Consider the following 56848-nt stretch of genomic DNA (forward strand, 5'->3'; position numbering starts at 1 on the left):
ACGGGCTTCCCGTGGCGCGCCCGCCGTCACGAGCTTTCCGTGGCGCGCCTCCCGGCGGGCCTGACTGCGTCACGCCCAGAGCTGGCCGTGCAGGGTTTCGATGGCGGCCTCTGTGGTGGGGGCGGTGTAGACGCCCGTCGACAGGTATTTCCAGCCGCCGTCCGCGACGACGAACACGATGTCGGCGGACTCACCGGCCTTGACGGCCTTGCGGCCGACGCCGATGGCGGCGTGGAGTGCGGCGCCGGTGGAGACACCCGCGAAGATGCCCTCCTGCTGGAGGAGTTCCCGGGTGCGGGTGACGGCGTCGGCGGAGCCGACGGAGAAGCGGGTGGTGAGCACGGAGGCGTCGTAGAGCTCGGGGACGAAGCCCTCGTCGAGGTTGCGCAGGCCGTAGACGAGGTCGTCGTAGCGGGGTTCGGCGGCGACGATCCCCACGTCCGGCTTGTTCTCGCGGAGGTAGCGGCCGACGCCCATGAGGGTGCCGGTGGTGCCGAGACCTGCCACGAAGTGGGTGAGGGAGGGGAGGTCGGCGAGGATCTCCGGTCCGGTGGTGGCGTAGTGCGCGCCGGCGTTGTCCGGGTTGCCGTACTGGTAGAGCATGACCCAGTCGGGGTGCTCGGCGGAGAGCTCCTTGGCCACGCGTACGGCGGTGTTGGACCCGCCGGCGGCGGGGGACGAGATGATCTCGGCGCCCCACATGGTGAGCAGGTCGCGCCGCTCCTGCGAGGTGTTCTCCGGCATGACGCAGACGATGCGGTAGCCCTTGAGCCTGGCCGCCATGGCGAGCGAGATGCCGGTGTTGCCGCTGGTGGGCTCGAGGATGGTGCAGCCGGGTGTCAGGCGGCCGTCCTTCTCCGCCTGCTCGACCATGTGGAGCGCGGGGCGGTCCTTGATCGAGCCGGTGGGGTTGCGGTCCTCCAGCTTCGCCCAGATACGGACGTCCTCGGACGGGGACAGCCGCGGGAGGCGGACGAGGGGAGTGTTCCCCACGGCCGCCAGCGGGGAGTCGTACCGCATCAGCGCATGCCGCCGGCGACAGCCGGGAGGATGGTGATGTTGTCGCCGTCGGAGAGCTTGGTGGTGATGCCGTCGAGGAAGCGGACGTCCTCGTCGTTGAGGTAGACGTTCACGAAGCGGCGCAGCTGGTCGCCGTCGACGATGCGCTCACGGATGCCGTTGTGGCGGGTCTCCAGGTCGGCGAAGAGGTCGGCGAGGGTCTCACCGCTGCCTTCGACCGCCTTGGCGCCGTCGGTGTAGGTGCGAAGGATGGTGGGGATGCGGACCTCGATGGCCATGGCGTGGGCTCCTGTCGAAAACGGGGAGAGTGGCGTGGGGCGTGCGTTCGTGCCCCCGCACGGGGGTGGTGCGTACGTGGTTGCGCTCGGACCGCGGCTCAGGCCGTGCGGTTCACGGGCAGGCGGCAGCCGGGACACATCGCGCTGGACAGCCTGCACAGGTCGACGTGCAGCCGCGCGACGAGCAGCATGCCCGGCGCCTTTTCGCTCACGTCATGGGGAACCATGCGTTCATCGTATCGATTCCCCACCGGGGATCCGGAGTGTGATCCCACATGGTGGATGGTGAGCGTTCGCCATGCGGACGGACGGCGGGGGTGGTGCCGCCCGGCCCTGCCCGGGACCTCAGGCCGCCGCGGGATAGGCCTCGACGACCTCGACCTCTTCCTCGGTGATCTCGCCGTCCACGATGCGGTATGAGCGGAACTGGAAGGGGCCCGCGTCGTCGGTGTCCGCGGTGGAGACCAGCACGTAGTGGGCACCGGGCTCGTTGGCGTAGGTGACGTCGGTGCGGGAGGGGTAGGCCTCGGTCGCCGTGTGGGAGTGGTAGATGATCACCGGCTCCTCGTCGCGGTCGTCCATCTCGCGGTAGAGCTTCAGCAGGTCCGCGGAGTCGAATTCGTAGAACGTGGGTGAGCGCGCGGCGTTGAGCATGGGGATGAAGCGTTCGGCGCGGCCCGTGCCGGCCGGGCCCGCGACCACTCCGCACGCCTCGTCGGGATGGTCCGCGCGGGAGTGCGCGACGATCTGGTCGTGGAGTGCCTGGGTGATGGTCAGCATGGGGCCCAGGATAGGACCGACAGGCAAACGGGCCCTCCCGTACCGAGGGGTGGTACGGAAGGGCCCGGATGCCGGACAGGACCGTTGGGGCGGCCGGTGTCCCGGAGGCGCGTGGTGGGGGTCAGCGCTTGGTGAAGGCGGCGCTCTCGGGGTTGCGGGCCCTGAGCACCAGGTAGGAGACGCCGAGGATCAGGCCCCACACGGGTGCGCAGTACAGCGAGATCCTGGCGTCCTTGTCGATGGCCATCATGAGGATGACGAGGGCGATGAAGCCCAGTGCGAACCAGCTGCTGAACGGCGCGCCGGGTGCCTTGAAGCTGGACTGGGGCAGTTCACCGCGGTCGGCCTTGGCGCGGAAGCGGATCTGGCTGATCAGGATCATGATCCAGGCCCACATGCCGGAGATGGTCGCGAAGGAGACGACGTAGTTGAACGCGTCGCCCGGCCACTGGTAGTTGATCCAGACGCCGACGAGCATCAGCGCGGCGGAGAACGTGGTGCCGGCCAGCGGGAGCCCGTTCCGCGTCAGCTTGGTGAAGGCCTTGGGTCCCTGTCCGTTGAGCGCGAGGTCGCGCAGCATGCGCCCGGTGGAGTACATGCCGGAGTTGCAGGAGGAGAGCGCGGCGGTGAGCACGACGAAGTTGACGATCGCGGCACCGATGCCGAGGCCCATCTCCTCGAACGCGGCGACGAACGGCGAGACGCCCGGCTTGAAGGTGCTCCACGGGACCACGGAAAGGATCATGATCAGGGCGCCGACGTAGAAGACGGCGATGCGCCACGGCACGGTGTTGATGGCCTTGGGCAGGACGGTCTTGGGGTCCTTGGACTCGCCCGCCGTGACGCCGACGAGTTCGACGGCGAGGAAGGCGAACATCACGATCTGGAGGGTCATCAGCGTGCCGCTGATGCCCTGGGGGAAGAAGCCGCCGTCGTTCCACAGGTTGGCGACGGTCGCGGTGTCTCCGGCGGCGGAGAAGCCGATGGTGAGCACTCCGGCACAGATGAGGATCATGCCGAGGATGGCGGTGACCTTGACCATCGAGAACCAGAACTCGAGCTCACCGAAGAGCTTCACCGAGATCAGGTTGGCACCGTACAGAATGACGGTGAACACCAGTGCGGACAGCCATTGCGGGATATCCCACCAGTACGTCATGTAGGTGGCCGCCGCGGTGACTTCGGTGATGCCGGTGACCACCCAGAAGAGCCAGTACGTCCAGCCGGTCACGAATCCGAAGAAGGGGCCGAGGAATTCGCGTGCGTACTCCGAGAAGGAACCCGACACCGGGCGGTACATGAGGAGTTCGCCCAGGGCCCGCATGATGAAGAAGATGACAAGGCCGGCGATGGCGTACGCCAGGATGAGGCTCGGTCCGGCTCTGTCGATGGCTTTGCCCGCGCCGAGGAAGAGCCCCGTTCCGATGGCTCCGCCGATGGCGATCATCTGGATCTGGCGGGCTCCCAGGCCACGCTGGTAGCCCTCGCCCGCCGGGACGTCAGCGGCCTCTTCGCCGTCCGCCTGCCCGTTGTCGACCTGCGCCGATGTCATGGTGGTGCGCCTTTCTCCACGCCGATCCGCGCCGTCGTCGGCGTCGGATCAGGTCCTGATCCCCCCGGATATGGATGGAGTGCCGCCGGCGTTCGGCCGACTGGTAGCGCCCCCGGGGACAGGGGTGGCGTCCCCGGGCGGTCGTGAAGATTTATCACGGGCACCGGATGAGGCCATCGGACATTATGTGGCGCACGCCACAGGAAAAAGCGGACAAGCGTTTCCAGGCGCTGCAAAGAGAGCCGTACGGGTGACGGGATCGTTATTCGGATTTGAGCGTCCGTTGAGCGAGCCGGGTACTCAGCCGGGCATCAGTGTCTCGATGAGGGTTTCCTGGAGCGCGCCGAGCCAGAGATAGGCCATCACCATCGGCTTGCGCGGATCGCTGTCGGGGAGCTGGTAGAGCGAGCCGTCCTGGCCCTCGTCCTCGTCGGACACCTCCAGACGGGTGCCGATCGTGAGCCGGAGGTCGTTGAGCGAACCCAGCCAGTGCCGGCTCTCCTCGGGGGTGAGGACGAGCACCGCGCCGCCGTCCGCGACGGGCGAGAGCGCGTCCAGCGTCCGCACGACGACGACGCCGTCCTCGCGCTTGCGGGTGCGCAGGTCCTTCTCGGTGAAGCGGCGGAACTCCGCGGACGCCTCGCGCAGCTCCTTGTCCTCGTCCCCGTACGCCTCGGGGAAGAGCCGGGCGAGTGCGGGGTCGGACGGCGGCTCGCTCGGGCCCTCGGCGAAGAGGGCGGCGAGCGGGTCCTCGCCCTCCACCGGCTCGTCGCCGGGGCCGATGAGTTCGAGCAGTTGTACGGCGAGGGAGCGCAGGATGGCGATCTCGACCTCGTCGAGCGCGACGGACGCGCCGCCGCCTGGGGTGGCCTCGAAATGGCCGGCCATGAATTCTCCGATGACGGTTCGGACGGAGGGCAGCGGTCGGGTCAGTTGCGGTCCTGGGTCAGCGTGGCCCAGAGCCCGTAGCCGTGCATGGCCTGGACGTCGCGCTCCATCTCCTCGCGACTGCCGCTGGACACGACCGCGCGGCCCTTCTGATGGACATCGAGCATCAGCTTGTGCGCCTTGTCCTTGGAGTAGCCGAAGTAGGCCTGGAAGACATACGTCACATAGCTCATGAGGTTGACCGGGTCGTTGTGCACCAGCGTCACCCAGGGGACGTCGGGCTCAGGGACAGCGAAGGTCTCCTCGGCCGATTCGGGACGTTCGATCTCTACGGGGGAAGCAACGCTCACCTACCCCATGCTGCCACCAGAGGGGGGTCCGCGCATAAACGGCGGCCCCATCTCGTCACTTTGACGAATAGGGAGTAGCATCCCCGTCATGAACTCAGCGGACCTTGGGCGACGGGTCGGTGTGCCGTCGACCGCACTCTTCACCGACCAGTACGAGCTCACGATGGTGCAGGCCGCACTGAAGGCCGGCACTGCGGACCGGCACTCCGTGTTCGAGGCCTTCACCCGCAGACTGCCGGAGGGGCGGCGCTACGGCGTCGTCGCGGGCACCGGGCGGGTGCTGGACGCGGTGGAGAACTTCCACTTCGACGACGAGATGCTCGCCTTCCTGCGCGACCAGCACGTCGTGGACGCCCGCACCGTCGACTGGCTTGCCGACTACCGGTTCAGCGGCGACATCTGGGGCTACCCGGAGGGTGAGGTGTACTTCCCCGGCTCGCCGCTCCTGCGGGTCGAGGGCTCCTTCGCCGAGTGCGTGCTGCTGGAGACCGTGATCCTGTCGATCCTGAACCACGACTCGGCGATCGCCGCCGCCGCGTCCCGGATGTCGGCCGCCGCGGGCGGCCGCAGGCTCATCGAGATGGGCGCGCGGCGTACGCACGAGCTGTCGGCGGTGGCGTCGGCCCGCGCCGCGTACATCGGCGGCTTCCACACCACATCGGACCTGGCGGCGGGCTTCCGCTACAACATCCCGACCGTCGGGACGAGCGCACACGCCTTCACCCTGCTGCACGACAGCGAGAAGGACGCCTTCCGGGCGCAGGTGGACTCGCTGGGGCGCGGCACCTCGCTGCTCGTCGACACCTACGACGTGACCGAGGCCGTCCGAACGGCGGTGGAGATCGCGGGGCCCGAGCTGGGCGCCGTACGCATCGACTCGGGCGATCTGCTGCTCGTGGCGCACCGCGTCCGCCAGCAGCTGGACGAGCTGGGCGCCACGGAGACGAAGATCGTGGTGACGTCCGACCTGGACGAGTACGCGATCGCCTCGCTGGCCGCCGCGCCCGTCGACACCTACGGGGTGGGCACGCAGCTGGTCACCGGGAGCGGGCAGCCGACGTGCTCCATGGTCTACAAGCTGGTGGCGCGTGCGCGGTCGGCGGATCCGGCCGACCCGCTGCTGCCGGTGGCGAAGAAGTCGCTGGGCGCGAAGTCGTCGAGGGGCGGCCGCAAGTGGGCCGCGCGCCGGCTGGACGCGGCCGGGGTGGCCGAGGCCGAGGTGATCGGCAGCGGGGAGGTTCCGGCTGAGCTGGCCGGCCGGCAGCTGCTGGTGGAGCTGGTCAAGGGCGGCGAGGTCGTCGGCCGGGAGCCGCTGGAGGCCGCGCGGGAGCGGCACATCGCCGCCAGGTCGGGGCTGCCCATGTCGGCGATGCAGCTGTCCCGGGGGGAGCCGGTGCTGCCCACGGAGTACGTATGAGGACGACGGGGTACACGCAGGACAGTCCGGCCGGGTGCTTCCTGAGCCGGCAACCGCCCGGCCGGGCGTGCCGGGGAAGGAGAGCCGACGTGTGCACCCCCTCCCGCAGGGTGCGCCGAGTCCCTAGGCTCGGTGGCATCCCCGCCCCGCCGGTCCGCACAACCCGCCCGGCCCCCACCGAAGGACAACCGTCATGCATCGCGCCTTGATCGTCGTTGACGTTCAGAACGACTTCTGCGAGGGCGGCAGCCTCGCGGTGGCGGGCGGCGCCGATGTCGCCGCCGCCATCACCGACCTGATCGGTCAGGCCCAGCCCGGCTACCGCCATGTGGTGGCCACCCGGGACCACCATGTCGACCCCGGGGACCACTTCTCCGCGGCGCCCGACTTCGAGCACTCCTGGCCGCCGCACTGCGTCGCCGGCACGGAGGGCGTGGGCTTCCACCCGAATTTCGCCCCCGCGGTGGCCTCGGGCGCCATCGACAGCGTCTTCGACAAGGGGGCGTACGCCGCGGCGTACAGCGGCTTCGAGGGCACCGACGAGAACGGCACCGGGCTCGCCGAGTGGCTGCGGACCCGGTCCGTGACCACGGTCGACGTCGTCGGGATCGCCACGGACCACTGCGTGCGGGCCACCGCCCTGGACGCCGCCCGCGAGGGCTTCGTCACGCACGTGCTGCTGGACCTGACCGCGGGTGTCTCCGACGCGACCACGGAGCGGGCCCTGGAGGAGCTGCGGACCGCGGGTGTGGAGCTGTCCGGCAAGCCGGTCGTCTGAGAGTCCGGGAGCCACCGGGCCCCGGCGCGGCGGCCGGGAGGCCCCCGGGCCCCGGCCCGGCGCTCAGGCGGCCGGGCGGGCCGGTCCCGCGTAGCCGGAGGATCCGAGCAGCGCCCGTATGGGGTGCCAGAGCTCCTGGTCCGTCTGCGGCGCCGCACGCCAGAGCAGCCCGTCCGGGTGGTGCAGGACCGCCGTGATCTCGTCCGGGGTGGGCGGGTGGGCGTTGCCCCTGAGGTAGACGGCCCGCAGCCCGAGATTGCGCAGCCTGGTCAGGGCGCGCGCCCGGTTCACGGCGTGCACGAGCACCCGTACGGGCTCTCCCGGGCCGGATCCGCCGACCGGGCCGTTCAGGGCCAGTGCCACCACCACAGTGCCGTTGGGCAACCTGCAGAAACCTCCGCCTGCCATGCTTCGCGCTCCCCCGTAAGACTTCGTGTCAATAAGGATCGGTAGGACGCACCTAAACACGATCGGCCGCTGCCCGCCAGGGGGCAACGGCCGATCATGCTTTGACCTGCGGGTTCGTCGACTACTTGGCTGACGGACCGACCTTCAGGGTGATCGTCGAGCCGCTGAGCGGCTCGTTCACGATGGAGATCCGGGTGTTGGTGTCAGAAACCTTGACACTTCCTGTCGGGTTTTCCTCGTACCAGTACGTGCCCTTGCGGTCGTCGAAGGCCGGGACGCCCAGCGACGGCTTGATCTTCAGCGGGACATCCGCGTCGTGCAGCGTGAAGCCCTTGTTCGGGTGCCGGCTGAAGGGCGCGTCGAACGGCTGGATCTTGTTGCGCAGCACCGTGCCGTCCGCCCACTTCAGCGGCTTGGCGTGGGAGTCCACCGGCAGGATCAGACCCTGGCCGGGGTGGACCGAGGTGTTGTTGTCCTTCTGCGAGGTGTCCCAGAGCCACACCATCAGGCCGTTCTGGTACGCGTAGTGCTCGACCCAGTCGGGGCGGGTGGTGGAGAAGCCGAAGTTGTACGGCCCGACTTCCAGGGTCTTGTCGTACGAGACGTACTGGCGGTTCTCGGCGATGTAGTACTGCGGGTAGTCGTTGGTGAACGACTCGCCGATCCGCGAGAAGCCCTTGGCGGTCCAGCCGTTGTCGTCGCCCTCGGCGTCGTCCGTGAAGAGCACGGCGCCGTCGGCGGTGACGGTGATGGCGTCGGCCGCGAAGCCCTTGCCGCCCGCACCGCCGTCCGTCTGGTAGCGGAAGCGGAGGTCGACCTTCTTGCCCGCGTAGGCATCCAGCGGGAAGGAGAGCTTCTTGTACGCCCCGGAGACGTCGGTCAGCGCCGGCTTGCCGCTGGCGTCGCGCGGGATGGCCTTGCCGTCGGCCGTGCCGTCGAGCGCCGTCCAGCTGGTGCCGCCGTCCTCGGACACCTCGGTGTAGAGGTAGTCGTAGTCGGCCTCGATGTCGTACCAGCCGGACAGGTCGAGCGAGGCGGAGGACGTGCCGGACAGGTCGACCGGCCGCGTCAGGGTGTTCGACAGGTCGTCACCCATGTCGCTCCACCACTGCTTGGAGCCATCGGCGGGCGCGGTGACCGTCGTGGTGACGGCCTTCTCGGGCAGTTCGACGACCAGCGCCTGCTTGTCCTTGGTGTTGTACTCCGAGACCCCCAGCTTGTGGGTCGACTTCGTCGCGGCCTTGGCCGAGTCGTAGTCGAGCCAGCCGAGCTGGAGCTTGTCCCAGGCGGTCATGTCACCGGGGAGGTTGCCGATCTCGCCCTTGCCTGTTCCGAGCCAGGAGCCCGCCGACATCAGGGACCAGAAGCCGACCGAGTTCTCGCCGCCGCCCGAGGTGTCGTACAGGTCGGGGAGGCCGAGGTCATGGGCGTACTCGTGGGCGAAGACGCCAAGGCCGCCGTTCTCGGGCTGCGCGGTGTAGTCGCCGACCCAGATGCCCGTGTCGCCGATCTCGGCGCCGCCGGCCTTGTTGCCCTCGGGGCCCGTCGCGCCGGCGTCGGTGCCGTAGGCGTACCAACGGTGCGCCCAGATGGCGTCGGTGCCCTCGACGCCGCCGCCCGCGGACTCGTCCTCGCCGGCGTGGACCAGCTGGAAGTGGTCGATGTAGCCGTCGGGCTCGTTGAAGTCGCCGTCGTTGTCGTAGTCGTAACGGTCCCACTGGTCGTACTGCGCGAGGTCGGCCTTGATCTCCTCCAGCGTGCGGCCCTTGGCCTTCTGGTCGGTGACCCAGGCCTCGACGCCGTCGCTGACGGCGTCCCAGACGTTGGCGCAGTTGGTGGACCCGCAGTAGTTGGAGCCGTAACGGGCCTCGTTGTACGGGACCTTGACCCAGTCCGAGACCTCGCCGTCGACGGAGTAACGCCCGGAGGACGTCTTCTCGTAGTACGTCTTCAGCGATTCCTTGGTCTTGCCCTCACTGTCCTTGCCCTCACCGAAGTAGAGGTCCTGGAAGTGCGTCCGGTTGTAGTCGGCCTGCCAGGCGGTGCTGTTGTCCTTCGCCGGGTCGGGCTCGGCTATCTCGTTGTGCTGGGGGCCGGGCGTGCCGCCGTACTTCGCGACGGGCGGCTCCGGGCCGTCGCCGTCGGGGTCGTACATCGTGGTGTCGTCGACCTGGTTGCCGAACTCCACGAGGATGGTGAAGATCTTGTCGGTCTTCTCCCGGCCGAGCTCGACGTACTTGCTCCTGCCGAGCTTGACGACCTTGGAACCGCCCTGGGCGGTCACCTTCTTGTCGCCGGACAGGACCTGCTCCAGCGCGGCCTGCCGCTGGGCGTCCTGCTCCTTGCTGAAGGGCCCTTCCAGGTCGTGCTCCTGCGCCTTGACCGGTGCGGGATCCCGCCGGTCGACGACGGAGGCGTCCGAGCCCGACGTCCGGTCATCCGCCTGCGCGGTGGCGAAGGCGGATGCCGTCGCGGCGGTGGCGGCCAGGCACACCGCCACGGCGGTGGCGCGCAGCGCCCGTCTCTGAGTGATCACTTGATGCAGTCCTCCCCGGCGTTCGCGGTCGCGGCCAGGGGGTGAGTTGCGGGCCGCGCGCGGTCAACGCGTCACAAGTGACGACATTCGATCGGAGTTATGAAAGAAAAGACAGATCTTGACTTGGACATACCAAGTGCACTATGCGGGAGGCCTCTTCCGGTATCCGGACGCCGCCCACCGGCGCGCCGGGCACGCATGCCGGCCACAGCGTGACTCCGTGCGCCCCCTGTGCACCGGCACCGTGGGTTAGGTCACGCTTACTACCCGTTCCTCACGGGCATCCACCGTCGTAGAGTCGATTGACAGTGCGAACGTGTTGAGAGACTTCCCTATCCGACACCCCGAGGACGGATACCGTCATGCCGCGTCCGACTGCCGCACAGTTCTCCTACGGTTCGGCCACCGTCGTCTTCTCCGCCCTCGCGCTGCTGCTGCTGTTCCGTACGGAATCGGGCATCGGTGTCGCGGGGGTCGGCACCGCGGCCCTGGCGCTCGGTCTGCTGGTGGCCGTCGCCCTGCCGACGCGCACGAGGGCGGCCGCGAGGCCGACGGCACCGACCACCGCCGCCCGCACGCACCGCACCATCGAGGACATCGAGCTCGCCACCGCTCGGCGCGAGCGCGTCGGCGAGCACTCGCTGCACCGCTGAACACCCGCTCACCTGACGTTGACGACCACGGTCCTGCCCGCCTTGTCCTGGAGGGCCTGCCGGTAGGGCTTGTCCGTGAACATCAGCACGATGTTGATGAGCCACCACAGGCACGGGCAGCACAGCAGCGCGGGAAGCCAGAGCACGACGGCCCGCATCAGTGAGGAGCTCGTGTCGGGGACCGAGCCGTCGTTGAGCATCGCGACGCGCATCTTCAGCAGCCGCTTGCCGGGCGTCCGGCCGTCCTTGTGGGTGAAGTACGTGTCGTAGGCCACGTAGACCACCAGGCCGATCAGCGACCACACCAGCTGATGGCCGTTGTAGGTGTTGCCGATGGCGTTGCCGAAGTCGTCGTTGCCGTCGTCCGACGAGACGTCGACCGCACCGCCGAAGGGCAGCGAGATCAGATACAGCGGGATCGAGATGATGAGGAAGTCGATCAACCGCGCCAGGATCCGCTTGCCAGGTTCGGCGAGGGGCGGCATGCCGGCCAGCGGGTCCTGCCCTCCGTAGGGGGCGCCGCCGTACGGGCCACCACCGCCGTAGGGACCGCCGCCACCGTACGGGTCGTTCGGGGGCGGTGGCCCGCTGCCGTAGGGCGAACCGCCCTGCGGAGGCGGAGACCCCTGCGGCGGCCGCTTCGAGAAGGGGTCGTCGTCGGGCGGCGGGGGCGGTGGTTCGTTACTCATGGGGGCAGTGCACCCCGGCCAGGGAAGGCCCGCAACGGCTCAGGTCTCTTCGGGGGACGGACCGTCAGCACACGGGCGTACGCGGCGGCCCTGCCCCTGTGCACGACGTCCCTCCCCGGCGGGCCGGTGATCCGGATCACCGGGGAGATGGCGACGGGACGGCTGAAGGTCCGCCACGCACGGCGTCGACCCGTCGCCACACGGGCCGTGGGCCGCCGCGCCGCTCAGCCCGCGACGAAGGTGCGGGCCGCCTTGTCGTGCCAGCACTGGCGCCACGGGCGGTCGATCAGACACCAGAGCACGTTGAACACCCCGACGGCCACCAGGCCCAGCACCCCGTACACCAGCCAGCGGCGCAGCGCGGCGCCCAGGGTCGGGGCGTCGTGCGACTCGATGTCCCGTACCTCGATGCCGCACAGCTTCTTGCCCAGCGTGCGGCCCCACTTGGCGGTGGGCAGGGCCTCAAGGAGGAAGCCGAGCACCAGGAAGGCGGCGATCACCCCGCCGAACAGCCCGGCCGTGGTGGAGTCCAGGAGCCAGACGGTGACCGTCTCGCCGGACAGCTTCGCCGCGTCGATCTTCTCGTCGACGTGGTCCATCGCCTGGGTGACCAGCGGGAAGCCGACCGCACCGACGAGCGCGCCGAGGACGACCGTGTCGAGCAGCCGCGCGGCCAGCCGCTTGCCGAGCCCGGCGGGCCTGGCCGAGGCCTGGGACCGGGCGAGCTGCTGGAAGGGGTCGTCGACCGGGGGCTTCCAGGGCACGACGGGCTGCTGCTGCTCGGGCCCGGCGCCCTGCTGCTGCGCGGGCACCGGGCTCGGCTGCGGGGGCCGCTGTTGCTGCGGGCGGGCCGCCTGCTCGGGCTGGGCGAGCTGGTGGACCTGCTGGGCCCAGGGGGCCGAGGGGTCGCCACCGGGGCCCTGCGCCGGGGCGGGCAGCGGTGCGGGGGCGGCGCCAGGCTGCGGGCCGACGGGCTGTGCGGTGCCGGGCTGTGCGGTGCCGCCGGGCGGTACGGCGCGCATCGCCATCGTGCCGTCGGCGGGGGCCGGGCCCTCCTGGCGCGGATGCGGGGGCCTGCCACCCGGGCCCACCGCGCGGATCGTGACCGTGCCGTCGGTCGGCGGGCGGCTGCCCGCGTCGCCGGCGCCGCCGTGGTTGCCGGCGCCGCCGGGCTTGGCGGGCTTGGCGGGCTTGGCGGGCTTGCCGCCGGGCCGGTCGACGCGGATGGCGACGGTTCCGTCGCTCACCTCGTCGTTGCCGTCCCGCATCCCGGGCAGCGCACCGCGCCCCGGGTCCTGGGCAGCGGGCTGCCGGGGGTCGGCGGGTGCGCGCTCGGCCGGCGTACCGTCACCCGGGGCCGGAGCAGAAGCCGGGGCGGACGTGGCCGGCGTCGCGGACGGCGTCGTTCCGGGCGCGGGCGCCTCGGGTGTACGCGGGTCCTGGCCGCCCCACGAGACACGGTGGTCGCGTTCACCGCCGAAACCGGTCTGCCGGGAGGTGTCGGCCTGCCAGGCGGACGCGGGCCTCGGCCTGCTGGGAGCGACGTCCACCTCACCGGCGCCCGGCCCGCCGGACGTCTGCGTCCCCTCGGCCTCGTCCACCTCGTCGAGGTACATCGGCCCGGTCTCGTCCACCGGGGCCGGCCGCTGCGGAGCCGCGTCGGCCGGCGGCGCCGCGGGAGTCGTCTCGCCCTGCTGGGGCGCGGGCCGGCTGGTGCCCGGGACCCACGAAGCGCCGTTCCAGTACCGGACGTATCCGGGAATGGACGGGTCGGGGTAATACCCCTCGCGGGGGCTTTCGTCACCGGGTGCCGGGGTTGGGGCGCTCATCACCGTGGTCCCGTATCTCTTCGAGGCCTCAGGCCGGCCGACCGTCGGAGGGTGGCCGACCTCAATACAAGAGTCCACATCTATCAGACCACCGAGCACCACTGGGCCTGTCCTGCCGTTTGGACCACTTTCAGGGTCCCGAGAAGTTTTTCTGGGAAGTCGCGTCATAGACGTCGGGGAGGGCGCTCTCTCCTTGTGCGGACCGGTCATGGGACCGGCCCCTACGAGCATCGGAAGGTCGTGCACCCTCATGCAGAACGCCGTGGAACGCGAGCTGGAAGTGAAGCTGGTCCTGTCCCCCGAGCGGTCCGTCCCCGTACCCGCACGGCTGTCCTACTTCACCGATGACCCGTACGCCGTGCACATCACCTTCCACATCGGTTCCGAGTCGCCCGTGCACTGGACGTTCGCCCGTGAACTGCTGGTCGAGGGCGTGTTCCGGCCGTGCGGGCACGGGGACGTACGGATCTGGCCGACCAGGGTCGAGGACAGGGGCGTCATCTGTGTGGCGCTCACCTCGCCCGACGGCAACGCCCTCCTGGAGATGCCGTCGGCCGCGGTGGCCGCCTGGGTGGAGCGCACCCTGCGCGTCGTGCCGCCGGGGACGGAGAGCGCGCTGCTCGGCCTGGACGGGGCCCTGGCCGAGCTGCTCACCCCGCTGCCGGCCGACGACCTGTGGCTGGGCGACCCCTGGTCCCAGTCCCCTGACGAGCCGCAGGAGGGTGAGTCCTGAGCGGTGGCGCGCGGGCGTCAGAACAGCTTGCCGGGGTTGAGCAGCCCGAGCGGGTCGAAGGCTGCCCTGATGCCACGCTGCAACTCGACGCCCACCTCACCCAGTTCGCGGGCGAGCCACTCCTTCTTCAGCACGCCGACCCCGTGTTCGCCTGTGATGGTGCCACCCAGTTCGAGGCCGAGCGCCATGATCTCGTCGAAGGATTCGCGGGCCCTGCGGGACTCGTCGGCATCGGTGTGGTCGAAGCAGACGACGGGGTGGGTGTTGCCGTCGCCCGCGTGGGCACAGACCCCGATGGTCAGCCCGAACTTCTCCGCGATCGCGGCGGTCCCCTCGATCATCGCGCCGAGCCGCGAGCGCGGCACGCACACGTCGTCGATCATCGTGGCGGACCTGACGGCTTCAAGGGCGGTGAGGGACAGCCGGCGGGCCTGCAACAGCAGTTCGGACTCGGCCGCGTCGTCGGCGGGCACGACCTCGGTGGCCCCGGCCGCCGTGCACAGCTCCCCGACGGCGGCGAGGTCGGCCGACGGGTCGGGCGTGTCGAAGGCGCAGAGCAGCAGCGCCTCGGTGGCCTCCGGGAGGCCCATGGAGGCCATCGCGTTGACGGCACGCACCGTCGTACGGTCCATCAGTTCGAGGAGTGACGGAGTGTGTCCTCGCTCCATGATCCGGCACACCGCGTCGCAGGCCGCCGCCGCGGACGCGAATTCGGCGGCGAGCACGAGCTGCTGCGGCGGCTGGGGCCGCAGCGCGAGCACGGCCTTGACGACGATGCCGAGGCTGCCCTCCGAGCCGACGAAGAGCCGGGTGAGGTCGTATCCGGCGACGCCCTTCGCGGTGCGCCGTCCGGTGCTGAGCAGCCGCCCGTCGGCCAGGACGACCTCGAGGCCCAGGACGTATTCGGCGGTGACGCCGTACTTCACACAGCACAGCCCGCCGGAGGCGGTGCCGATGTTGCCGCCGATCGTGCACATCTCCCAGCTCGACGGGTCCGGCGGGTAGTAAAGGCCGTGTTCGTTGACGGCGCGGGACAGCGTGGCATTGACGACGCCCGGCTCGACGACCGCGATCCGGTCGACCGGGCTGATCTCCAGGATCCGGTCCATCCTCACCATGGAGAGCACGATGCAGCCATCGGAGGCGTTGGCCGCGCCCGACAGCCCGGTCCTCGCGCCCTGGGGGACGACGGGGATCCGCAGGGCGGTGGCGGTCCTCATGACGTGCTGGACCTCCTCGACCGTGCGCGGGAGCACCACGACGGCCGGGGTGCCCGCGTCGCAGAAGCTCGCCATGTCATGGGCGTACGAAGCGGTGATGTCCGGGTCCGTGATCAGTGCCTCGGCGGGAAGTCCTTCGCGCAGTCGTCTCTGGAGAGCGTCCATGATCCGAGCGTGGCACCCCGGGGCCAATGGTGTGAACCCGTCTGCGTCACCCTTCACGGAACGCGATGCGATCTTCGTACTGACGCAGAGTGATGGCCATGGATGCCAAGCCGCAGCAGAATCCGGAGCAGCCCCCCTCCACCCTGCCGCCCCAGGGTGCGACGTCCGTCCCACCACCTCCCGCGCCGATGCGCACCACCCTGCGCAGGTCGGCGTTCGGTGCAATGGCGGCAGCCGTGCTCGTGGCCGGCGCGGTGATCGCCGTACCGGACGACGGCAAGGAGGCCGCGGCACCCGCACCGGGGCCCGTGGCACGGGCCGAGGCCGCGACGGCTGCGGGGTCCCCCGCGTCGCTGTCCGACCTCACGGCCCTCATCTCCGACCGGCAGAAGTGGGTGGAGACGCACCCGGCTGACGCCCCGTCCTGGGCGGTGCTCGGGTCGGCCTACGTGGAGCGGGGGCTCAGGTCGGCGGACGCGGCGTACTACACACGGGCCGAACAGGCCCTCCAGCGTTCGCTGGCCGCACAGCCGGGTGAGCGCGGGAACCTCCAGGCCTGGGTGGGGCTCGGGGCGCTCGCCAACGCACGGAGCGACTTCATGGCAGGGAAGAAGTGGGGTGAGACGGTCCGTGCGCGGCAGCCGAAGGAGTGGACGGCGTACCCGGTGCTGATCGACGCCTACAACGGCCTCGGCCAGTACGCGGCGGCGGTCAAGGCGACGGAGAAGTTCGCCACCCTGCGCAAGGGCGCCCCCGCCCTGGCCAGGACGTCCGAGATGTACCGCAACCAGGGCTGGCGCGAGGACGCGCTGGCCGGCGCCCAGGAGGCCGCGGACCATGCCGGCACCCCGGCCGAGAAGGCCGCGGCCCTGCACCGGCTGGGGAACCTCGCCGCGGAGCGCGGGGAGCCGGCGGAGGCACTCGCGCAGTACGACGCCGCCCTGCGCACCGACTCAGGTCACCTCGCCTCCCTCGCGGGCCGGGCGCGCGCCCTGGCCGCTCTGGACCGTACGGACGAGGCGCTGGAGGCCTACCGGACGGTGACGAAGAAGCTGCCACGCCCCGCGTACGTGCTCGAACTGGGCGAGCTGTACGAGTCGCTCGGCCTGGACGGCGACGCCCGCAGCCAGTACACCAGGCTCCGCGACCTCCTGACCCGGGCGAGGACGGCCGGGGTCGACGAGTCCCTGACCGAGGCCCGCTTCGAGGCCGACCACGGCGACCCGGAGGCAGCGGTCGAGCTGATGCGGACCGAGTGGGCGGCGCAGCGCCGCAGCGCGGCGGTGTCGGACACCCTGGCCTGGTCGATGCACCGTGCGGGGCAGAGCGAGGAGGCCGTGCAGTACGCGGAGCGTGCGGTGGACACGGGCGTACGGAACGCCTCGTACAGCTACCACCTGGGGGTGATCGAGAGCGCGCTCGGCCAGGACGGACCGGCCCGCGGGCACCTGGAGGAGGCCATCCGCACGAACCCGGACTTCTCGCCGCTGGCCGCACCGTTGGCGCAGGAGGCCCTGGAGGCACTGGGCGAGCCTGCGGCGGGCGGCCCGGCGTCCGTGCTGCCGTCCGCCCCGGCGCCCTCCGCCGCGCCTGAGCCTTCGGCTGCTGCGTCCGCTCCGGCCTCCGCTCCGGCTTCGGCACCGTCCTCCGCCCCGTCCTCGCAGTCGGCTGCGGCCCCGGCTCCGGCGGCTCCGCGCGTCAAGCCCACGGCGACCCCGTGACCGCATGCGGAAGGGGCCCTTCTCTCGGATCGACCCGGGAGAAGGGCCCCTTCGCTGTGGCTACGGACCGCTGTGGCTACAGGTCCGGCTGTGGCTACGGGTCCGGCTGTGGCTACGGGTCCGGCTTTGGCTACAGGTTGCCGCGCTTGTCCTGCTCGCGCTCGATCGCCTCGAACAGGGCCTTGAAGTTCCCCTTGCCGAAGCCCATCGAGCCGTGCCGCTCGATCATCTCGAAGAAGACCGTCGGGCGGTCCTGGACCGGCTTGGTGAAGATCTGCAGCAGATAGCCGTCCTCGTCACGGTCGACGAGGATCTTCTGCTCGCGCAGCGTCTCCACGGGCACGCGGGTCTCGCCCGCCCACTCCCCCAGGGTGTCGTAGTACGAGTCGGGGGTGTCCAGGAACTGCACACCGGCCGCCCGCATCGCCCGCACCGACTCGACGATGTCGTTCGTGGCGAGCGCGATGTGCTGGACGCCCGCGCCGCCGTAGAACTCCAGGTACTCGTCGATCTGCGACTTCTTCTTCGCGACCGCCGGCTCGTTGATGGGGAACTTGACCTTGAGCGTGCCGTCGGCGACGACCTTCGACATCAGGGCGGAGTACTCGGTGGCGATGTCGTCGCCGACGAACTCCTTCATGTTGGTGAAGCCCATGACCGTGTTGTAGAAGGTCACCCACTCGTTCATCCGCCCGAGCTCGACGTTGCCGACGCAGTGGTCGACGGCCTGGAACGTGCGCTTGCCGGCCGGCTCGACGATCGGGTCCGCGGCCGCGTAGCCGGGGAGGTACGGCCCGTCGTAGCCGCCGCGCTCGACCAGCGTGTGACGGGTCTTGCCGTACGTGGCGATGGCGGCCAGGACGACCGTGCCGTGGTCGTCCTTGACCTCGTGCGGCTCGGTGATACCCCGCGCGCCGTGCTCGACGGCGTACGCGTAGGCCGCGCGGGCGTCGGGGACCTCGATGGCCAGGTCGACCACTCCGTCACCGTGGGCGTGCACGTGGTCGGTGAGGAAGGTGCCCCACTCGGTGGACGGCTTGATGACGGAGGTGAAGACGAAGCGGGCCGAGCCGTTGGTCAGGACGTAACTCGCGGTTTCGCGGCTGCCGTTCTCCGGTCCGGAGTAGGCGACGAGCTTCATGCCGAAGGCGGTCGAGTAGTAGTGCGCAGCCTGCTTGGCGTTGCCCACCGCGAAGACCACCGCGTCCATTCCCTTGACCGGGAAGGGGTCGGCCTGCCGGGCGGTGTCGGGGGTGGTGTGCACAGTCTCAGTCATGTCCGAAGGTTCCCGCCGCTCCGCAAGGTGCGCAACAGTTCGCGGAATCACTGGTCAGTCTGTACACCCGGACGCCAGGATGGGCGGGCTGTCTGTACAGGCTGACCATCCGGAGGCGGACCATGGCGATCGATCGACTGGACGGCAGGCTCATCGTACTGCTGGCCCGGGAGCCCCGTATCGGTGTGCTCGAGGCATCGCGGCGGCTCGGCGTGGCGCGCGGGACGGTGCAGGCGCGTCTCGACCGTCTTCAGTCCAATGGCGTCATCCGCGGCTTCGGCCCTGACGTGGACCCCGCGGCGCTCGGCTATCCCGTCACCGCGTTCGCGACGCTGGAAATCAAACAGGGCCAAGGCACCGATGTACGAGCCCATTTGAGCAGCGTTCCCGAGGTGCTCGAACTGCATACGACGACGGGTCAGGGGGACATGTTCTGCCGGCTGGTCGCCCGCTCGAACGCCGATCTCCAACGGGTGATCGATCTGGTCGTCGGCTTTGATGGCATCGTCCGGGCCTCCACGGCGATCGTCATGGAAAATCCGGTGCCCCTGCGTATTATCCCGCTGGTCGAGCAGGCTGCAGAGGACACCGACTGAGCCGAGGGAGCGACATGTGAACTTCTGGGAGTACGTGGGCACAAGGCACCAACAGCTGCTGACCGACGCGTTCCAGCACGTCAGCGCGGTCTTCCAGTGCATGGTCATCGCCACCGTCCTCGGCGTCCTGATCGGTGTCATCAGCTATCGCAGCAACTGGGGCAACGCACTGGCGATCACCTCCACCTCGGCGATCCTCACCATCCCCGCGCTCGCGGCGATCGGCCTGCTGATCCCGCTGATCGGCCTGGGCGTCCCGCCCACCGTGATCATCCTGACCTTGTACGGGCTGCTGCCCATCGTCCGTAACTGCATCGTCGGGCTGCGCGGGGTCGACCCGTCCCTCGTCGACGCGGCGAAGGGCATCGGGATGTCCCGCACGAGACGGCTGCTCAAGGTGGAACTGCCGCTCGCCTGGCCACCCATCCTCAGCGGTATCAGGGTCTCCACCCAGATGCTGATGGGTATCGCCGCCATCGCCGCGTACGCCTCGGGTCCCGGTCTCGGCAACGAGATCTTCCGCGGACTCGCCTCACTCGGAAGTGCCAACGCCATCAATCAGGTCCTCGCCGGCACGATCGGCATCGTCATCCTCGCCCTGCTCTTCGACGCCGCGTACGTACTGCTCGGCCGGCTCACCATCTCCAGGGGGATCCGTGTCTGAGACCGCTACCGGGTCGACGGAGTCGGCTCCCTCCCGCCCCGCCTCCACCTCCGGCGCGACCATCCGGCTGGAGAGCCTCAGCAAGTCCTACCCCGGCAGCCCCACCCCCGCCGTGGACAACGTGTCCATGGACATCAAGGCCGGCGAGACCGTGATTCTCGTGGGGCCCTCCGGCTGCGGGAAGTCCACCACGCTGAAGATGATCAACCGTCTGATCGAGCCGACGTCCGGGCGGATCAGGATCAACGACGAGGACGTCACCGACATGGACCCGGTGAAGCTGCGGCGTCAGATCGGCTACGCCATCCAGTCCTCAGGTCTCTTCCCGCACATGACGGTCGCGGAGAACATCGCCCTCGTGCCGAAGATGACCGGCTGGTCGAAGTCCGGCGTGAAGGACCGGGTCGAGGAGATGCTCGATCTGGTCGGCCTGGACCCCCGGGAGTTCCACGGCCGCTACCCGCGCCAGCTCTCCGGCGGCCAGCAGCAGCGTGTGGGGGTGGCGCGGGCGCTGGCCGCCGACCCTCCGGTGCTGCTCATGGACGAACCGTTCGGAGCGGTCGACCCGATCACCCGCGACCACCTCCAGGACGAGCTGATCCGCCTTCAGCACGAGCTGCACAAGACGATCGTCTTCGTCACCCACGACTTCGACGAGGCGATCAAGCTGGGCGACCGGATCGCGGTACTGCGGGAGCAGTCGCACATCGCTCAGTTCGACACCCCTGAGGCCATCCTCACCAACCCGACGGACGACTTCGTCTCCGGCTTCGTGGGGGCGGGCGCGGCCCTGAAGCGGCTCAACCTCACCCGTGTACGGGACGTGGGAATCGCCGAGTTCCCCACGGTGACCGTCGAGGACCCGCTCCAGTCGATCTTCAACAAGCTGCGGGACGGCCGGCACAACGAGCTGCTGATGCTGGACCGCCGTAACCGCCCCTACAAGTGGCTGCGGCGCGGCGACCTGATGAGGGCCAAGGGTTCGCTGGCCAGGGCGGGGCAGCTCGTGCACGACACCGTGACCCGGGACGCCACGCTGCACGACGCGCTGGAGGCGGTGCTGACCGACAGCGGCGGACGGGTCGCCGTGACGGGGCGGCGCGGTGAGTTCATCGGCGTGGTGGACATGCAGACCCTGATGAACTCCGTGCAGGAGCTCCTGGAGGCCGACCGGCTCACCGCGATGGAGCATGAGCACGAACTGGAGGAGCTGCACGCCCACCGGACGGAGCAGGAGCTGGAGGGCGGTGGCAGCGGTCTATGAGCCCCAGCCGTCAGGTCTCCCCCAAGGACTCGCGCCCGCCCGGTGAACACGACGTACAAGGTCACGCCTTCCGTGACGAGGAGACGGAGCCCAGCCCGACGCCGCCGAAGCCGGCGCGGCGGATCACCTGGAAGAAGCTCGTGCTGGTGCCGGCGGTCCTCGCGGTCGTCCTGGTGGTGACCTATCTGTGGATCTCCAACGTGGAGCTGGACTCCATCGCGGAGAACTCGCTGGCCGGCGACAACGTGCAGGTCCGCTGGTGGCAGCATGTGAGGCTGACCGCGATCTCCACCTTCTGGGTGCTGATCATCGCGATCCCGCTGGGCATCGCGCTGACCCGGCGCGGACTGCGGAAGGCGGCCCCCGGGGTCACGGCCCTCGCCAACATCGGCCAGGCGACGCCCGCGATCGGGCTGCTGGCGCTGCTGGTGATCTGGCTGGGCATCGGCCCTTCGACGGCGATCATCGGGATGGTGATCTACGCGGTCCTGCCGGTGCTGTCCAACACGGTGGCGGGGCTCAACGCGATCGAGCCGACGCTGGTCGAGGCCTCCAAGGGCATCGGCATGTCGGCGATGGGCACGCTCACCAGGGTCGAGCTGCCGCTCGCCGTACCGCTGATCCTCGCGGGCGTACGCACCGCCCTGGTGCTCAACGTGGGCACGGCGACCCTGGCCACCTTCGGCGGCGGCGGCGGCCTGGGCGACCTGATCACCTCGGGCATCCAGACGCAGCGCATGCCCGTGCTGCTGCTGGGCTCCGTGCTGACGGTGGTGCTGGCACTGCTGGTGGACTGGCTGGCCTCGCTGGTCGAACTGTGGCTGACGCCGCGCGGACTGGAGGAAGCGTGAGGGTGATACGTACGGGGCTGGCATCGACGGCCGCGCTCGCCCTGCTGCTCACGGGGTGCGGGCTGAAGAGCGGATCGCCGCTGGTCGACAACGTGGAACCGGGGTCGATCGGAAAGGGACAGCCCCTCAAGGGCGCGTCGCTGACGGTGACCTCGAAGAACTTCAGCGAGAACATCATCCTCGGCCAGGTGATAGGCCTGATCTTCAAGGCGGCCGGGGCGGAGGTCCTGGACCGTACGAACCTGCCGGGGTCGATCAGCGCCCGCGAGGCGGTCGCCAAGGGCGAGGCCGACGCGCTGTACGAGTACACCGGCACGGCATGGATCACGTATCTGGGCCATGCCAAGCCGATCGTCGACCCGCACGACCAGTGGAAGGCCGTCCGTGACGAGGACCGGGCCAACGGGATCACCTGGCTGCCGCCGTCCACCCTCGACAACACGTATGCCCTGGCCCTCAACAAGAAGAACGCGGCCAAGTACGGCCTCAAGAACCTGTCGGACGTGGCCGCGCTCGCCAAGAAGGACCCGAAGGCGGTGACGATCTGCGTCGAGAACGAGTTCGCCTCGCGCGACGACGGGCTGCCCGGCCTGCAGAAGAAGTACGGAATGAACCTGCCGGCCTCGAACATCAAGAAGATGGACGCGGGGATCATCTACACCCAGGTGACGAAGACGGGGTCCTGCCTGCTGGGCGAGGTGTACACCACCGACGGCCGGATCAAGGCGATGAACCTGGACGTCCTGAAGGACGACAAGCAGTTCTTCCCCAACTACAACGCCGCACCCGCCATCCACACGGCGACCTTCGAGAAGTACCCCGAGATCGCCGAACTGCTGGCCCCGGTCACCAAGAAGCTGACGACGCCACTCGCGCAGGAGCTGAACTCCAAGGTGGACGTGGACGGGGAGGACCCGCACGAGGTGGCGAAGGACTGGCTGGTGAAGGAAGGATTCATCAAGGAGGGCTGAGCGGGAGGGCGAGCGGAACGGGGACTTCCAAAGAAGTCGTTGCAAAAAACGTGTTGCAAAGCTGTTTTTGCAACTCTATGGTCATGGCATGCCCACGAACGAGCCGTCGGATGACGGCGCCTCCGCCCCGGATGCCTCCGCCCCGCACATCTCCGTCCCGGACGCCTCCCCCTCGGCCGCCCCTCCGAACGCCGACGACCTGAAGATCCACCACGTCGACACCCGCACCCTGCGCGGCCTCGCCCACCCGCTGCGGATCCGACTCCTGAACGCCCTGAGGGAGTTCGGCCCCGCCACCGCCTCCGGGCTCGCCGACCGGCTCGGCGAGTCCAGCGGGGCCACCAGCTACCACCTGCGCCAGCTCGCGACGTACGGCTTCGTCGAGGACGACCCGGAGCGCGGCAAGGGGCGTGAGCGGTGGTGGAAGGCCGTCCACGTCGGCAACACCTTCAGCACCGGCACCTTCCTGGACCACCCGGACGCCGAGGTGCGCGGGGCCGTCGGCGTCGTGCTCCACGAGATCGCCACCACACACGCCCAGGAGCTGAACACCTGGCTGGGCACGATGCACGAATGGCCCGAGGAGTGGCGCAGGGGCTGGGACCTCAGCGACTTCAAGGTGCGTCTCACCCCAGAGCTCTCCGTGGAACTCGCGGACAAGGTGCGCGACCTGGTGCAGAGCTACCGGGGCCGCGTCCCGGAAGGCACCGAAGGATCAGCCAACGTCCGCACCCACCTGCACATGTTCCCGCGCCCCACCGACTGAGGGGATCACCGTCATGCACAGCGACACCCACCTGCTGCTCCACACCTACCGCGCCGCCGAACTCCAGCGCGAGGCCGCCGACTTCCGCCCGGCCTCGCGAAGGGGGCTGCGGAAGGGACTGCGCCACCGCATGGGCTGGACGCTGGTCGAGCTGGGTCTGCGCCTCGCGCAGGCCGGGCCCGGGCCCACCCCCGCCACGAGAACGGCCTGACGGTGGACGGGGGGAAACAACCGCGGGACCGCACCCCGCTCGCCACGGTCCTGGCAGCCAACTCCATCTCTACGGCAGGCACTTCGCTCACGCTCATCGGCGTACCGTGGTTCGTCCTGGAGACCACGGGCAGCGCGGGCCGGGCCGGTGTCGTCGCCTTCTGCGCCACCCTGCCGATCGTCGTCGCCGCCCTGATCGGCGGACCCGTCATCGACCGGATCGGACGGCGCCGGGTCTCCATCGCCTCCGACGCGGTCTGCGGCGCCGCCATCGCCGCGATTCCGCTCCTGCACTACGCGGGAGCGCTCCACTTCTGGCTGCTCTGCACGCTGATGGCGCTGAACGGCCTGGCTCACACGCCGGGCAACACCGCGCGCTACGTGCTGGTCCCGGACCTCGCGGAGCACGCCGACACCACACTCGCCCGCGCCGCCAGCCTCTTCGACGCGGTGTCGCGCGGTGCGCGGATGGTGGGCGCCGCGCTCGCGGGCGTACTGATCGCCGTGGTCGGTGCCGAGACGGTGCTCCTGGTGGACGCCGCCACGTTCGCCCTGTCCGCCCTGCTCGTCGCGGCGGGCGTACGCGGCGTCCGCTCGGCCGAGCCGAGCAAGGCGGCGGCCCCCGTGTCGCTGCGCGCCTACCGCGCCGAACTGCGCGAGGGCTACGCGTACCTGCTGGGCAACCGGCTGCTGCTCGCCGTCGTCGTGATGGTGATGTTCATGAACGGCACCGACCAGGGCTGGAACGCCGTCCTGCTACCCGTGCACGCCGAGGGGCAGCTGGGCGGCGCGACCGACCTGGGGCTGCTCACCGCGCTGTTCGGGGCGGGCGGGCTGACGGGCGCCCTGCTGTACGGGGCGGTGGGGCACCGCTTCTCGCGGCGGACGGTGTTCGCAGTGTGCGTGGTGCTGTGCGGCGCCCCGAGATTCCTGGTCGCCGCACTGACCGGGACCACTCTGCCGCTCGCGGTGACGATGGCGCTGGGCGGGATCGCGGGCGGCATGCTCAATCCGATCCTGACGACCGTGACGTACGAACGCGTTCCCGATGAGCTGCGCAGCAGGGTGTCGGGGGCACTCACCGCGGGCTGCGAGCTCACCATGCCCGTGGGCGGGCTGGCCGCGGGGCTGCTGGTCGAGGGCATGGGCGCGACGGGGGCGCTCCTCGCGATGGGCGGGGTGTACTTCCTGGCGACGCTGAGCCCGCTGGTCTTCCCCGCGTGGCGCACCATGGAGGCACCGGAGCAGCAGGTCAGCAGCCCGGGACCGTGCCCCCCTGGTCCAGAGCCCGCAGCGCGGACACCGCGCCCTTCAGTGTCGTGACGGAGACCAACCGCAGGCCGTCGGGCCGCTCGGCCTTCGCCTGCTTGCACTCGTCCTTCGGCACCAGGAAGACGGTCGCACCGTCACGCCGCGCGGCCTGGGTCTTCAGGGAGACGCCGCCGACGGCGCCGACCGTACCGTCGGACTCGATCGTGCCGGTGCCTGCGACGGTGCGTCCACCGGTCAGGCCCCCGTCGAGGTCCTCGGAGAGCTTGTCGACGATGCCGAGGGAGAAGAACAGGCCCGCGCTGGGACCGCCGACGTCGGCGAGGTGCAGGGTGACGTCCACCGAACCGGGCTTCATGTCCAGGTAGTTCAGGGCCGCGTCCACCGCGACGTTCTGCGATTCCTTCATGTCCTGGAGGTTGTGCTGCTCGATCTCCTTCTCGGAGTCGCCGGACGGATAGACGGAGTCGCGCGGCATGACCGCACGGTCCGTCCTGAACCAGCTGTCCACGACGTCCCCGATGCCGATGTCCGCGGTCGGCGCCGTCGCGAGGATCGTGGTCATCAGCAGCTTGCCGTCGGTGGACCGGGTCGGCGCACCCTTGATCGTGATGACCGGTGTCCCCTTGTCGTCACCCAGGACATCGGCGGTGGTGCCGGGCTGCGCCACGGTGAACGGCAGCGGCGCGAAGGCGGCCGTACCGAACAGTGCGAGGACGGGCAGCGCGCAGAGGGCGAGAGCGCGGGGGCGAGAGAAACGAATGGCCACCAGCCCAATCTATCCGCCACGCACCGCCGACTCCGACTGCCCCGGCGCGAGCGGGGCGGCGCGGTCGGGGCGGTCGGGGCGGCGCGACCGGGGCAGCCGGGGCAGCTCACGCGGGACCGGCGCCTAACGGAGGGCGTCGGCGACCTCACGGGCCGCGTCGAGGACTCTCGGCCCGACCCGTTCCGGTACGGCGTCGGCGAGCATGACGACTCCCACACTGCCCTCCACACCGGAGACCCCGACCAGCGGCGCCGCCGCCCCGCAGGCACCGGCTTCGAGCTCGCCGCGGGTGAGGGTGTAGCCCGGGTGCTCGGCCGTCTTCTGCCGGGCGGTGAGGATCGCCCGGCCTGCGGCCCCCTTGTCCAGGGCATGGCGGAAGCCGGCCCGGTAGGCCACGTGGTAATCGGTCCAGGTCGGTTCGACGACGGCAACCGCGAGCGCGTCCGACCCGTCGACGAGCGTGAGGTGTGCGGTGGCCCCTATGTCCTCGGCCAGGGAACGCAGCGCGGGCAGCGCCGCCTCCCTGACGAGCGGGTGCACCTGCCGGCCCAGGCGCAGCACGCCCAGCCCCACTCGGGCCCGGCCGCCCAGATCACGCCTGACGAGCGCGTGCTGTTCCAGGGTGGCGAGCAGTCGGTAGACCACGGTGCGGTTGACGCCGAGCTTGTTGGACAACTCGGTGACGGTCAGGCCGTGATCGGTATCGGCGAGCAGTTTGAGGACACGCAGTCCCCGGTCGAGCGTCTGAGAAGTCTCCGCGGTCACGACGCCGTCTCCCTCGTGGTGAGCGGGGCGGTTGTCTCTGCGAAGTACCGACGCCGGTCCCACGGCGACGCACCGAGAGGCCGCCGACTGGCCATGGCACCGGCTGCGCTCCGCGGCCACGTTGCCACGGGGTGTTCATGTTTCGGGGACATTAGCGAGGGAGTCCGCTCAGCGGAAGACCTCGTCCAGAATCCGGTCTCCCTCCGAAACGGCCCGGCATAACCGCCGGTCAGCGGCGGACCGTCCGGAACGCGAACATCTACGCGCGTTCTAGTCGGGTGACGCGGAGCAACGCTCCGTACATCAGGCGTGAACGATTGTTAACCCACCGTGAATAAGTGGCGCAAAAAACATCCACTCCCGGGCGCCCGACACCCCTCCGCGCGCCCCCTCGCGCCGAGCGGAGAGCGCCCCGCGGGACCCCACCGACCCGAGGCCTGGTTGATCATTTCAACTCCGTGGCCGACTCTCGCGGTAACCCTCGAACCGGATCGATAGATTGGCTTTCGATGCTCGTTCACAATAGGGGCATTCGGGGATTATCGGCACTACGGGAGGGTGACCACCCATGGCGTGGGACGAATGGGAACAACTGAAATCCGAGGCGGTCGAGAAGAATTCGACCCGGATGCAGCTCAACCAACTGCCGCCGGAGGCGGGAGGAGGGCCGCCGCCCGGGGGCGACCTGAAGGTGAACCAGAAGGACCTGGCGGCGATCGGCAATGTTGCGTACCGCATGTACGGCGACCTCGAGAAGGCCGGTGACCACGCCCGCGCCTCCACCCAGCAGGCAGCCGGAACCCTGAAGACGGAGACGTTCGCCCTGGGCGGAGCCCTCGATCACGTGGCCTCACGCTGGATCGACCAGGTCCGCTCCCTGCTGGACGCCTGCGCCCACATCTCGAACCACCTCGACTACACCAAGGGCGCACACGCCGGCGACGAGGCGTACATCGCCACAGTGGTCAGCAACATCGAGACTCTCGACAAGGGCTTCGACGAAAGGTCCGCCAGCTGATGGATCTCGATTCCTTGCGCTTCGCGAACTTCTCCGACCTGGACACGGCGATCACCGACTGGGAACAGATGGTCGCAAAACTGAAAGTTCTCCAGGAAGACGCGAAAGACGATCTGAAAGCCAAGTCCGACAAAGCGAACTGGGCTGGCGAGAACGCCACCGTCACCCGCGCATTCGTGGACAAGACGGCCGGCGAGTTCACCGACGCCCACACCCAGGCCGACACGATCAAGAAGATCATCACCGACACCCGTGGTGAACTCGTCAGCTATCGCGCCCAGCTCAACGCGGCCATCGAACGTGGGCTCAAGAAGAACCTCACCGTGCGTGACACGGGTGAGGGAACCTTCACCGTCACCATGAACATCCACCCCGACCGGGCGGCGAAGGGCACCACAGTGCCCGAGCACACCGACCAGGACGTCGAGGCCTTCCGGGACGAAATACAGAACATCCTGAAGAAGGCCACGGAAAGCGACACCTCGGCGGCCAAGGTGCTCACGCTCCTGGTCGACCAGGCAAAGTACGGCTTCTCCGACGCCAAGTACGCGGACCGCGACTCCGCAGCCAAGGCCGTCGCGAAAGCGGAGGAGCTCTCCAAGATCGTCAAGAAGGATCCGCACGACGTCACGCTGACCGAGCTCAACACCCTCAACACCGGCCTGGCCGCGTACAAGAACGACCCGCTCTTCGCGGAGCGGTTCGCCACCCAGGTGGAGCCGAAGAAGGTCCTCGAGTTCTACGCCGGAGTCGCCGACCCGTACCAGGGCCTGGGAAGGAACCCCAAGTTCTACGAGCAGGCGAAGAAGCTCCAGAAGAACCTCGGTATAACCCTGGGAACGGCCACGCTCTCCGACAGCGAAAAGATGCAGGGCTGGGAAGAGAAGATGGTGAAGCTTGGCCCCGACCGGCTCGGTATCGACGACGCCAACGACCCCACGGGCTTCGGGGTCATGAGCAATCTCATGCGGTTCGGCGACTACGACGACCAGTTCCTCAACGACTACGGCGACAAACTCATCGCGTACGACAAGGAACGCAACGTCGAGAACATGAGCCCCTGGGTCAACAACTGGAACCAGGGCGACCTCAACTTCTGGGACAAGAACGACCGGGGCCGCGACCCGATGACGGGCTTCATGGAGGCCCTGGGTCACAATCCGGAAGCTTCCACACAGTTCTTCGCGCAGCCGGAAGGTGCCGGGGATGCGGTCAAAAAGGACAGCGATGTCAACGCGAACCTCAAGTACCTGACCCAGGACCGCATCTGGCTCCCGGACCCGACGCTCGACGGCGACAGCAAGGTCAACGCCGGCAAGGACTCACTGGGCCACGCAATGGAGTCCGCAACCACCGGTTGGGTGTACGACTCCGATCCGATGACCGGCAAGGACCCCATGCATCCCGGCAGCGGGGACCAACGTACGGCGGCGACGGCGGGGGTCATGGAGCAGGTGGCGTACCTCTACGGGAGCGACAAGGGCCCCGAGATGCTCCACCAGCAGTCCGAGCTGGCGGACAGCCTGGGCAAGATGGGCGCGGCGTACATCGACGACATCGACTACAGCCTGTCGGGTCTGGGCGATGTGGACAAAGACGACAGTACGTTCCCCGCCAAGTACGCAGGCCGGGCCAACTTTACCGACCAGGCGGCCATCAACTTCCTCAGCGTACTGGGGCAGAATGAGACGTCGCACGGTGTGGTCTCGGCGGCACAGCACCTGTACACGCTCAGCGCGTTGGACGCCTACCCAGCGACCAGCGAAGCGAACATGGACAACGCGCATGACGCGATGACCACGGGGGCGGAGGCGCGCGGAATCCTGGACCAGGCACGCGTGCAGCAGGCAGAAACGACCTACACGGCCGACTCCGAGGAAGCCAACAAGTCTCTGGGGCGCTCCGGGGACTGGATCAAACTGGGCGCCGGTGCCGTCGTGGGAGGCGGTGTCGCGGCCATCCCCCTGCCCGGTTCCACCGCGGCGGCCCTAGTGATCGCGCCTCTAGCTGCGGACACCGTAGGCGAGGCCGTCAACACCTTCATCGGCCACGAGGTGGACAAGGGCCTCGACGGAGCTGAGGACGATCCCACACAAAGGGCTCAAACCACCAGCAGTCAGTTCTACCAACAAGGAACCGACCAACTCGCTGACACCTACAAGACATACCTTGACCTGAATCCGAAACAGGCTGAGACCATTGACAGGGCGCAGTGGAAGCAGGACGTCGAAGGCGGATATCTCGGCACCGGAACGATCCAGGGCGACTACCGCGGACGCCCCGCGTACAAGGACTGAGTCAATGAGGAACAAACTGCTTCGAGCCCTGTCAGGAGCGGTGCTGGTAGCCGCCGGCGCGACCGCCTGTGGCGAAGGCGATGGAAACGTGGAGAAACCGGATGCCCTCTCGGCTTTCGAGGTCTGCGACGGAACCTTGGGCACGGCGGCAGCCGCCGCGCTGGAGAGACTCGGCGGCACGGACCGGTTCACCGAGCTTCAGGGGGCCAAAGCGTCCGGCGTCCCGTACGCCTTCTCCTTGGAACTGGCGGCCAAGACCGTTCACGACAAACCATCTGAGAAGAGCGACTGCCTCATCTACAAAGCAGACAACGAGAGCGACTTCCCGCTCCTCGACATCAGCTTCCAGGCGAGGAAGAGCCATCCCGACCTGGCCGCAGAGGACAAGGCCAGCGACTCGGGCGAGATGTTCTTCCCACTCGGGCTTTTCGCGTCCGCCAAGGGCGACCAGGGCACCTCGCTCTACTTCGCGTGCCCCACGGAGGGGGCTGATGGAAGGACCCCCTATGTGGAGGCAGACATGACCTCTGGACGGGGCCAGGTGAACCCTGATGGAAAGGGCCGTATGACAATCCTCAACGCCGTGTCCCGCGCGGTGGCCGAGGAACTCGGCTGCGCCGCGCAGGCCAAGCTCCCCGCCAAGGTGCCCGACGCCCTGCCCGGATGACACAGAGGCCCCCGGTGCGCGAGGCGGATCGGTCCGCTCGCGCACCGGGGCCGGTCGGGGCCGACAGGCCTCTCGGGCCGCCCGGCTCACCGCATCCGGGTGGCCCACTCCTGGACCTTCTTGATCCTGTCCTGGATCTGTCCGGCCGTCGCCTCCGCGCTCGGTGGGCCGCCGCACACCCGGCGCAGCTCGGTGTGGATCACCCCGTGCGGCTTGCCGCTCTGGTGCGTGTAGGCCGACACCATCGTGTTGAGCTGCTTGCGCAGCTCCAGCAGCTTCTTGTGCGTGACCACCGGCCGGTTCTCGGCCGCCTTCTCCAGCAGGTCCGCCTCTTCCGCCGGCTTCTGCCTGCTGTGCGCGATCTGCCGGGTCTGCCGCTTCTGGAGCAGCAGTTGCACCTGGTCGGGTTCGAGGAGGCCCGGGATGCCCAGGTAGTCCTGCTCCTCCTCGCTGCCCGGGTGCGCCTGCATGCCGAATTCGGCGCCGTCGTACAACACCCGGTCGAAGACCGCGTCGGACTCCAGCGCCTCGAAGGGCAGCTGCTCCTCGGTCTCCTCGTCCTCCAGCTTCTCCGCGTCCGCGAGGAGCTGGTCCTCCTCGGCGAAGGGGTTCTCCTCGTCGCTGCCCTTCTTCGGCTTGTCGAGCACGTGGTCGCGCTCGACCTCCATCTCGTTCGCGAAGTCGAGGAGCATCGGGATGGTCGGCACGAAGACGGACGCGGTCTCACCCCGGCGCCGTGACCGTACGAAACGGCCGACAGCCTGGGCGAAGAAGAGCGGGGTCGAGATGGTCGTGGCGTACACACCGACCGCGAGACGCGGGACGTCGACGCCCTCCGACACCATCCGCACCGCGACCATCCAGCGCGACTCGTCCTCGCTGAACTTGTCGATCTTCTTCGACGCCGCCTTCTCGTCGGAGAGGACCACGGCCGGGGACTCCCCCGTCACCTTCTTGAGGATCTTGGCGTACGCACGCGCCGACTCCTGGTCCGTCGCGATGACGAGCCCGCCCGCGTCCGGAATGCCCTTGCGCACCTCGGTCAGCCGCTTGTCGGCGGCGGACAGAACGTTGGGGATCCATTCGCCGGTGGGCGAGAGCGCGGTGCGCCACGCCTGCCCGATGGCGTCCTTGGTCATCGGCTCGCCGAGCCGCGCGGCGATCTCGTCCCCGGCCTTGGTGCGCCAGCGCATGTTGCCGCTGTAGCTGAGGAAGATGACGGGACGGACGACCCCGTCGGCGAGGGCGTTGCCGTAGCCGTAGGTGTAGTCGGCCGAGGAGCGGCGAATGCCGTCGTTGCCCTCCTCGTACGCGACGAAGGGGATCGGGTTGGTGTCGGACCGGAACGGCGTGCCGGTGAGCGCGAGCCGCCGGGTCGCCGGGTCGAACGCCTCCTGGCAGGCCTCGCCCCAGGACTTCGAGTCGCCGGCGTGGTGGATCTCGTCGAGGATCACGAGCGTCTTGCGCTGCTCGCACCGGTTGCGGTGCAGCATGGGCCGCACGCCGACACCCGCGTACGTGATCGCGACCCCGTGGTACTCCTTGCTCACGGGGCCGGCGCTGTAGTCCGGGTCGAGCTTGATGCCTATGCGCGCCGCGGCTTCCGCCCACTGCTTCTTGAGGTGCTCGGTGGGCGCCACGACGGTGATCTGCTGCACCACGTGATGGTGCAGCAGCCATGAGGCGAGGGTCAGCGCGAAGGTGGTCTTCCCCGCGCCGGGGGTCGCGACCGCGAGGAAGTCGCGCGGCTGTTCCTGGATGTACCTGTCCATCGCACCCTGCTGCCAGGCGCGCAGCTTGCCTGCCGTACCCCAGGGGGCGCGGCCGGGAAAGGCGGGTGAGAGGTGGTGGGAGGCGGTAGTAGTCACGGTCTCCGGTTCAGGGCACTCGGGTACGTGGGGCGCTGTCCGTACGGGCCCGGAAGCGACCCGTACGCGATACGACAACCGGGCCACCCTACCGGCGGGCGGGGCGGAACCCCCTACGAATCAGCTGTGGCTCGGCAGTGCTGAGACCCGCTTCACAGGAGACGGTCACCTGGCGAACCCAGGCAGCCGCTCCGCGATCTTGGCCATGTCCAGCGTCCCTTGACGCACATCCAGCACGAACCGCTCGGCCTCGTCCACGTCGAGGCCGGCGTCGAGCGGCTGTCCGTTCATGTGCAGGAAAACCCACGTCGCGTACCAGGCGATGCGCTTGTTACCGTCGACGAGCGCGTGGTTGCGCGCCAGGGACTCCATGAGCGCCGCGGCCTTCTGCCAGACGTCCGGATAGGCGTCCTGGCCGAATACGCTCGCCTGCGGGCGCGCCAGTGCCGAGTCGAGCAGACCGTAGTCATGCACCTCGGCGGCCCCGAGCCGCTCCGCAAGGTTCAGCAGCTCGGGCAGTGTCAGGTACTGCATCAGGCCAGCCTCCGGTTCAGCTCCCCACTGACCTTCAGCACATGATCCGCCGCCTCGTTGAAGAGGCGCGAGTGTTCGTTTATGGCGGTGATCACCGCATCGTGAGCGAAGGACTGCATGCTTCGCCCCTCTGCTTCGGCACGCGCACGAAGGGCGTCGAGCTCTTCCTCGGTAAACCTCAGATTCAGACCAGCCATGAGCGAATGGTACCGCGTAGTACCACGCGGTACTACGGATTCGTCCGCACCCGCGTAGCCACCCACACCCCCAGCAGCGCCACCGCCGCCATCGGCAGGAACACCGCCGTGAACGCCCCCGGGTGCACCGCGGCCGTACCGCTCCCCACGGCCCCGTGGGCGGCCGCGCCCACCCCGCCGCCGCCCAGCGCGGCGAACGCCGCCCCGCTCGCGGCGAGCAGCAGGGCATTGGACAGCCCGTCCGAGATCTGGAGGGCCGCCGAGTTGGCCCCCGCCTCCTGCGGGGCCGACAGCTTCAGCAGGAGCACGCTCGTCGAGGAGATCACCACACCCATGCCGAAGCATCCGAAGGCCCAGACCACGGCGAGCGTCCACACCGGCACCGCATCGATCAGCACGCTCGGCGCGGCGACGATCGCACACGTGACGAGCACCATGCCCACCACCATGAGAGCCCCGCGATGGGGCTCAAGCCGGGGCCGGGCCAGTACGTACGAGCCGAGCGCCCAGGTCAGACCGCCGGCGGCCAGCGAGAGGCCGGCCAGCGTCGGGGACAGCCCGCGCTGGGTCACGAGCATCAGCGGCACGAAGGACTCGGCGACGATGAACGAGCCGGCCGCGATCCCCCGCAGCAGGATCACGGCGGGCAGCCCCCGCGCGGCCCGCACGGTCCCCCGGGGCAGCAGCCCCCGCACGGCGGGGACGAGCAGCGCGGCGCCGGCCAGCGCGGGGACGAGCGAGACCCACCGCAGCTCCTGCCCGGCGTACTGGAGCAGCCCGGCGCCCGCCGAGATCCCGAGCGCGAGCCGGATACGGCGCCGGTCGAACGGCTCAGCCGCGGCCACGGCGTCCGTAGGCCCACCCGCCATCCGCCGGATCGCGGGCAGCGCGAGGCCGAGCGGCAGGAGGATGAGGACAGGAATGCCGACGAAGACCCAGCGCCACCCCAGATGCTCGGTCACGGTCCCCGACGCGAGGGGGCCGACGACGGACGGGACGATCCAGGCCGCCGAGAACCCGGCCATGATGCCCGGCCGGATCCGCTCCGGATAGGCGCGCCCGATGACGACGTACAGCGCGACGATCACGAGCCCGCCGCCGACGCCCTGGACGGCCCGCCCCAGGATGAACGTCCACATGTTCGCCGCGGTCCCGGAGAGCAGCAGCCCGGCCCCGAAGGCACCGATTCCGGTGGCGAGCGGGGCGAGCGGCCCGCGCCGGTCGGCCCACTGCCCGGAGAGCACCATGGCGAAGAGGCTGGTGGTGAAGTACGCGGAGAAGGCGAACGCGTAGAGCGGGATGCCGTGCAGCTCCTGGGCCGCGACCGGCATCGCCGTACCGACAGCGGTGGCCTCGAAGGCGATGAGCAGGACGACGGACACGATGCCGATGCTGAGCGCCCGATAGGTACGCCCGAGGACACCTTCGGCCGGTTCGGCTACGGCGGTCTCCACGGGGGCAGCGGTGACCTCGGGGTCACGGGGTTCCAGGGCAGTCATGAGCACCAGAGTAAGGGCCATAACCCCTGGTGACCCCTGTCGATGGGCGGTATCCGGCTGGTCCCTCCGTCCTACGACCCCTGCCTCACACCGAGCGCGAACGTGAACGCGGCATGGCAGTCGCGTTGCGGCCCACCCGCGTCCCTTGAGGCGGCCCCTGCGGACCCGTACGGTCGACAGCAGATCAAGAAGAAGAGCAAGGCCGTGTGCCCGAGAGGTTTAGGGGCTCGACTGCAACTCGAGTTACACCGGTTCGAATCCGGTCACGGCCTCCACGCGGGAGAACACAAAGGGAACGGCCGCCCCCATGGCGCGGGGGCGGCCGTCCTGCGTGCGTCAGCGGCTATGCGGGGCCCAGCGGGGGCTGGGGCCCGCCGGGCCGGCGGGACTTGCGGAACACGCCCTAGTTGCGGAGCTGGTTATAGACGCCGTAGGCCATGGCGCGCTGGCCCCAGCTGTTGGGGTGCGCCGGTGCGAACTCCGTTTCGATGGGCTCGATCCACCGGTCTGCTTCGCTCTGGCACATGTCATGACCGATGGTCATCGTGTACGTGTCGGCGTACTCCGCGCCGGCGCTCTTGGCCCGGTCGGCGAGGGCCTGGTTGAGCTTCTTGTTCACATCGCGGAGGTAGGGCACGTCGCCGTCCGCGAACGGGACGTCGGGACGGCAGGCCTTGCCGTCGTCCGGCACGAGCGACGGATAACCGACCACCAGGACTCGGGCATTGGGTGCAAGGGCGCGTATGTACTGCAGGCTGACCGTGAGCTTGGCCGCCGTGGAGTTGATGCGAGTGGTGATGGCATCGCTGCCGGACTCATTGAAATGCGTCTTGCAGGGGCTGCCGGTCGGATCGCTGAAGCTGCCGACGACGCAGTTGGTGATGATCTCGGTGAACCCGATGTCATTGCCCCCGATGGACAGCGTGACCAGGTCGGTGTCGGCTGACAGGGCGCTGAGCTGGGCCGGGTTGGTGCCCTGAGCCTTGGCCATCTCTGCCGTGGTGGCACCGCTGCAGGTGACGTTCTTGAAGGACTTCGCCTTCACTGCTCCGGCGATCACCGAAGGGTAACCCTCGCTGGTGCGATCGCAGTTGGCGTCATCCACCAAGCTGAGACCTGCACCGGAAGCGTACGAGTCGCCGAGCGCCACGTAGTTGTCGTAGGTCGGATCGGCCGGCTCGGCAGCAGATGCAGCCGGGGCCATGAAGCCACCGATCAGTCCGGCAGTGGTGCCGATCGCCGCCACCGCCAGTGACGCGGCGCGGGCAGTGCTACGAAAGGTGCGTGCGAGTTGAGTCATCATGCCTTCACTGAGAGGGAGTTGACGGGATGTCGCACCGGTGATGAAGCGATTCGGATCTCCCGGGTTCCCTGTCTGACGCACCAGTTCCACTCAGTCGAGAGGAGGTGCATGCCATCGAAGTCTGCTGCCTGCCGTTGCCTGCCGTGCCCGAGGCCACAGGCGGACGCAGTGACGCACCCCGTTGACCCTCTAACCTCGTCCCTGTGTCAGTGAAACAGCCAACGCCAGGCCGTACGATTCCGCGGGCGCGACAGCCGTGGCCAGCGGCGGTTGCGCCACCGCACTCAGGGTTTGGGTCGCGCCCTCTGCTGTGCGCGCTCCTGAGACTCCTGCAACTCGAGGATCCGGAAGACATGAGCGCTCGCGCGCTTGCGTGCACTCCCGCTCGTGAACAGTGCCGCACCCGCGACGGCGGGGAGCACTGCGAGAAGTCCGAGCCCGAGGAGTTCCGGCCAGTCGCGCTGGGCGCTGCACAGCTTTCCCGCACCCTGGCTGTAGGACGTGCTCGCGCTGTCGTAGAACACGGGGGCTTCGCAGGCGACTTCATCATTGTAGTAAGGCACGCTGAACGGGATCAGCAACAGGTAGCCCAGCCAGAGGAACAGGGCTGCTGACACCGCCAACAGACCGGCCCCCCAGCTTTGCTGGCGTCCGGCCACGCGGTCGAATTCCTGGCGAACCGGCCATTGCATGAGAAGTCCCCCGTTGACTGCCCGGCCTGCCGGCAACCCTGACGGGATGCCCTGACCGCATGACAGTAACGCGTCACCTCCTTCGCAGATGCATGCCCTTACTTCATGTATTGCATGAGCTTGGAGATCGCCCGTGACCGTCTCCACCAGATCCGCGGCGCGGGCAACCTGTTCCGCGTCGAGACTGCTGAACTTCGGCGCACTGAAGTCCTTGTCACCCTGCACATTGGCCAGAAGGGCCCGCTTCAGGGAATCGTCGGCATCGGAGCAATCCTCGACGAGCCGATCGATCCGCTTCTGCCATGCGATCACGGCGGCCTTCTGCTTCTGGAGGGCCGCCGGATAGTCGGGGTCGTTACGCGCGCCGACGTCGTGCTCCAGGTCATACCGGGGCGTCACCTTCCCCGCGACGCTGATCAGGATCCCTGCCTGACCCGCCTCCTCGTCCCTGATCCTGACGAGCTCGTCCTTGGCGGTCTTGAACGAGGTGTGCGCGTCCGCGAGCAGCAGCTTGATGCCCTTGGCCTCGGCTGCCGCGTCCTCGAACTCCTTGGCTGTCTTGGATATGAAGGGCTTGGTGACGCCCGCGTTCACACCGCCCCAGTCAGCCTTGTCCGACTTCGCCTTCATGCCGGTGCGAGCGTCGTCGGCCAGCGTCTCCAGCTTGGTGACCATCTCCGCCCAGTCGTCGGCGGCTGCCTTGAGTTTGCCCACGGGAGCGTGCACGACATCGTCGAACTCCATTGTTGCGTTTCCCCCGATGGCTCGCCTGTGACTGGACTGGGCAGTCCTGCTGGACACTGCGCGACAGCCTATCGACGGAGCGTTTCGCAGGGCACGTACAAGCGAATACCCTGCAACTGTTCGTCAGGGCACGGCCAGTGCTCCGCCAGCCAAGTTGCCGACGGCTCCGCTGTGTCGTGCCCATCCGTATCCGAATCTCGAAAGGCTCTCGCGTTGTCTGTCCGTGGAACTCTCCGGCGTCACCGGTTCATCGGCGCGGGCGTCGCTTTGTCTGCCACCGTTGTCCTCGCCTCCGGTCTGTCGGCGTGCTCCGGCGACAGCGACGACACGGCCGAGAAGACGTACACCATGCCCACATCGCTGTGCGGGATCACTGTCGACCCCACGCTCGTGAAAGCCGCGCTACCCGGTGGGGATTCCGTCTCGTCGGCACCCTCGAAGCCGAACGGCGGGACGACTCGCTGCGACGTTTCCGTGGACGGCAAGGCGGCCCTGCGCCTCACCCAAACGTGGTGGGGCACGGGCGAAACCGGGGCGACGGTCGCGGAGGCATACGCCGGCACGGACGGCGGGACGGCGTCGGACGACTACCGGTTCGTCTATGCCGGGAAGGCCGGCGTGGGCAAGACCGCTTCATGTACGTCGTCGGCCCACCCGGAGATGGATCTTTTCGCGGTCATCCAGGTCCTCGACTCCGGCATCGACGACCAGGCGGCCATGAAGAGTCTGATCACCGACTACACGAAGGCGGTCGAGCGGTCGGCGGCCTGTGAGTGACCTTGCCGTTCCGTGAGGATCGAGTCACGGAACTTACCCACCTGGCGATGTCCGCTACTGGCCGGGGTCAGCGCGATACCGTGCCCGCCAAGAAGGCGGTCCAGGTGGCGGGGGCTATGGCAAATATGGGGCCGCCGGTGACCTTGGAGTCGCGGACGTGGACGGTGTGGGGGCAGGTGGCGACCTCGACGCAGGCGCCACCGTTGCTGCTGTAGCTGGACTTGAACCAGGAGAGCTCCGGCCCGACGGTCATAGTCGCCTCACCTTCGTTTCGATAGCCTCCGCGGACTTCCAGGGGTTGAGCGCCTGGGCCCGCAGGATGCCGAAGAGATCGAACATATCGCCGACCTGCTCCGGCCTTGACACCAACCTATCGCCGCCCTGGCTCTCCGCGAAGACCAGATTGCGCCCTTCCGCCGTGCACATCAGCTGCATCGGCCCGTTCAACCCCGCGTGCGTGTGCTGATCGGAAGGCATCACCTGCACCGTCAGGTGGTTCATCCGTCGCATGCAGTCCAGCAGATGCAGCAACTGCTCCTTCAGCACCTCCGCACCGCCCAGCGTCCGGTCCAGGACCGACTCCTCGATCACGTACCCGACATGCGGCGGAGGCGTACGCAGCAGCACCGCCTGTCGCTCCAGCCGCGCCTCGACATGCCGGACGATCTCGTCCTCCGTGTACGCGGGTTAACGTGCCCGGTAGAGCGCGTACACGTACGCCTCCGTCTGGAGCAGCCCCGGCATCAGCATCGTCTCGTACGCGCTGACGACCCGCGCCTGGCGTTCCAGCCGTGCCCAGTCCAGGAACTTCGCCGGGTACTTCTCCTCGTCGACCAGCTCGACGCACGCCTTCAACGCACCGCCGGCGCCGAAAACCCGGTCCGCGTCGGCCAGCAGTTCCAGCCCGGGGATGCGCTCCGCCCGCTCGACCGCCCCCATCAGCGACTCCGAGATCAACAGCTGCTCCGCGGCGTCCTTCTGCGTGAGCCCCGCCCGCACCCGATGGGCCGTGGCTTCGTCCGCGCCCGGACGTCGGCGTGCAGGCGAATCGGCCCCCAGCCGAAGCTGACGGCCGATCGCAGAGGACCGACGCTCGGCCGGTATGACCACGAGCACCCGCCCGCGGCCGCGGGGCCTACCCGACGACGCGCACCGCGCCCGAAGGGCAGAGCACGCCGGCTTCGCGCGCCGGTGTGCGTGCCTCGGCACCGGGTTCGGCGTCCAGCACCGTGACCAGGCCCTCGTCGTCCTGGTCGAACACCTCCGGTGCTGTCAACGCGCACAGACCGGCCCCCACGCAGACCTCCCGGTCGGCTGTCACACGCATGGCTGCTCCCTTCGCCGCGGTCACCAGGTGACCGGGAGTTCGTTCACGCCCTGGATCGTCGTCCCCGGACGCAGGTCCAGCTCGTCGACCGGCACCGCCAGCCGCAGGTTCGGCAGCCGTTCGAGCAGCGCCGTGAGAATGACCTCCAGTTCGAGGCGGGCCAGGTTCTGGCCGAGGCACTGGTGTACGCCGTATCCGAACGACAGGTGGTGGCGTGCCTCGCGCCGGACGTCGAAGACGTCCGGGTCGGCGAAGATCGAACTGTCTCGGTTGGCTATGGAGTTGGTGACGATGACGCCCTCACCGGCTCGGATGTGCTGCCCGTCGATCTCGATGTCGGCCGTCGCGAAACGGCTCCCGGCGATGTCGGCGATCGCCAGAAGGCGCAGCAGTTCCTCCACGGCGCCCGGCACCAGCGACGGGTCGGCGCGCAGTGCGGCGTACTGGTCGGGGTGTTCGAGCAGGGTGATGACGCTCAGCGATGTCATCGACGCTGTGGTCTCGTGGCCGGCGACCAGCAAGAGGATCGCAGTCGACACCAACTCCTCGCGGTCGATCGTGCCCTTCTCCAACTGCTCCGCGACGAGGGTGCTCAGCAGGCCCGGCCCCGGCTTGCCTCGCAGAGTGTCTGCCAGGCCGCCCAGGTAGCCCTCCAGGTCATCCCGGGCGGCGCGCGCCCCCGCGGCGTCCGGCGACTGGATCAGCCGCTGGGACGCGTCCTGGAAGAAGTCGTGGTCGGCATAGGGCACGCCCAGCAGTTGGCAGATCACCATGGACGGCACGGGCAGCGCGAACTGGCTGACGAGGTCGGCGGGCGGGCCGGAGGCGATCATCCGGTCCAGAAGACCGTGCACGATCTGCTCGACGTCGGCCCGCATCCCCTTGATGCGCCGGACGGTGAACTCGCTGATGGTCATGCGCCGCTTCGGCCCGTGCTCCGGCGGATCCAGGCCGATGAAGGCGGGGCGGCGGTCGCGGAAGCTCTCCACTCGCCCCGAGGTTGCCGGGAAGTCGACGTGCCTCCGGTCGGAGGAGAGCCGGGGGTCGGCCAGCAGCTTCCGTGCCGTGTCGTACCCGGTCACCAGCCATGCCTGACGACCGTCGTAGAGGGTCACCCGCTGCAGCGACCCTTCGCGTGCCCGGAGGTCGTTGTACTGATCGGGGAGGTGGTAGGGGCAGGTGCGGTCGCTGGGGAAGGCGGTCGCACCTGATGGGGGCGTCTCAATGATCTCGGTCATCAGTCCCTCGATGCTCTCGACGCTTAAAGAACGGTCAGTTCTCTAATGCGAGGTTAGGCTGGCCCACTCAGCGCTTGCAACGGGTGCTCGACAAATGGCTGGGAGTCATGCCTCCAACCAACGGGGACGCGCCGGACCGGATGGACGGCGACCATCGAAGAAACCCTCGCCGCCGAGGCGAGGAACTGAAGAACGCCATCCTGGCGGCAGCCCTCGACGAACTCGCCGAGGTCGGCTACGCGGGACTGACGATGGAGCGCGTGGCCGCGCGGGCCCGCACGGGCAAAGCCGCCCTGTACCGCCGTTGGCCCAGCCGTGCCGAACTCGTCGTCGACGCCTGCACCGTCCATCGCCTCTCCGACGTCGACATGCCCGACACCGGCGCTCTGCGCACCGACGTCATGGCCGCACTACGTCAGCTCTGCGTCAGACTGGCGACATCGCATGGCGACATCCTCCGCGGTCTGCTGACCGAAGCCATGCACGACCCCGAGCTCGCCCAACTGGTCCGCGAACGAGTGCACACCGCGGGCCCGGGGCCGATCCAGAGTGTTCTGCTGCGCGCCGCCGCACGTGGCGAGATCGAGCCGTGGATCCCCGCCTCACGGCGCGCCACCGTGGCGGTCGACCTGCTCCGCAACCACTTCCTCCTCCACGGTGCGCCCATCCCGGAGGGTGTCATCACCGAGATCGTCGACGACGTCTACCTCCCGCTGCTCCTCGCGCCGCCGGGTGCCCTGCAGAACACCGGCTCGGGCCAGGCAGCGAACGGCACTGCCGGAGACGCCTAGTGACCGCATGTTCACCGGTCGGGGCTTGCATGTACTTGAGGTGTGCCGGGACATCCGGTCCAATGGCGCGAACGCGTGCCCGGCAGGATGTCCCGCATGCTCGAAGAGAAGCTCGATGTGTTCGAGCAGATGGTGGCTGAGCACATGCCCAGGTCGTTCCCTCAGCCGGGAACTGTCTTGAGCAATGCGCGGGTCTCGGCAAGGCCGGGCAGTTTCGAGCCGCCGGGCTTCAGCACCCCGTGGCGCCGAGCCGGCCGATCACCCGGTTCCCATGAGGCGCCGAAGCTAGTCTTGGGTGTGGCGTAGCGATGTTCACGGGGAGGGAGCCATCCGCGGTGCAGCCTCTGCAAGGGCAAGACCCTGACCGGATCGCTGACTACCGGCTCATCGGGAGACTGGGTGAGGGCGGCATGGGCGTGGTCTACCTGGCCCGCTCCTCGCGTGGCCGGATGGTGGCGGTAAAGACCATCCGCGCCGAACTGGCGGCAACCCCCGACTTCCGGCTCCGCTTCGCAAAGGAGACCGCCCTCGGCCAACAGGTCGGCGGGCAGTGGACGGCCACCGTGCTGGCCGCGGACCCCGACGCGGAACTCCCCTGGGTCGCTACCTCGTACGTCGCCGGGCCGACCCTTCACCAGCTGGTGGCCGAGCAGCACGGGCGGCTGCCCGTGCACTCGGTACGCGGTCTGGCCTCCGGCCTGTGTCAGGCGCTCGGCGACATCCACACCGCAGGCCTCGTCCACCGCGACCTGAAGCCGTCGAACGTCATGGTCACCATCGACGGGCCCAAGGTGATCGACTTCGGTATAGCCCGCGCCCTGGATTCCTCCACCACAGCGGGCCTGACAGCCACAGGAGTGGTGGTCGGCTCACCCGGCTTCATGTCACCGGAGCAGATGCGGGGCGAGAAACTGACCGCCGCGAGCGACATCTTCTCCCTGGGCACGGTACTGGCCTTCGCCGCCTCCGGCCGACTGCCGTTCGAGGCGACCGAGGGCCGGCTGCACGTGCTGATGTACCGGTTGGTGCACGAACCGCCGGACCTCACCGGCGTACCCGAGCCTCTACTCCCACTCATCAGGGACTGTCTGGCCAAGAAACCCGCCGACAGACCGACCCTCGCCGAACTGCGAGACCGAGTGGAGACGCAATACCGCTCGCTGTCCCCGTGGCTGCCGCCGGGGGTGCTGGCCCGCCTTGGCCAGGACGCCATACAGCTCCTTACTCAGGAAGACCCCAGTACCCGGATAGCTCCGGGATCCGAGGCAGGTGCTGAGGCCGGGACCGCCCCGCTCACCGCTCCGACCGGCGAACCCGGCACGCGTACCGGCAGCGAGGATGGCCGGTCGGCCACGACCGCACGGCGTCTGGTCGACGAACGCCGCAATGCCCGAAGCCAACAGGACCCAGCCGGTGGCTACCGGACAGCCGTCTACTGGCTTCTCGCCCTTGTCTCCTTGATCTCCGCGCTGACGGTCACCCACCAGCTCATCGCCTACGCGGAAGACGGCCATTACGAAGCATTCCTGCCGGAGCAATTCAGGCTGTGGGGCTTCGGCTACGGGTGGAGCATCTCCACCGCGTACCTCCTGTACGACGCCAAACTCCTTTTTGGCGTAGCGCTGCTGGTGTGCTGGCTCAGCTGGTTCGCCCGCGTTCGCGCCATTGCTGAGAAGCTCACACCCGGACGGCTGCGGTACGGACCCTCGATGGCGGTGATCAGCTGGTTCGTACCCATCGCGAACTTGTTCCTTCCCAAGCAAATCGCCAACGACGTCTGGCACGCATCCAGCCCGCCCGGCCCTGGCCCTGCTCCTGCCCGTGTGCTGAATATCTGGTGGGCCCTGTGGCTGCCCGCCATTCTGACCTGGCTGCTGTTCTGGACCCCTTGGACGGAACTCCTCGCTTGGGGTTACAACTTTCCCGATCACCCGGCCCCTCCCGGCGAGCACACGTATGAGTTCCGGGCGGATACCTGGTTCAGCCTCATCGCGCACGTCCTCGTCGTGCCGGCCGCTGCTGCCGCAGCCCTCTACGTCCGCCGCCTGACCGTCCTGCAGGCCACCAAACTCAACAACTGACCGCTCGTGGGTCGCATTCGCCCCCCGACGATCACTCCACTGGTCCGGTGCTTTTTACGCTGATGGGTGAGGGCCTCGCGGCGGTGCTGGGCGCTCATCGGTGAACGCGGCAGAGTGCCTCGGAGCACGGCCTGCTCTCCAACACTCCTCTTCGAATTCTCCCTCGCCAGGCTTCGAAGAGCTGTTCTTTCCCGGCTGCGGAGCCTGACGGGCGGGCTTCAGGCGGTCGGGCCCGGAGGGCCTCCGTACGGCGCGTTGGATCCGGGGCCGCCCGGCGGAGGGCCATACTGCGGGTACGGAGGCTGGGATTGCGGCTGGTTCGGGTGCGGGGGCTGGTACGGCTGCGGTGCAGCCGTGGCTGCGCTCCGGCGGCGGGAGCGCAGGGCCAGGACTGCCGCGGCGACTCCGACGAGGGCCACTGCGCCGATGCCCAGGCCGATCCAGAGGGTGGTGTTGTCGCTGTCGTCGGTGGACGCGGCGGCGGCCGCCGGCTTGTCGTTCTTTTCGGAGCCGCCCGTGGCCTTGGACGGCTCGGCGGAGGGCTCAGGTGACTCGGCCTCCGCGAGGTCCGGGAGCGGGTACTCGTCGGCGGGGCCCGGGTCGCCGGGGGTTTTCAGCGCGATGCGAGGGCGGACCCCGCCGTACCCGATGTAATCGGTGCGCTCGTCACCGCTGATCGGGCCACCTGCCGTGTTGAGCAGAACTCGCAGGACCTGGTTGTTGGTCCAGTCCGGGTGCTTGGACCAGATCAGTGCGGCGGAGGCGGAAACGAGGGCCGTGGCGTCACTGGTTCCATGCGAGGTGCAGAGGCCCGTCTCGCTCTTGCAGGCGTGGATCATCTCCTCGCCCGGTGCGGCGAGGTCTACCTGGGGGCCGAACTGGGATTCCTCTGTCCTCTGCAGGTCCTTGCCGATGGCAGCCACGCCAACGGCCCCGGGAGTCGCTCCCGGGTACTTGACGCTATTGGTGCTCTTGGCATCGTTGCCCACTGCCGCGAAGACCAATGAGCCCTTGTCGAGCGCGTACTTGACCGAGTCTGTCAGTTGTTGCGATCCCTCGCTCGTACCCGCCGAGATGTTGATGACCTTGGCGCCCTTGTCAGCGGAATAGCGGATGGCTGCAGGAACCTTCGCGTTGAACTGCTTGATGTCCGCAGCGAGATTGGCTGCCTTGTCGGGAACCCGGACAGGAAGAATCTTCACTCCGGGCGCCAGGCCGAACGCGCCGTCTCCGCCCCGGCTGTCACCTGTCCCTGCGATCAGGCCAGCCATGCCCGTGCCGTGACCGTCATAGTCGGAGTGCTCATCGCCGGACTCACCCGGAGCGAAGTCCTTTCCTTTGAGGACCTGCCCTTGCAGATCAGGGACTGACGTATCGACCCCCGTGTCGATCACCGCAACGGTGACGCCGCTCCCTGTGCTGCTCCGCCACATCTCCTCGGCCTTCATCCCTGTCAGGTGCCACTGATCCGAACGGACCGAATCCGCCTGAGCAGTCCCCGCCGTGACGGCCACCAGCAGTGTTCCAAGCGCCGCCGAAACAATGGGCCTTGTCCGGCCCCTGTGCACACCACTGGCAAGCATTCGCGTCCCTATCCGGAGTCGTTCCATCAGTCGATGACGGGCGGCCCTGCGCGACGTCCACCCTGCTTCCACGTCTCTTCATCTTCGATCAAGTAGTCCGGACGCTCACCGTCCTCATCACGGCGGGGGTCTCCGGGCCGACGGCTTGACGGTGCCCTCAATCCACCTGCTACCTGTCCGGCAGCACGTCCGTTTTCGTTGCCCCGGACGAGGCCGGTGCCACCAGGTGTGAAGGGACGTTCACCTGAACGCCCCGCCTGCCGGGGCCGGCCGCCGACGACTCCGCTGTTTCCACCAGCCGGTGGCCGCCCGCCCATGGCCCCACTCCGAGCGGCACCGCCGGCACCCATCCCGCCATGCCCCATGGGGCTCCGTCCCTGCGTCCCCTCACCGCCGACCACCGTTCCGCCAGGAAGCCCTCGGCCGGTGGGCTGGGCTACCGGACGGCCACCGGAGATGCCCGCGTCACGAGGCACGCGGCTTGCCGAGCCCGAACCGGGCACGCCCTGGCCGGGCAGCGACGGCGGGCGGACACCCAGCCCTGCGTTCTTCGCGCTGCTAAAAGTGCCTGGAACCGACCGTGAGGTGCCCAACGCGGGCGGCACGGGGAGTCCAGAAGGCAGGCCACTGTCCGGCCTACCCGTGACCGGCGGTCCCGGCTGTTGGACCGAGGGCATGGACGATGACTGCGGCAGAGTTGCTGTGCTGTTGACTTCCATGCTGACGGGGGTTCCCAGGTCGGGGGGCACGCGGACCGCCGATGAGTCAGGAGTGCCTTGGCTTCCTGGGCCCGTTGCCTGCGAGGACACTGAGTGCGTGGTCACCCCACGAATCGCGCCCTCGCTCTCTATGGTTTCCCTGCCGCCAGTTGATCCGCCGTAGGTCTCGGAGCCACCGTAGCCAACTGCTCGCTCCGGCACGATCTCCCCCGGAGGCGGCGGAAACGCAGGCTTCTCCAGAGCGTCCAGCTGCGAGGCTGACAACGCGTACGACTGCGCCAGCTTCCGCATCTGCGCCGCGGCCTCCTGGCGGTTCGCCTCCTTCTCGGCGAGCAGCGTCTCCGCCGCCTTCTGCGCCACCGAGGATGCGTCCGGGTCGTTCCGCGCCGCCCGCGCCGCGTCCAGGTTCGCCTGGGCCCCCGAGTGCGTACGGGGGATGGCCACCTGCGCCGAGGCGAGCGAGTCCGAAGCCTGGGCCAGCCACTTCGACGCGCCCTCGCTGTAGTCCCCCAGCCGCAGCGTCGCGTTCGCCAGGTCCGCGCTCCAGGTGCGGAACGCGTCCGCGCCCTCGCCCTTCCACTCGACCGTCTGCGGGCGGACCTTGATCTCTTCCGCGATCTTGCGGATCTCCTCCGCCGCGCTCACCAACCGGTCCGACGCACCTTGGATCGCCCCGCTGTTGGCCGCGTCCAGCCACGCGAGCATCTCCTCGTGCGACATGCTGTCGAACGGAGTGCCCTGGCCTGCTTCCTTGTGGTCCATCCCCGTACCCCCGTCTCCCCGTGCCGCACCAGTGAATGTCGTCCTCAGAGCCCGCTGATACCCGCGGTGTCGCCCGTTTCCGGTTCCGTCGGCTTTGTGGCGGATGACTGTCCCCCGCCCTCCTTCGGCGGCCCCTGCGACCCGTCGTACGACCCGTCGTACTTCCCCCCGTACTGCTCCTCCGCCCCCGCGCTGATCGCGAGCATGCGGCGGCGTAGGTCGTCGTCGATGTTCGCGTAGCCGTTGTGCGAGGCGAGCACCGCGATGCTCATGCCCTCGATGCAGTCCGAGAGCAGCTTGGAGAGCGACTCCAGCTCCGTGATCACCGTCTGGTACGACGTGAACAGCGAGGCCGCCTCGGCCCACCGGTTCTCGCCGCCGCCGAACTGACCGCGCGACATGGGGTCTTCGCCCAGCTTCCCGGGTCCCGCCGGGGACTCCTTCAGGTCGCGCAGAAGCTCGTCTATGCGGTTACGGAACTTCGTGAACGACGTGAGCTCCGTCGCCAGGGACGCCGCCGCGATGCCCGCCCCCGCGAACCCCGGCATCGCCATCGCGGCCAGCCCCGCTCCAACCTCACTCGGCGCCACAGCACCCTCCCCCGGATACAGCCGACCGACCACAACGTCAGGGGCACTGTATCCAGCACCGGTGACAGACCGCGCCCCTGGTTGCACGCACGGTGCCCAACTACGGCCGAAGTGTTACGCCTTGGGCGTGGCCGCCACCGCTGCCTGCGGGCGGATCGGGAGGCGGTTGACCGGGCGGCCCGTCGCGGCGCGGACCGCCGATGCCACCGCCGCCGGGGAGGTGACCACCGGGGCCGCCGAGGCCGGCTTGGCGCCGAAGGGGGCCACCACGTCGCGCTCCTCGACCAGTTTGACGATCCGGATGTCCGGCGCGTCCAGAGCGGTCGGAAGTGCGTAGCCGGTGAGGTCCGGGTGGCGGATCAGGCCTCGGGCCGTACGGAGGTTCTCCGTGAGGGCCGCGCCGATGCCCTGGGTGACGCCCGCCTCGATGCGGGTCGCCAGCTGGGACGGGTTGAGGATCCGGCCGACGTCCTGCGCGACCGCCATCTCGACGACCCGGACCGAGCCGAGTTCGATGTCGACGTCGACCACCGCACGGACCGCGCAGAAGGCCAGGCCCACGAACGCGTCGCCCTGGCCCGCCTCGTCCAGGGGCTCCGTGGGGTGGGGGCGGCACTGGGCGGTGGCCCAGAGTTCCTTGCCGTCCATCGCCTCCATGACCGTCGTGGACAGCACACCGTCGTACGAGGTGATCTTGCCGTCGGCGATCTGGAGGAGCTCCGTGGACATGCCGAACTTGTGGGCCAGCGGCTGGAGCAGCTGGGTGCGGACCATCTTCGCGGCGCGTTCGATCGCGCCGCCCGAGACCCAGGTGTGGCGGCCGTGCGTCGCCGGGCCCGCGGGGGGCTGGTCGGTGTCCACCGCCGCCACATGGACCTCTTCGACGCCCAGGGTCTCCTGGACGATCTGGCGGGCGAGCGTCGTGAAGCCCTGGCCGGTCTCGACGGCCGCGCAGATCACGGTGGCGATTCCGTCGTGGACCCGGACCGTGGCCGTGGAGACCTCGTCCGTGCCCTCCGCGCCGAGCATGTGGACCATACCGAGTGCGTAGCCGACGCCCCTGCGTACGGCCCCGGGTTCGCCGGCGCCCTCCGGGCCTCCGGGTAGCAGCCAGTCGTCCTCCGGAGCGTCCTTGGGGAGCGCGGGAAGCGGGAAGTCGCGGAGCTCGGTGAGGAGTTCGGCGACGGGCGCGGGGCAGGTCACGGTCTGGCTGGTGGGGAGTATGTCGCCCGTGGAGAGGGCGTTGCGCAGCCGGAGTTCGACCGCGTCGATGCCGAGCTTCGCCGCCAGCTTGTCCATCTGGCCCTCGTACGCGGCACAGACCTGCATCGCGCCCTCGCCGCGCACATGCCCGGAGGGCGGGTTGTTCGTACGGACCGCCCAGCCCTCGATGAAGGCGTGCGGGACGACGTAGGGACCGCAGGCGAAGGCCACGGCTGCGGCCAGGGATTCGGACGAGGAGTCGGCGTACGCGCCCGCGTCGAGGAGGATCTGCGCCTCGACCTTGACGAGCCTGCCCTCCGCGTCCGCGTGGTGCCGGTAGCGCAGCAGGGTGGGGTGACGGTGGGCATGCCCGAGGAAGGACTCCTCGCGGGTGGCGGCGAGTTTGACCGGGCAGCCGGTGCGCAGGGCGAGCAGGCCCAGCGGGATCTGGAAGCCGGGGTCCTCGCGGTCGCCGGTTGCTCCGGGGACACCGGTCACGACGACCTTGACGCGCTCGGCGTCAAGGCCGAAGCAGGCGGCGGCCAGATCGCGGTCGGTGTGCGGGTCGGTGGACGCCGTGTACAGCTCGACGCCCCCGTCGGGGCGGGGCACGGCGAGGCCGGCCTCCGCGCCGATCGGGGCGGGGTCCTGGCGGCCGATACGGTACAGGCCCTCGACGATGACCTCGCCCACGGTGTCCGGGTCGCCGTAGCGCAGCGGGATGTGGCGGATGAGGTTGCCGTCGGGGTGCAGGGGTTCCGCGGCGAAGGCCTTCTCGGGGTCGGTGACCGGTTCGAGTACTTCGTACTCGACGGCGATCGCGGCGGCGGCCAGCCGCGCGGTGTCGGGGTGGTCAGCCGCGACGGCCGCGATCGGCTCGCCGTGGTGGCGTACGAGCTCGGAGGCGAACACGGGACGGTCGACGACCCGGCGGCCGTACGAGCCGTCCCCGGGGATGTCCTCGTGCGTGACGACCGCGCGTACCCCGGGCATGCCGACCGCTGCCGTCGTGTCGATCGACAGGATGCGCGCGTGCGGGTGCGGGGAACGCAGCACCGCGGCCCAGAGGAGCCCCTCGGCCCACAGGTCGGCCGCGTACGGGAAGGTGCCCTCCGTCTTGGCACGGGCATCGGCGGGCGGCAGCGAGGTGCCCAGGCCGAGCGCGGGCAGCTCCTGGTCCGGGTCGGGGCCCTCGGCCGGCGGTGTCGTGCGCGTGGTGCTGGTCGCGGTGGCTGCGTCGCTGGTCACGCCGCCTCCTTGTCGTTCGCTCCGCTGTGGCGGCTGGTGGTGGGGAGGGCCGGTGGTGCGGGGGACGGCGCGGTGCTCACCGGACGTCTCCCTCGGGCCCGGGTGCCTGGACGCTGCCGGTGCCGGGGGCGGCCTGGTGCGGGATGCGCGGCTCGGCGGCTTCCTCCGGGGCGGCGGCCGCCGCGTCCGCGGTCGCCTCCCGGGACTCGACGACGTCGCGTACGGCGTCGAGCACACCCCGGTAGCCGGAACACCGGCAGAGGTTGCCGCACAGGGCCTGTCGGGTCTCCAGCTCGCTGGGGGCGTGGTTGCCCTCCAGCAGGTCGTGGACGGTCATGGCCATCCCCGGGATGCAGAAGCCGCACTGGACGGCCCCGCACTCGGCCAGGGCACGCTGGACGTCGGAGGGTTCGCCGTCCACCGCGAGCCCCTCGACCGTACGGACCTCGCTGCCGGCCGTCGTGGCGGCGGGAACCAGGCAGGAGGCCACGAGACGGCCGTCGACCTGGACGTTGCAGGCGCCGCACTCGCCCTGCGAGCAGCCGTCCTTGGCACCGGCGAGGCCGAGGCGCTCCCGGAGCACGTAGAGCAGGGACTCGCCGATCCATGCGTCGCTGACGGGGCGGTCCACGCCGTTCACATGGAGGGCGTACGAGGTCGAGGCGTGCTCGCTGGGGCTCGGGCCTGGAGCGGTGGCGATGGCGGACTGGGGATCGGGGTGGCCCCCGGGCTCGTCCGCCGGCCCCAGGTCTTGTCCGGGGCCGTGTTCGGGGGCCAGGTCCGGGCCGTGTCCGGGGGCCAGATCCGGGCCGTGTCCGGGGGCCAGGTCCGGGCCGTGTTCAGGGCCGTTCTCCGGGGCCGGGTCTCCCTCGTTCGCGGTCTCGGTCCCGGTAGCGGTCTCGGTCCCGGTGCCGGAAGCCTCGGATGCGTCCGGGGTCCCGGCCACCGGCTCCGCGGCCTCGGCTGCGGGTGCCGGGACCTCGGCTGCCGGGGCCTCCAGGGGCTCGTCCGGCTCGTCGGCGGCGTGCACGGGCTCCGTGGGCCCGGACGGCACCTCGGCCGGGGCGGCGGCCTCGGGTTCGCGTTCGGGTTCGGCCGCGCGCTCCTGCGTCGCCCAGGGCGCGGGCGCGCCGCCAGGCAGCGTCGCCGGGGGCGCGTCCGCGTACCACTGGGAGGCCATCGTCGACGACGCGAACTCGCCGGACTCCTCCGGGAGGTCGCCGTTGGCCACCGGGATCGTCCACTCGCCGGTGTGACCCGCGGGCTCGGGCGCCGGTTCGGGCTCGGGCTCGGCGGGGACGGCCCCGGTGAAACGCGCGTCGGTGACATGCGCGTCGGTGAAGTTCCACTGGGCCGTCGTGGACGAGGTCTGCGCGTACTGCGAGGTGTCCGGGTACGGCTGCTGGTACGGGTCCTGCTGCTGGTTCGGATCGGGCCAGTGCACGGCCTCCGGCGCGGAGTCCGGGCCCGCCGACGGGCCGGCCGTCTGTCCCTGCTGCTCGGGCGTCCGCACGACCCAGCTGCCCGTCGCCGCGGGGTCGAGACCGGCTGCCGGGGTCAGCGGCAGGATCATCGGCGGCACATAGCCCTGGCCGGGGGCGGCCAGCGGGTCGTTGCCCAGGTCGGCGAGGTCCTCCGGGGGCAGGTGGACGAAGGCGGTCGCCTCCGCGTCGTACTCACCGCCCTGCGGGGTCGGCTGCCAGCCGGCGTACGGGTCGGGCTGCCCGTGCTGCTGCTCGGGGTTCTCCTCATTGCTCACGACAGTGCCCTCCCCAGTGCGCGTCGGGCGAGCGCGGCGACGGTGCGCCGCAGGTGCAGGACGGCGGGCGACAGCGGAGGTGCCTCTCCCCCGTCGTCCGGTGGAGCCTGGTCAGGGATACAGGCCGCCGCGACGTACTCGCCGAAGGCCGCCAGCGCGTCGGGGGCCAGGCCCCGCTCGCCGTCCCAGTCGATCAGGGAGGCGATCCAGCGCTCGGCCTCCAGCGGCCGCAGGGGCATCGGGGCGATCGCGCCGACCGCGCAGCGCACCCCGCGCCTCGCCGGGTCCAGGACGATCGCGACGGACGCTGTGGCGCGGCCGGGTCCTGTGCGCCCGGTGGCCTTGAGGAAGACCTGGGGGGCGTGCAGCAGCGGTACGCGGACGAAACCGATCAGCTCGGCGGGTTCGAGCATCTCGCGGCCCGCCAGCAGGTGCGAGACGGGGATCTCACGGCGGGAGCCTCCGGAGCCGGCGATGACCAGCTCGGCCTCCAGGGCGGCCAGCACCGGCAGCGCGTCGCCGGTCGGGGCCGCGGTGGCGATGTTCCCACCGAGCGTCCCGGCGTTACGGATCTGGGGCGGGCCCGCGGCGCGCGCGGACGCGGCCAGCGCGGGGATGAGCGCGGCGAAGTCGGGACGCCCCATGCGCGCATGGGTCAGTCCGGCGCCGAGCAGTGCGTGGCCGTCCTGGTAGTGCCAGCCGCGCAGCTCGCTGATCCGGCCGAGGCCGACGAGCCCCGAGGGCCGCAGGAGGCCCTTGTTGACGGCCGCCATGAGGTCCGTGCCGCCGGCAACGGGGACGGCTGCGGGCATGGCGCCGAGTGCCGCCACGGCCTCGTCGAGCGAGGCCGGGAGCGTCACCGACTGCATCGCCTGCGGTGCGTGCGTGGTCAACCCAGCTGCCCCTTCCCGGTGTCCCGGCAGTCCCGCCTGTCCGCCGTACGGTACGTGCTCACGGCCGGGACGTGGCAACTCTGGCACATCTTCCGGGCTGCCCGACGCGAGGGTCCGCGAAGGGTGTTTCCGTCCCCGACCAGGGGAATAGTCTGCTTTGACAGACCTTCTGCCGGGCGCACGAATTGACACTCTTCAGCGGGTTCGTACGACTTATTCGGGCCCCCTGGCCGGCGCGGGGCAGCGGGTCACACGGTCGGCGGCGGTCCCTCGATCGGGCGACCCAGGATGCCGGGCCGGCGTTGCCAGGGCAGCGGACCCGCCGGCGGCCGAAAGGCGACGCCCAGGGCGTCGAGCCGGGCGTAGTGAGTGTTCATCCGGCGTTCGAAATCGGCGAAGTCCCGCTCGTCCGGGGCCGGGAGCCGCGACCAGGCGACCTCCGCGAGTGCGGCGAGCCTCGGAAACACCTGGTAGTCGACGCGGTCCCGGTTCTGCATGACCTCGCTCCAGGCGTTGCCCTGGGTGCCCATGATGTGTCCGGCGGCCTCGTCGGAGAGCCCGGGGGGAACGGGTTCGAAGCGGTAGACGTCCTCCAGGGTGCGGACGAAGCCGATGGGCATCGGTTCGTCGGCGCCGCCGTCCTGACGGTGGTCCAGGTACACCTGCTGCTCGGGGCACATCACGACGTCGTGCCCGTCCTCGGCGGCGGCGATCCCGCCCGCGTATCCCCGCCACGACGTCACGGCCGCGCCCTCGGCGAGACCGCCCTCCAGGATCTCGTCCCAGCCGATGGAGCGGCGGCCCCTGGCGGTGAGCCAGCGGTCGAAGTGGCGGATGAACCAGGACTGGAGCTCGTCCTCGTCGGCAAGACCGGCCTCGGCCATGCGGGCCTGTGCCGTCGGTGACGCCTTCCACTGGTCCTTGGGGCATTCGTCACCGCCGATATGGATGAAGGGCGAGACATCGGCGGGGAACAGGTCGAGCAGTTCTTCGAATACGCCCTCGAAGAAGCGCAGGGTGTTGTCAGTGGGGGCGAGTACGTTCGGATTGACCCCCCAGGTGTCCCACACGGAAAGCGCGGAGGTGTCGATGACGTCGGTGTTGCCCAGTTCCGGATACGCGCTGATGGCTGCCTGCGAGTGGCCGGGGATGTCGATCTCCGGGACCACCCGGATATGCCGCTCGGCGGCGTAGGCGACGATTTCGCGGATGTCGTCCTGCGTGTAGAAGCCGCCGTGCGGAGTCTCGTCCCAGAGTTCGGAGGCGCGGTGGCCGTATTTGGTGCGTGCGCGCCAGGCGCCGGTCTCCGTGAGCCGGGGATGGCGCTTGATCTCGATGCGCCAGCCCTGGTCGTCGGTGAGGTGGAAGTGGAAGACATTCAGTTTGTGGGCGGCCAGCAGGTCGAGCATGCGCAGCACGCCGTCCTTGGGCATGAAGTGCCGGGCCACGTCGAGCATCAGGCCCCGCCAGCCGAAGCGCGGGCCGTCCTCGATCTCCGTGCGGGGCACGGCCCGCCGCGCACCGGGGCGCACGGGGGCTCGGCGGAACGCGTCGGGGCCGAGGAGCTGACGGAGCGTCTGCGCCCCCCAGAACACCCCTGCGGCGCTCCCTCCGGTGAGGCGGACACCGGAGCCCGGCGCTACGGACAGCCGGTAGCCCTCGCGCTCCAGAGTCGCGTCGATGCGCAGGTCAATGGTGTTCGCGGGCTCGTCCGCCGGGGTGCCCTGGGCGAGCGGCAGACCGAAGGCCGCTCCGAGAGTGGTGCGCAGCCAGCGCTCCGTGCTCCCGGTGCCTGGGCCCGCCGTGAGGGTCGTGGCCCCGTCGAGGAGGAAGGCGCCGCTGCCGTCCCCGCCGTTGTCGTCGGCCCCGCCGCCGCTGCTGCGTACGGGTGCCGGGATCAGGTTGTCCATGAGTCAGTCCTTCACCGCGCCGCCGAGTCCGGAGACCAGGCGCCGCTGTACGAGGACGAAGAAGACCAGCACGGGAATGGTCATCACCGTGGAGGCCGCCATGATCCCTCCCCAGTCGTTCTCGTCGGGTTTGAAGAAGACCAGCAACGCCATGGGGAGCGTCGACTGGGAGACGTCGCTGATGATGAACGATTTCGCGAACAGGAAGTCGTTCCAGGTCGAGATGAACGAGAAGACACTCGTCGCCACGAGGCCGGGAAAGACGAGCGGGAAGAGGATCTGCCACAGGAACCGGGCGCGGCTCGCCCCGTCGATGTAGGCGGCCTCCTCCAGAGCGTCCGGGACGGCCTTGACGAAACCGCGCAGCATCCAGATCGCGAACGGCAGCGAGAAGGCGAGATGGGGCAGGATCAGTGATCCGAGCGTGTTCAGCTGGCCGAAGTCCCGCATCAGGAAGAACAGCGGAATGGTCAGCGCCTCGACCGGCACCATCTGCGCCACGAGGAACATGATGAGCAGGGTGGTGCGGAATCTGAAGCGGAAGCGGGTCACCGCCGTCGCTGCGAGGAAGGCGATCAGCGCGGACACGACGACGACGGTGCCGGCCACGATCAGGCTGTTGAGGAAGTAGCGCCCGAAGTCCTGCTGTTCGAACACCCGGCGGAACGAGTCGAGGGACGGGGACAGGGTCCAGGGGCGTGCCTCGGTGGACTGGATCTCGCCGGCCGGCTTGAAGGCGGAGAGCACCATCCAGTAGAGGGGGAAGGCGACCACGACGGCGATGAGGAGGGCCGCGGCCTCCGCCGCCAGCCGCCCCGGCCGGCGGACACGCAGCAGCGCACGCGCGCTCACAGTTCCTCCCCCTGGCGCCGCACCAGGCGCAGATAGACCAGCGTGACGGCCAGCAGGATCACCAGCATCACGACGCCGATCGCCGATCCGAGTCCGTACTGCGAGGACGCGAACGCCTTCTGGTACGCGTACACGTTGAGCACGAGGTTCTGGCCGGCGATGCCGCCGCCGTTGGTCATGACGTAGATCTGGGTGAAGACCTTGAAGTCCCAGATGACGGACTGGATGGTGACGACGATCAGGATCGGCTTCAGCATCGGCGCCATGACCGACCGCCAGATCCGCCACTGCGAGGCGCCGTCCAGCGAAGCCGCCTCGAGCACCTCGGTGGGGATGGCGCGGATACCCGCGTACACGGTCACCATCACGAACGGGAACGAGCACCAGAGCACTTCGAGGAGCACCAGCGCGAAGGCGCTGTAGCGCCCGTACGTCCAGGAGAAGTCGCCGATCCCCAGCACGTTGTTGACCGGTCCGAAGTCCGGGTCGAAGAGGAACACCCAGACGGTCGAGCCGGTGATCGCCGGTGTGGCCCAGGCCCCCAGCGCGGCCATCATGAGCGCGAGCCGGGGCAGGGCGCGCACACGCGTCAGCAGGACGGCCAGGGCGCAGCCGACGAACAGGGTGGCCAGCACACAGGCCGCGGCGAACACCACGGTCGCCAGGAGCACCTGCCAGAACTGGCTGTCCCTGAAGAGCGTGGCGTAGTTGCCGAAGCCCTGGAAGGTGGTGGGTTCGCCGCCGCTGACCTGGGCCTGGGTGTACTCCAGGAAGGAGATCAGGCCCAGCTGGTAGATCGGGTAGACGAGGAGCCCGCCGAGCAGGACGAGCGCCGGCAGCAGATAGAGCCAGGGGGTCCAGCCGGCGCGCCGCGCGGGTGACGCCGGGCGGCGCCGGGGCGGGCGGGCCTGCGCCCCGCTCGCCCCGGGCCGTACGGGGATCTTGGGCGGTGCGGTGTTCGCTGCCATCGTCAGCCCGCTTCGGCGAACGCCGCGTCCATCTTCTTCGCCGCGTCGTCCGAGGCGGTGGCCACGTCCTTACGGCCGCTGACGATCTCCTGGAACATGTTCGGCAGGACCAGCGAGGCGTCGATCTGCGCCCAGGCCGGGGATGCGGGGACGAACTTGGCGCCCGCGCCGAGCGTGTCGACGAAGGGGCCGACGAAGGGCTCCTTCTCCGCCGCGGTGTCCAGCACGTCCGTGTACGTCGGCAGGAAGCCCATCGCGTCGAACATCTTCGCCTGCGTCTTCTTGCCGGTCAGCGACTTCATCAGGTCGACCGCGAGGGTGCGGTGCGAACTGCTCTTGAGTACGCCGACGTTGTTGCCGCCCGCGAACGCCGGGGCGATCGAACCCTTCTTCGCACCGGGCAGCGGCACGACGGCGTACTTGCCCTGCACACTGCCCTCCTCGACCGATGCGTGGTTGAAGTCGCCGCCGATCGCCATGGCCGCCTTGCCCGACGCGAAGGCGGTGACGGTGTCGTTGCCTCCCATGGAGGCGCACTTGGCCGCAGGGCAGTTGTCGTCGCCGAAGAGCGAGGTGTAGGCCTCGATGCCCTTTCGGGCCTTCGCGCTGTTGATGGCCGACCCGTAGGTCACCCCGGTCTCGTCGGCCAGCTCGCCGCCCTGCGCCCAGATGAAGGGCATCGCGCCGTAGGTGTACGCGCCGCCGACCGCGAGGCCGTACAGATCCGGCTTCTGCTGGCGGATCTTCTTGGCCGTGGAGATCAGCTCGTCCTGGGACTGCGGGGGCTTGATACCGAGCTCGTCGAAGACGTCCGTGCGGTAGTAGAGCGCCCGTACGCCGACGAAGAGCGGCGCCCCGTAGACCTGTCCGCCCACCGTCACGGACTGCTTGGCGGTCGGGTCGGTGTCCT

At 69.4% G+C, this 56848-nt stretch carries 53 protein-coding genes, 1 tRNA gene and 1 pseudogene (1 of these 55 only partly in view); 20 read left to right on the top strand and 35 right to left on the bottom strand.

Features of this window, described 5'->3' with window-relative positions:
• Positions 1–69 precede the first annotated feature (69 nt).
• From AB0C75_RS01530 to clpS, 7 genes are all read right to left on the bottom strand, one after another.
• Positions 70–1020, bottom strand: coding sequence for a cysteine synthase (locus AB0C75_RS01530; RefSeq protein ID WP_362885929.1), 951 nt, complete (start codon positions 1018–1020; stop codon positions 70–72).
• The gene (locus tag AB0C75_RS01535) at positions 1020–1298 is read right to left on the bottom strand and encodes a MoaD/ThiS family protein (RefSeq protein WP_362885931.1); all 279 of its coding nucleotides are present in this window, start codon (positions 1296–1298) and stop codon (positions 1020–1022) included. The genes AB0C75_RS01530 and AB0C75_RS01535 overlap by 1 nt, the downstream gene beginning before the upstream one ends.
• Before the next feature lie 98 nt (positions 1299–1396).
• Positions 1397–1525: a putative leader peptide gene (locus AB0C75_RS01540; protein ID WP_362885933.1), complete on the bottom strand. Its 129-nt coding sequence runs from the start codon at positions 1523–1525 to the stop codon at positions 1397–1399.
• A gap of 118 nt (positions 1526–1643) precedes the next feature.
• A complete protein-coding gene (locus AB0C75_RS01545; RefSeq protein WP_362885935.1) occupies positions 1644–2078 on the bottom strand; it encodes a M67 family metallopeptidase in 435 nt (144 codons plus the stop codon).
• 121 nt (positions 2079–2199) lie between these two features.
• Positions 2200–3630 (bottom strand): amino acid permease, encoded by a 1431-nt coding sequence (locus tag AB0C75_RS01550; RefSeq protein ID WP_362885936.1) that lies wholly within the window; start codon positions 3628–3630, stop codon positions 2200–2202.
• A gap of 300 nt (positions 3631–3930) precedes the next feature.
• Positions 3931–4518, bottom strand: coding sequence for a DUF2017 domain-containing protein (locus AB0C75_RS01555; RefSeq protein WP_362885938.1), 588 nt, complete (start codon positions 4516–4518; stop codon positions 3931–3933).
• 41 nt (positions 4519–4559) lie between these two features.
• The gene (gene clpS / locus AB0C75_RS01560; protein WP_109879765.1) at positions 4560–4868 is read right to left on the bottom strand and encodes an ATP-dependent Clp protease adapter ClpS; all 309 of its coding nucleotides are present in this window, start codon (positions 4866–4868) and stop codon (positions 4560–4562) included.
• Between the two features lie 88 nt (positions 4869–4956).
• Here clpS and AB0C75_RS01565 point away from each other — a divergent pair, with 88 nt between their 5' ends.
• On the top strand, positions 4957–6285 hold the full coding sequence (locus AB0C75_RS01565; protein ID WP_362885940.1) for a nicotinate phosphoribosyltransferase: 1329 nt from the start codon (positions 4957–4959) through the stop codon (positions 6283–6285).
• Between the two features lie 193 nt (positions 6286–6478).
• The gene (locus AB0C75_RS01570; protein ID WP_362885942.1) at positions 6479–7063 is read left to right on the top strand and encodes an isochorismatase family protein; all 585 of its coding nucleotides are present in this window, start codon (positions 6479–6481) and stop codon (positions 7061–7063) included.
• Positions 7064–7126: 63 nt separating this feature from the next.
• Here AB0C75_RS01570 and AB0C75_RS01575 read toward each other — a convergent pair whose 3' ends face one another.
• Both AB0C75_RS01575 and AB0C75_RS01580 read right to left on the bottom strand, forming a co-directional pair.
• Positions 7127–7471, bottom strand: coding sequence for a hypothetical protein (locus tag AB0C75_RS01575; RefSeq protein WP_362885944.1), 345 nt, complete (start codon positions 7469–7471; stop codon positions 7127–7129).
• Between the two features lie 121 nt (positions 7472–7592).
• Positions 7593–10007 (bottom strand): immune inhibitor A domain-containing protein, encoded by a 2415-nt coding sequence (locus AB0C75_RS01580; protein WP_362885946.1) that lies wholly within the window; start codon positions 10005–10007, stop codon positions 7593–7595.
• 362 nt (positions 10008–10369) lie between these two features.
• On the opposite strand from AB0C75_RS01580, the gene AB0C75_RS01585 reads away from it, so the two are divergent.
• Complete coding sequence (locus tag AB0C75_RS01585) at positions 10370–10660, top strand: hypothetical protein (RefSeq protein WP_362885948.1); 291 nt, start codon at positions 10370–10372, stop codon at positions 10658–10660.
• 8 nt (positions 10661–10668) lie between these two features.
• Here AB0C75_RS01585 and AB0C75_RS01590 read toward each other — a convergent pair whose 3' ends face one another.
• Together AB0C75_RS01590 and AB0C75_RS01595 are read right to left on the bottom strand one after the other, a co-directional pair.
• Positions 10669–11349: an RDD family protein gene (locus AB0C75_RS01590; protein ID WP_362885950.1), complete on the bottom strand. Its 681-nt coding sequence runs from the start codon at positions 11347–11349 to the stop codon at positions 10669–10671.
• A gap of 224 nt (positions 11350–11573) precedes the next feature.
• Positions 11574–13178, bottom strand: coding sequence for an RDD family protein (locus tag AB0C75_RS01595; protein ID WP_362885951.1), 1605 nt, complete (start codon positions 13176–13178; stop codon positions 11574–11576).
• Positions 13179–13428: 250 nt separating this feature from the next.
• Between AB0C75_RS01595 and AB0C75_RS01600 the strand changes: the two genes are divergently transcribed.
• Entirely contained in the window at positions 13429–13911 is a 483-nt protein-coding gene (locus AB0C75_RS01600; protein WP_362885953.1) for an SsgA family sporulation/cell division regulator, read from the top strand.
• 17 nt (positions 13912–13928) lie between these two features.
• Here AB0C75_RS01600 and AB0C75_RS01605 read toward each other — a convergent pair whose 3' ends face one another.
• A complete protein-coding gene (locus AB0C75_RS01605; RefSeq protein WP_362885955.1) occupies positions 13929–15296 on the bottom strand; it encodes an FAD-linked oxidase C-terminal domain-containing protein in 1368 nt (455 codons plus the stop codon).
• Positions 15297–15394: 98 nt separating this feature from the next.
• Between AB0C75_RS01605 and AB0C75_RS01610 the strand changes: the two genes are divergently transcribed.
• On the top strand, positions 15395–17017 hold the full coding sequence (locus tag AB0C75_RS01610) for a tetratricopeptide repeat protein (RefSeq protein ID WP_362885957.1): 1623 nt from the start codon (positions 15395–15397) through the stop codon (positions 17015–17017).
• Between the two features lie 130 nt (positions 17018–17147).
• Here AB0C75_RS01610 and hppD read toward each other — a convergent pair whose 3' ends face one another.
• On the bottom strand, positions 17148–18293 hold the full coding sequence (gene hppD / locus AB0C75_RS01615; protein ID WP_362885959.1) for a 4-hydroxyphenylpyruvate dioxygenase: 1146 nt from the start codon (positions 18291–18293) through the stop codon (positions 17148–17150).
• 122 nt (positions 18294–18415) lie between these two features.
• Here hppD and AB0C75_RS01620 point away from each other — a divergent pair, with 122 nt between their 5' ends.
• The 8 genes from AB0C75_RS01620 to AB0C75_RS01655 all read left to right on the top strand — a co-directional run bounded on the left by AB0C75_RS01620 (position 18416) and on the right by AB0C75_RS01655 (position 24938).
• Entirely contained in the window at positions 18416–18889 is a 474-nt protein-coding gene (locus tag AB0C75_RS01620) for an Lrp/AsnC family transcriptional regulator (RefSeq protein WP_362885961.1), read from the top strand.
• A 16-nt stretch (positions 18890–18905) separates the two neighbouring features.
• Positions 18906–19553 (top strand): ABC transporter permease, encoded by a 648-nt coding sequence (locus AB0C75_RS01625; RefSeq protein WP_362885962.1) that lies wholly within the window; start codon positions 18906–18908, stop codon positions 19551–19553.
• Positions 19546–20817, top strand: coding sequence for a betaine/proline/choline family ABC transporter ATP-binding protein (locus AB0C75_RS01630; protein ID WP_362885964.1), 1272 nt, complete (start codon positions 19546–19548; stop codon positions 20815–20817). Before AB0C75_RS01625 ends, AB0C75_RS01630 begins: the two co-directional genes overlap by 8 nt.
• Positions 20814–21668: an ABC transporter permease gene (locus AB0C75_RS01635; RefSeq protein ID WP_362885965.1), complete on the top strand. Its 855-nt coding sequence runs from the start codon at positions 20814–20816 to the stop codon at positions 21666–21668. The genes AB0C75_RS01630 and AB0C75_RS01635 overlap by 4 nt, the downstream gene beginning before the upstream one ends.
• Positions 21669–21673: 5 nt before the next feature.
• Positions 21674–22639 (top strand): glycine betaine ABC transporter substrate-binding protein, encoded by a 966-nt coding sequence (locus tag AB0C75_RS01640; RefSeq protein ID WP_362886161.1) that lies wholly within the window; start codon positions 21674–21676, stop codon positions 22637–22639.
• An 88-nt stretch (positions 22640–22727) separates the two neighbouring features.
• Positions 22728–23405 (top strand): winged helix-turn-helix domain-containing protein, encoded by a 678-nt coding sequence (locus tag AB0C75_RS01645; RefSeq protein WP_362885967.1) that lies wholly within the window; start codon positions 22728–22730, stop codon positions 23403–23405.
• Positions 23406–23418: 13 nt separating this feature from the next.
• Positions 23419–23616, top strand: a complete 198-nt coding sequence (locus tag AB0C75_RS01650; RefSeq protein WP_362885969.1) for a hypothetical protein — start codon at positions 23419–23421, stop codon at positions 23614–23616.
• 2 nt (positions 23617–23618) lie between these two features.
• A complete protein-coding gene (locus AB0C75_RS01655) occupies positions 23619–24938 on the top strand; it encodes an MFS transporter (RefSeq protein ID WP_362885971.1) in 1320 nt (439 codons plus the stop codon).
• Here the strand turns inward: AB0C75_RS01655 and AB0C75_RS01660 are convergent.
• Both AB0C75_RS01660 and AB0C75_RS01665 read right to left on the bottom strand, forming a co-directional pair.
• Positions 24868–25653, bottom strand: coding sequence for a S16 family serine protease (locus AB0C75_RS01660; protein WP_362885972.1), 786 nt, complete (start codon positions 25651–25653; stop codon positions 24868–24870). The genes AB0C75_RS01655 and AB0C75_RS01660 overlap by 71 nt on opposite strands.
• 123 nt (positions 25654–25776) lie before the next feature.
• Complete coding sequence (locus AB0C75_RS01665; RefSeq protein WP_362885974.1) at positions 25777–26418, bottom strand: helix-turn-helix domain-containing protein; 642 nt, start codon at positions 26416–26418, stop codon at positions 25777–25779.
• Positions 26419–26986: 568 nt separating this feature from the next.
• Between AB0C75_RS01665 and AB0C75_RS01670 the strand changes: the two genes are divergently transcribed.
• The 3 genes from AB0C75_RS01670 to AB0C75_RS01680 are packed head-to-tail and all read left to right on the top strand — an operon-like array spanning position 26987 to position 30400.
• Positions 26987–27436: a hypothetical protein gene (locus AB0C75_RS01670; RefSeq protein ID WP_362885976.1), complete on the top strand. Its 450-nt coding sequence runs from the start codon at positions 26987–26989 to the stop codon at positions 27434–27436.
• Positions 27436–29733, top strand: coding sequence for a hypothetical protein (locus tag AB0C75_RS01675; protein WP_362885978.1), 2298 nt, complete (start codon positions 27436–27438; stop codon positions 29731–29733). The genes AB0C75_RS01670 and AB0C75_RS01675 overlap by 1 nt, the downstream gene beginning before the upstream one ends.
• A 4-nt stretch (positions 29734–29737) precedes the next feature.
• Positions 29738–30400 carry a hypothetical protein gene (locus tag AB0C75_RS01680; RefSeq protein WP_362885980.1) on the top strand — a complete coding sequence of 221 codons (663 nt, stop codon included), beginning with the start codon at positions 29738–29740 and terminating at the stop codon, positions 30398–30400.
• 86 nt (positions 30401–30486) lie between these two features.
• On the opposite strand, the gene AB0C75_RS01685 is transcribed toward AB0C75_RS01680, so the two are convergent.
• From AB0C75_RS01685 to AB0C75_RS01700, 4 genes are all read right to left on the bottom strand, one after another.
• The gene (locus AB0C75_RS01685; protein ID WP_362885981.1) at positions 30487–32268 is read right to left on the bottom strand and encodes a DEAD/DEAH box helicase; all 1782 of its coding nucleotides are present in this window, start codon (positions 32266–32268) and stop codon (positions 30487–30489) included.
• A 165-nt stretch (positions 32269–32433) separates the two neighbouring features.
• On the bottom strand, positions 32434–32802 hold the full coding sequence (locus AB0C75_RS01690) for a type II toxin-antitoxin system death-on-curing family toxin (protein WP_362885983.1): 369 nt from the start codon (positions 32800–32802) through the stop codon (positions 32434–32436).
• Positions 32802–32999 carry an Arc family DNA-binding protein gene (locus tag AB0C75_RS01695; protein ID WP_359471344.1) on the bottom strand — a complete coding sequence of 66 codons (198 nt, stop codon included), beginning with the start codon at positions 32997–32999 and terminating at the stop codon, positions 32802–32804. Before AB0C75_RS01695 ends, AB0C75_RS01690 begins: the two co-directional genes overlap by 1 nt.
• 32 nt (positions 33000–33031) lie before the next feature.
• The gene (locus AB0C75_RS01700) at positions 33032–34498 is read right to left on the bottom strand and encodes an MFS transporter (RefSeq protein ID WP_362885984.1); all 1467 of its coding nucleotides are present in this window, start codon (positions 34496–34498) and stop codon (positions 33032–33034) included.
• A gap of 200 nt (positions 34499–34698) precedes the next feature.
• Here AB0C75_RS01700 and AB0C75_RS01705 point away from each other — a divergent pair.
• Positions 34699–34773, top strand: a tRNA-Cys gene (locus AB0C75_RS01705).
• Positions 34774–34901: 128 nt separating this feature from the next.
• Here AB0C75_RS01705 and AB0C75_RS01710 read toward each other — a convergent pair.
• Positions 34902–35891, bottom strand: a complete 990-nt coding sequence (locus AB0C75_RS01710) for an SGNH/GDSL hydrolase family protein (RefSeq protein WP_362885986.1) — start codon at positions 35889–35891, stop codon at positions 34902–34904.
• Positions 35892–36085: 194 nt separating this feature from the next.
• On the bottom strand, positions 36086–37237 hold the full coding sequence (locus tag AB0C75_RS01715) for a hypothetical protein (protein ID WP_362885988.1): 1152 nt from the start codon (positions 37235–37237) through the stop codon (positions 36086–36088).
• A gap of 267 nt (positions 37238–37504) precedes the next feature.
• On the opposite strand from AB0C75_RS01715, the gene AB0C75_RS01720 reads away from it, so the two are divergent.
• On the top strand, positions 37505–38014 hold the full coding sequence (locus AB0C75_RS01720; RefSeq protein WP_362885990.1) for a hypothetical protein: 510 nt from the start codon (positions 37505–37507) through the stop codon (positions 38012–38014).
• 67 nt (positions 38015–38081) lie between these two features.
• On the opposite strand, the gene AB0C75_RS01725 is transcribed toward AB0C75_RS01720, so the two are convergent.
• From AB0C75_RS01725 to AB0C75_RS01740, 4 genes and pseudogenes are all read right to left on the bottom strand, one after another.
• Positions 38082–38267: a DUF397 domain-containing protein gene (locus tag AB0C75_RS01725; protein WP_362885992.1), complete on the bottom strand. Its 186-nt coding sequence runs from the start codon at positions 38265–38267 to the stop codon at positions 38082–38084.
• A pseudogene (locus tag AB0C75_RS01730) lies at positions 38264–39223 on the bottom strand (Scr1 family TA system antitoxin-like transcriptional regulator). Before AB0C75_RS01730 ends, AB0C75_RS01725 begins: the two are co-directional and overlap by 4 nt.
• The gene (locus AB0C75_RS01735) at positions 39150–39341 is read right to left on the bottom strand and encodes a ferredoxin (RefSeq protein WP_362885993.1); all 192 of its coding nucleotides are present in this window, start codon (positions 39339–39341) and stop codon (positions 39150–39152) included. The pseudogene AB0C75_RS01730 and the gene AB0C75_RS01735 overlap by 74 nt, the downstream one beginning before the upstream one ends.
• Before the next feature lie 20 nt (positions 39342–39361).
• Positions 39362–40579 (bottom strand): cytochrome P450, encoded by a 1218-nt coding sequence (locus AB0C75_RS01740; protein ID WP_362885994.1) that lies wholly within the window; start codon positions 40577–40579, stop codon positions 39362–39364.
• Positions 40580–40686: 107 nt separating this feature from the next.
• Between AB0C75_RS01740 and AB0C75_RS01745 the strand changes: the two genes are divergently transcribed.
• Positions 40687–41370 (top strand): TetR/AcrR family transcriptional regulator, encoded by a 684-nt coding sequence (locus AB0C75_RS01745; protein WP_362885996.1) that lies wholly within the window; start codon positions 40687–40689, stop codon positions 41368–41370.
• A 335-nt stretch (positions 41371–41705) separates the two neighbouring features.
• On the top strand, positions 41706–43451 hold the full coding sequence (locus tag AB0C75_RS01750) for a protein kinase (protein ID WP_362885998.1): 1746 nt from the start codon (positions 41706–41708) through the stop codon (positions 43449–43451).
• Positions 43452–43669: 218 nt separating this feature from the next.
• Here AB0C75_RS01750 and mycP read toward each other — a convergent pair whose 3' ends face one another.
• The 10 genes from mycP to AB0C75_RS01800 form a co-directional block, all read right to left on the bottom strand.
• Positions 43670–44965, bottom strand: a complete 1296-nt coding sequence (gene mycP, locus AB0C75_RS01755) for a type VII secretion-associated serine protease mycosin (protein ID WP_362885999.1) — start codon at positions 44963–44965, stop codon at positions 43670–43672.
• A 95-nt stretch (positions 44966–45060) separates the two neighbouring features.
• Positions 45061–46515, bottom strand: a complete 1455-nt coding sequence (locus tag AB0C75_RS01760; RefSeq protein WP_362886001.1) for a hypothetical protein — start codon at positions 46513–46515, stop codon at positions 45061–45063.
• A gap of 44 nt (positions 46516–46559) precedes the next feature.
• Positions 46560–47105 carry a hypothetical protein gene (locus AB0C75_RS01765; RefSeq protein ID WP_362886003.1) on the bottom strand — a complete coding sequence of 182 codons (546 nt, stop codon included), beginning with the start codon at positions 47103–47105 and terminating at the stop codon, positions 46560–46562.
• A gap of 114 nt (positions 47106–47219) precedes the next feature.
• Entirely contained in the window at positions 47220–49556 is a 2337-nt protein-coding gene (locus tag AB0C75_RS01770) for a xanthine dehydrogenase family protein molybdopterin-binding subunit (protein WP_362886005.1), read from the bottom strand.
• Between the two features lie 76 nt (positions 49557–49632).
• Positions 49633–51315 (bottom strand): 2Fe-2S iron-sulfur cluster-binding protein, encoded by a 1683-nt coding sequence (locus tag AB0C75_RS01775; RefSeq protein WP_362886007.1) that lies wholly within the window; start codon positions 51313–51315, stop codon positions 49633–49635.
• Positions 51312–52208, bottom strand: a complete 897-nt coding sequence (locus AB0C75_RS01780; protein ID WP_362886009.1) for an FAD binding domain-containing protein — start codon at positions 52206–52208, stop codon at positions 51312–51314. Before AB0C75_RS01780 ends, AB0C75_RS01775 begins: the two co-directional genes overlap by 4 nt.
• 248 nt (positions 52209–52456) lie before the next feature.
• A complete protein-coding gene (locus AB0C75_RS01785) occupies positions 52457–54118 on the bottom strand; it encodes a beta-N-acetylhexosaminidase (protein WP_362886011.1) in 1662 nt (553 codons plus the stop codon).
• A 3-nt stretch (positions 54119–54121) separates the two neighbouring features.
• Positions 54122–54970, bottom strand: a complete 849-nt coding sequence (locus AB0C75_RS01790) for a carbohydrate ABC transporter permease (protein ID WP_362886013.1) — start codon at positions 54968–54970, stop codon at positions 54122–54124.
• Positions 54967–55938, bottom strand: a complete 972-nt coding sequence (locus AB0C75_RS01795; protein WP_362886015.1) for a sugar ABC transporter permease — start codon at positions 55936–55938, stop codon at positions 54967–54969. The genes AB0C75_RS01790 and AB0C75_RS01795 overlap by 4 nt, the downstream gene beginning before the upstream one ends.
• 2 nt (positions 55939–55940) lie before the next feature.
• Positions 55941–56848, bottom strand: the 3' portion of a protein-coding gene (locus AB0C75_RS01800; protein ID WP_362886017.1) for an extracellular solute-binding protein. It continues 397 nt past the right edge of the window; 908 of the gene's 1305 nt are visible here — the last part of the coding sequence; its start codon lies off the right edge, out of view — the gene reads right to left on this strand; its stop codon occupies positions 55941–55943.

Origin of the sequence: Streptomyces sp. NPDC048565, assembly GCF_040650935.1 — a bacterium.
Lineage (GTDB): Bacteria > Actinomycetota > Actinomycetes > Streptomycetales > Streptomycetaceae > Streptomyces.

What these genes read in the sequence shown, in the direction of transcription:
- AB0C75_RS01570 (WP_362885942.1), top strand. Translation starts at nt 6,479, where the DNA reads ATGCATCGCGCCTTGATCGTCGTTGACGTTCAGAACGACTTCTGCGAG.
- AB0C75_RS01545 (WP_362885935.1), bottom strand. Translation starts at nt 2,078, where the DNA reads ATGCTGACCATCACCCAGGCACTCCACGACCAGATCGTCGCGCACTCC.
- AB0C75_RS01650 (WP_362885969.1), top strand. Translation starts at nt 23,419, where the DNA reads ATGCACAGCGACACCCACCTGCTGCTCCACACCTACCGCGCCGCCGAA.
- AB0C75_RS01610 (WP_362885957.1), top strand. Translation starts at nt 15,395, where the DNA reads ATGGATGCCAAGCCGCAGCAGAATCCGGAGCAGCCCCCCTCCACCCTG.
- AB0C75_RS01700 (WP_362885984.1), bottom strand. Translation starts at nt 34,498, where the DNA reads ATGACTGCCCTGGAACCCCGTGACCCCGAGGTCACCGCTGCCCCCGTG.
- AB0C75_RS01785 (WP_362886011.1), bottom strand. Translation starts at nt 54,118, where the DNA reads ATGGACAACCTGATCCCGGCACCCGTACGCAGCAGCGGCGGCGGGGCC.
- AB0C75_RS01605 (WP_362885955.1), bottom strand. Translation starts at nt 15,296, where the DNA reads ATGGACGCTCTCCAGAGACGACTGCGCGAAGGACTTCCCGCCGAGGCA.
- AB0C75_RS01585 (WP_362885948.1), top strand. Translation starts at nt 10,370, where the DNA reads ATGCCGCGTCCGACTGCCGCACAGTTCTCCTACGGTTCGGCCACCGTC.
- AB0C75_RS01590 (WP_362885950.1), bottom strand. Translation starts at nt 11,349, where the DNA reads ATGAGTAACGAACCACCGCCCCCGCCGCCCGACGACGACCCCTTCTCG.
- AB0C75_RS01715 (WP_362885988.1), bottom strand. Translation starts at nt 37,237, where the DNA reads ATGGAGTTCGACGATGTCGTGCACGCTCCCGTGGGCAAACTCAAGGCA.
- AB0C75_RS01550 (WP_362885936.1), bottom strand. Translation starts at nt 3,630, where the DNA reads ATGACATCGGCGCAGGTCGACAACGGGCAGGCGGACGGCGAAGAGGCC.
- AB0C75_RS01575 (WP_362885944.1), bottom strand. Translation starts at nt 7,471, where the DNA reads ATGGCAGGCGGAGGTTTCTGCAGGTTGCCCAACGGCACTGTGGTGGTG.
- AB0C75_RS01690 (WP_362885983.1), bottom strand. Translation starts at nt 32,802, where the DNA reads ATGCAGTACCTGACACTGCCCGAGCTGCTGAACCTTGCGGAGCGGCTC.
- AB0C75_RS01725 (WP_362885992.1), bottom strand. Translation starts at nt 38,267, where the DNA reads ATGACCGTCGGGCCGGAGCTCTCCTGGTTCAAGTCCAGCTACAGCAGC.
- AB0C75_RS01645 (WP_362885967.1), top strand. Translation starts at nt 22,728, where the DNA reads ATGCCCACGAACGAGCCGTCGGATGACGGCGCCTCCGCCCCGGATGCC.
- AB0C75_RS01635 (WP_362885965.1), top strand. Translation starts at nt 20,814, where the DNA reads ATGAGCCCCAGCCGTCAGGTCTCCCCCAAGGACTCGCGCCCGCCCGGT.
- AB0C75_RS01735 (WP_362885993.1), bottom strand. Translation starts at nt 39,341, where the DNA reads ATGCGTGTGACAGCCGACCGGGAGGTCTGCGTGGGGGCCGGTCTGTGC.
- AB0C75_RS01530 (WP_362885929.1), bottom strand. Translation starts at nt 1,020, where the DNA reads ATGCGGTACGACTCCCCGCTGGCGGCCGTGGGGAACACTCCCCTCGTC.
- AB0C75_RS01675 (WP_362885978.1), top strand. Translation starts at nt 27,436, where the DNA reads ATGGATCTCGATTCCTTGCGCTTCGCGAACTTCTCCGACCTGGACACG.
- AB0C75_RS01795 (WP_362886015.1), bottom strand. Translation starts at nt 55,938, where the DNA reads ATGGCAGCGAACACCGCACCGCCCAAGATCCCCGTACGGCCCGGGGCG.
- AB0C75_RS01600 (WP_362885953.1), top strand. Translation starts at nt 13,429, where the DNA reads ATGCAGAACGCCGTGGAACGCGAGCTGGAAGTGAAGCTGGTCCTGTCC.
- AB0C75_RS01555 (WP_362885938.1), bottom strand. Translation starts at nt 4,518, where the DNA reads ATGGCCGGCCATTTCGAGGCCACCCCAGGCGGCGGCGCGTCCGTCGCG.
- AB0C75_RS01695 (WP_359471344.1), bottom strand. Translation starts at nt 32,999, where the DNA reads ATGGCTGGTCTGAATCTGAGGTTTACCGAGGAAGAGCTCGACGCCCTT.
- AB0C75_RS01535 (WP_362885931.1), bottom strand. Translation starts at nt 1,298, where the DNA reads ATGGCCATCGAGGTCCGCATCCCCACCATCCTTCGCACCTACACCGAC.
- AB0C75_RS01760 (WP_362886001.1), bottom strand. Translation starts at nt 46,515, where the DNA reads ATGGACCACAAGGAAGCAGGCCAGGGCACTCCGTTCGACAGCATGTCG.
- AB0C75_RS01595 (WP_362885951.1), bottom strand. Translation starts at nt 13,178, where the DNA reads ATGAGCGCCCCAACCCCGGCACCCGGTGACGAAAGCCCCCGCGAGGGG.
- AB0C75_RS01620 (WP_362885961.1), top strand. Translation starts at nt 18,416, where the DNA reads ATGGCGATCGATCGACTGGACGGCAGGCTCATCGTACTGCTGGCCCGG.
- AB0C75_RS01740 (WP_362885994.1), bottom strand. Translation starts at nt 40,579, where the DNA reads ATGACCGAGATCATTGAGACGCCCCCATCAGGTGCGACCGCCTTCCCC.
- hppD (WP_362885959.1), bottom strand. Translation starts at nt 18,293, where the DNA reads ATGACTGAGACTGTGCACACCACCCCCGACACCGCCCGGCAGGCCGAC.
- AB0C75_RS01670 (WP_362885976.1), top strand. Translation starts at nt 26,987, where the DNA reads ATGGCGTGGGACGAATGGGAACAACTGAAATCCGAGGCGGTCGAGAAG.
- AB0C75_RS01540 (WP_362885933.1), bottom strand. Translation starts at nt 1,525, where the DNA reads ATGGTTCCCCATGACGTGAGCGAAAAGGCGCCGGGCATGCTGCTCGTC.
- AB0C75_RS01745 (WP_362885996.1), top strand. Translation starts at nt 40,687, where the DNA reads ATGCCTCCAACCAACGGGGACGCGCCGGACCGGATGGACGGCGACCAT.
- AB0C75_RS01680 (WP_362885980.1), top strand. Translation starts at nt 29,738, where the DNA reads ATGAGGAACAAACTGCTTCGAGCCCTGTCAGGAGCGGTGCTGGTAGCC.
- AB0C75_RS01565 (WP_362885940.1), top strand. Translation starts at nt 4,957, where the DNA reads ATGAACTCAGCGGACCTTGGGCGACGGGTCGGTGTGCCGTCGACCGCA.